This window comes from Oscillospiraceae bacterium (genome assembly GCA_015065085.1).
In the GTDB taxonomy this organism is placed as follows: Bacteria; Bacillota; Clostridia; order Oscillospirales; family SIG627; genus SIG627.
Genome location: SVQW01000017.1, coordinates 1 through 56,414, shown reverse-complemented (window position 1 = coordinate 56,414; position 56,414 = coordinate 1). Strand labels below are relative to the sequence as shown.

The 56,414-nt window shown below is 44.7% G+C and carries 45 protein-coding genes and 1 tRNA gene; 29 read left to right on the top strand and 17 right to left on the bottom strand.

The window, feature by feature from the left end; all coding sequences use genetic code 11:
* Together E7588_09740 and E7588_09735 are read left to right on the top strand one after the other, a co-directional pair.
* Positions 1-159, top strand: coding sequence for a hypothetical protein (locus E7588_09740; protein MBE6689533.1), 159 nt, complete (start codon positions 1-3; stop codon positions 157-159).
* A gap of 83 nt (positions 160-242) precedes the next feature.
* Positions 243-1,934: a DUF4368 domain-containing protein gene (locus E7588_09735; protein MBE6689532.1), complete on the top strand. Its 1,692-nt coding sequence runs from the start codon at positions 243-245 to the stop codon at positions 1,932-1,934.
* A gap of 108 nt (positions 1,935-2,042) precedes the next feature.
* Here E7588_09735 and E7588_09730 read toward each other — a convergent pair whose 3' ends face one another.
* The 3 genes from E7588_09730 to trmB are packed head-to-tail and all read right to left on the bottom strand — an operon-like array spanning position 2,043 to position 5,148.
* Entirely contained in the window at positions 2,043-3,356 is a 1,314-nt protein-coding gene (locus E7588_09730; protein MBE6689531.1) for an alpha-L-fucosidase, read from the bottom strand.
* A 12-nt stretch (positions 3,357-3,368) separates the two neighbouring features.
* Positions 3,369-4,517 carry a glycerate kinase gene (locus E7588_09725; protein MBE6689530.1) on the bottom strand — a complete coding sequence of 383 codons (1,149 nt, stop codon included), beginning with the start codon at positions 4,515-4,517 and terminating at the stop codon, positions 3,369-3,371.
* The gene (gene trmB, locus E7588_09720; protein ID MBE6689529.1) at positions 4,471-5,148 is read right to left on the bottom strand and encodes a tRNA (guanosine(46)-N7)-methyltransferase TrmB; all 678 of its coding nucleotides are present in this window, start codon (positions 5,146-5,148) and stop codon (positions 4,471-4,473) included. Before trmB ends, E7588_09725 begins: the two co-directional genes overlap by 47 nt.
* 237 nt (positions 5,149-5,385) lie before the next feature.
* Between trmB and E7588_09715 the strand changes: the two genes are divergently transcribed.
* The 6 genes from E7588_09715 to E7588_09690 all read left to right on the top strand — a co-directional run bounded on the left by E7588_09715 (position 5,386) and on the right by E7588_09690 (position 14,385).
* Positions 5,386-5,841, top strand: a complete 456-nt coding sequence (locus tag E7588_09715) for a CtsR family transcriptional regulator (GenBank protein MBE6689528.1) — start codon at positions 5,386-5,388, stop codon at positions 5,839-5,841.
* Positions 5,842-5,846: 5 nt separating this feature from the next.
* Positions 5,847-6,338 carry a hypothetical protein gene (locus tag E7588_09710; protein MBE6689527.1) on the top strand — a complete coding sequence of 164 codons (492 nt, stop codon included), beginning with the start codon at positions 5,847-5,849 and terminating at the stop codon, positions 6,336-6,338.
* 1 nt (position 6,339) lies between these two features.
* A complete protein-coding gene (locus tag E7588_09705) occupies positions 6,340-7,326 on the top strand; it encodes an ATP--guanido phosphotransferase (protein ID MBE6689526.1) in 987 nt (328 codons plus the stop codon).
* A complete protein-coding gene (locus E7588_09700; protein MBE6689525.1) occupies positions 7,327-9,783 on the top strand; it encodes an ATP-dependent Clp protease ATP-binding subunit in 2,457 nt (818 codons plus the stop codon). It begins immediately after the preceding gene.
* Positions 9,784-9,967: 184 nt separating this feature from the next.
* Complete coding sequence (gene raiA, locus E7588_09695; protein ID MBE6689524.1) at positions 9,968-10,492, top strand: ribosome-associated translation inhibitor RaiA; 525 nt, start codon at positions 9,968-9,970, stop codon at positions 10,490-10,492.
* A gap of 182 nt (positions 10,493-10,674) precedes the next feature.
* Positions 10,675-14,385 (top strand): hypothetical protein, encoded by a 3,711-nt coding sequence (locus E7588_09690; GenBank protein MBE6689523.1) that lies wholly within the window; start codon positions 10,675-10,677, stop codon positions 14,383-14,385.
* Positions 14,386-14,422: 37 nt separating this feature from the next.
* Here the strand turns inward: E7588_09690 and E7588_09685 are convergent, their stop codons facing one another.
* Positions 14,423-15,241 carry a helix-turn-helix domain-containing protein gene (locus E7588_09685; protein MBE6689522.1) on the bottom strand — a complete coding sequence of 273 codons (819 nt, stop codon included), beginning with the start codon at positions 15,239-15,241 and terminating at the stop codon, positions 14,423-14,425.
* Positions 15,242-15,343: 102 nt separating this feature from the next.
* Between E7588_09685 and E7588_09680 the strand changes: the two genes are divergently transcribed.
* From E7588_09680 to E7588_09670, 3 genes are read left to right on the top strand one after another with little or no spacing between them, the layout of a single operon-like run.
* Positions 15,344-17,008, top strand: a complete 1,665-nt coding sequence (locus E7588_09680; GenBank protein MBE6689521.1) for a phospho-sugar mutase — start codon at positions 15,344-15,346, stop codon at positions 17,006-17,008.
* Between the two features lie 15 nt (positions 17,009-17,023).
* Positions 17,024-18,055 carry a glycosidase gene (locus E7588_09675; GenBank protein MBE6689520.1) on the top strand — a complete coding sequence of 344 codons (1,032 nt, stop codon included), beginning with the start codon at positions 17,024-17,026 and terminating at the stop codon, positions 18,053-18,055.
* Between the two features lie 28 nt (positions 18,056-18,083).
* Positions 18,084-19,118, top strand: a complete 1,035-nt coding sequence (locus tag E7588_09670; protein MBE6689519.1) for a glycosidase — start codon at positions 18,084-18,086, stop codon at positions 19,116-19,118.
* A gap of 46 nt (positions 19,119-19,164) precedes the next feature.
* On the opposite strand, the gene E7588_09665 is transcribed toward E7588_09670, so the two are convergent.
* Positions 19,165-19,860, bottom strand: a complete 696-nt coding sequence (locus tag E7588_09665; protein MBE6689518.1) for a hypothetical protein — start codon at positions 19,858-19,860, stop codon at positions 19,165-19,167.
* Positions 19,861-20,050: 190 nt separating this feature from the next.
* On the opposite strand from E7588_09665, the gene E7588_09660 reads away from it, so the two are divergent.
* Together E7588_09660 and E7588_09655 are read left to right on the top strand one after the other, a co-directional pair.
* On the top strand, positions 20,051-20,803 hold the full coding sequence (locus E7588_09660; GenBank protein ID MBE6689517.1) for a hypothetical protein: 753 nt from the start codon (positions 20,051-20,053) through the stop codon (positions 20,801-20,803).
* Position 20,804: 1 nt separating this feature from the next.
* A complete protein-coding gene (locus E7588_09655) occupies positions 20,805-21,587 on the top strand; it encodes a TatD family deoxyribonuclease (protein MBE6689516.1) in 783 nt (260 codons plus the stop codon).
* A gap of 41 nt (positions 21,588-21,628) precedes the next feature.
* Here E7588_09655 and E7588_09650 read toward each other — a convergent pair whose 3' ends face one another.
* The 3 genes from E7588_09650 to spo0A form a co-directional block, all read right to left on the bottom strand.
* Positions 21,629-22,162: a M48 family metallopeptidase gene (locus E7588_09650; GenBank protein ID MBE6689515.1), complete on the bottom strand. Its 534-nt coding sequence runs from the start codon at positions 22,160-22,162 to the stop codon at positions 21,629-21,631.
* Entirely contained in the window at positions 22,162-22,725 is a 564-nt protein-coding gene (locus tag E7588_09645; GenBank protein ID MBE6689514.1) for a hypothetical protein, read from the bottom strand. The genes E7588_09650 and E7588_09645 overlap by 1 nt, the downstream gene beginning before the upstream one ends.
* A gap of 117 nt (positions 22,726-22,842) precedes the next feature.
* On the bottom strand, positions 22,843-23,514 hold the full coding sequence (gene spo0A, locus E7588_09640; GenBank protein MBE6689513.1) for a sporulation transcription factor Spo0A: 672 nt from the start codon (positions 23,512-23,514) through the stop codon (positions 22,843-22,845).
* A 485-nt stretch (positions 23,515-23,999) separates the two neighbouring features.
* Here spo0A and E7588_09635 point away from each other — a divergent pair, with 485 nt between their 5' ends.
* From E7588_09635 to E7588_09615, 5 genes are all read left to right on the top strand, one after another.
* A complete protein-coding gene (locus tag E7588_09635; protein ID MBE6689512.1) occupies positions 24,000-26,084 on the top strand; it encodes a hypothetical protein in 2,085 nt (694 codons plus the stop codon).
* A 92-nt stretch (positions 26,085-26,176) separates the two neighbouring features.
* Positions 26,177-26,848, top strand: coding sequence for a tRNA (N6-threonylcarbamoyladenosine(37)-N6)-methyltransferase TrmO (gene tsaA, locus E7588_09630; GenBank protein ID MBE6689511.1), 672 nt, complete (start codon positions 26,177-26,179; stop codon positions 26,846-26,848).
* A 17-nt stretch (positions 26,849-26,865) separates the two neighbouring features.
* Positions 26,866-27,516, top strand: coding sequence for a bifunctional 4-hydroxy-2-oxoglutarate aldolase/2-dehydro-3-deoxy-phosphogluconate aldolase (locus E7588_09625; GenBank protein MBE6689510.1), 651 nt, complete (start codon positions 26,866-26,868; stop codon positions 27,514-27,516).
* Positions 27,517-27,684: 168 nt separating this feature from the next.
* Positions 27,685-29,211 (top strand): DUF1538 domain-containing protein, encoded by a 1,527-nt coding sequence (locus E7588_09620; protein ID MBE6689509.1) that lies wholly within the window; start codon positions 27,685-27,687, stop codon positions 29,209-29,211.
* 6 nt (positions 29,212-29,217) lie between these two features.
* Positions 29,218-29,904, top strand: a complete 687-nt coding sequence (locus tag E7588_09615; GenBank protein MBE6689508.1) for a transposase — start codon at positions 29,218-29,220, stop codon at positions 29,902-29,904.
* A gap of 334 nt (positions 29,905-30,238) precedes the next feature.
* Here E7588_09615 and E7588_09610 read toward each other — a convergent pair whose 3' ends face one another.
* From E7588_09610 to E7588_09600, 3 genes are read right to left on the bottom strand one after another with little or no spacing between them, the layout of a single operon-like run.
* The gene (locus E7588_09610) at positions 30,239-32,320 is read right to left on the bottom strand and encodes a hypothetical protein (protein ID MBE6689507.1); all 2,082 of its coding nucleotides are present in this window, start codon (positions 32,318-32,320) and stop codon (positions 30,239-30,241) included.
* Positions 32,321-32,332: 12 nt separating this feature from the next.
* Positions 32,333-34,414: a hypothetical protein gene (locus tag E7588_09605; protein MBE6689506.1), complete on the bottom strand. Its 2,082-nt coding sequence runs from the start codon at positions 34,412-34,414 to the stop codon at positions 32,333-32,335.
* Positions 34,415-34,453: 39 nt separating this feature from the next.
* Entirely contained in the window at positions 34,454-35,815 is a 1,362-nt protein-coding gene (locus tag E7588_09600; GenBank protein MBE6689505.1) for a hypothetical protein, read from the bottom strand.
* A gap of 143 nt (positions 35,816-35,958) precedes the next feature.
* Between E7588_09600 and E7588_09595 the strand changes: the two genes are divergently transcribed.
* From E7588_09595 to E7588_09560, 8 genes are read left to right on the top strand one after another with little or no spacing between them, the layout of a single operon-like run.
* A complete protein-coding gene (locus E7588_09595; protein ID MBE6689504.1) occupies positions 35,959-36,993 on the top strand; it encodes a hypothetical protein in 1,035 nt (344 codons plus the stop codon).
* 3 nt (positions 36,994-36,996) lie between these two features.
* A complete protein-coding gene (gene obgE / locus E7588_09590) occupies positions 36,997-38,265 on the top strand; it encodes a GTPase ObgE (GenBank protein MBE6689503.1) in 1,269 nt (422 codons plus the stop codon).
* Positions 38,266-38,267: 2 nt separating this feature from the next.
* A complete protein-coding gene (locus E7588_09585) occupies positions 38,268-38,759 on the top strand; it encodes a hypothetical protein (GenBank protein ID MBE6689502.1) in 492 nt (163 codons plus the stop codon).
* Between the two features lie 3 nt (positions 38,760-38,762).
* A complete protein-coding gene (locus E7588_09580; GenBank protein MBE6689501.1) occupies positions 38,763-39,602 on the top strand; it encodes an undecaprenyl-diphosphate phosphatase in 840 nt (279 codons plus the stop codon).
* A 29-nt stretch (positions 39,603-39,631) separates the two neighbouring features.
* Positions 39,632-40,261, top strand: coding sequence for a hypothetical protein (locus tag E7588_09575; GenBank protein ID MBE6689500.1), 630 nt, complete (start codon positions 39,632-39,634; stop codon positions 40,259-40,261).
* Positions 40,262-40,267: 6 nt separating this feature from the next.
* Complete coding sequence (locus E7588_09570) at positions 40,268-41,989, top strand: bifunctional homocysteine S-methyltransferase/methylenetetrahydrofolate reductase (GenBank protein ID MBE6689499.1); 1,722 nt, start codon at positions 40,268-40,270, stop codon at positions 41,987-41,989.
* 16 nt (positions 41,990-42,005) lie between these two features.
* Positions 42,006-44,594 (top strand): cadherin-like beta sandwich domain-containing protein, encoded by a 2,589-nt coding sequence (locus E7588_09565; protein MBE6689498.1) that lies wholly within the window; start codon positions 42,006-42,008, stop codon positions 44,592-44,594.
* A 35-nt stretch (positions 44,595-44,629) separates the two neighbouring features.
* On the top strand, positions 44,630-44,893 hold the full coding sequence (locus E7588_09560; protein ID MBE6689497.1) for a hypothetical protein: 264 nt from the start codon (positions 44,630-44,632) through the stop codon (positions 44,891-44,893).
* Positions 44,894-44,950: 57 nt separating this feature from the next.
* On the opposite strand, the gene E7588_09555 is transcribed toward E7588_09560, so the two are convergent.
* The 5 genes from E7588_09555 to E7588_09535 form a co-directional block, all read right to left on the bottom strand.
* The gene (locus E7588_09555; protein MBE6689496.1) at positions 44,951-45,322 is read right to left on the bottom strand and encodes a hypothetical protein; all 372 of its coding nucleotides are present in this window, start codon (positions 45,320-45,322) and stop codon (positions 44,951-44,953) included.
* 18 nt (positions 45,323-45,340) lie between these two features.
* Positions 45,341-46,513: an aminopeptidase P family protein gene (locus tag E7588_09550; GenBank protein ID MBE6689495.1), complete on the bottom strand. Its 1,173-nt coding sequence runs from the start codon at positions 46,511-46,513 to the stop codon at positions 45,341-45,343.
* Positions 46,514-46,602: 89 nt separating this feature from the next.
* The gene (locus E7588_09545; GenBank protein ID MBE6689494.1) at positions 46,603-47,619 is read right to left on the bottom strand and encodes a LacI family transcriptional regulator; all 1,017 of its coding nucleotides are present in this window, start codon (positions 47,617-47,619) and stop codon (positions 46,603-46,605) included.
* A gap of 149 nt (positions 47,620-47,768) precedes the next feature.
* A complete protein-coding gene (locus E7588_09540) occupies positions 47,769-49,715 on the bottom strand; it encodes a DUF4838 domain-containing protein (protein ID MBE6689493.1) in 1,947 nt (648 codons plus the stop codon).
* Positions 49,702-50,556 carry a helix-turn-helix domain-containing protein gene (locus E7588_09535; GenBank protein MBE6689492.1) on the bottom strand — a complete coding sequence of 285 codons (855 nt, stop codon included), beginning with the start codon at positions 50,554-50,556 and terminating at the stop codon, positions 49,702-49,704. The genes E7588_09540 and E7588_09535 overlap by 14 nt, the downstream gene beginning before the upstream one ends.
* 126 nt (positions 50,557-50,682) lie before the next feature.
* On the opposite strand from E7588_09535, the gene E7588_09530 reads away from it, so the two are divergent.
* Positions 50,683-53,019: a hypothetical protein gene (locus E7588_09530; protein ID MBE6689491.1), complete on the top strand. Its 2,337-nt coding sequence runs from the start codon at positions 50,683-50,685 to the stop codon at positions 53,017-53,019.
* Positions 53,020-53,084: 65 nt separating this feature from the next.
* On the opposite strand, the gene E7588_09525 is transcribed toward E7588_09530, so the two are convergent.
* Positions 53,085-54,440, bottom strand: coding sequence for an NADP-specific glutamate dehydrogenase (locus E7588_09525; protein MBE6689490.1), 1,356 nt, complete (start codon positions 54,438-54,440; stop codon positions 53,085-53,087).
* A gap of 509 nt (positions 54,441-54,949) precedes the next feature.
* On the opposite strand from E7588_09525, the gene E7588_09520 reads away from it, so the two are divergent.
* Positions 54,950-55,023 (top strand) — tRNA-Arg (locus E7588_09520).
* A gap of 778 nt (positions 55,024-55,801) precedes the next feature.
* Positions 55,802-56,194: a hypothetical protein gene (locus E7588_09515; protein MBE6689489.1), complete on the top strand. Its 393-nt coding sequence runs from the start codon at positions 55,802-55,804 to the stop codon at positions 56,192-56,194.
* Positions 56,195-56,414 lie beyond the last annotated feature (220 nt).

Here is a 56,414-nt window from a genome sequence, read left to right as displayed (position 1 = left end):
ATTGAAGTCTTAACTCCAACCTTTGATAAAGACAACCTGAATTTTGAAATCAAAATCGGTGGCACAACATACGAGGTACATTCCCATTTTAATATCGAAGGCAAGCAAAGCGTATTGGAGCAATTTAAAAACATTATTTTATCAGAAAATTTAATTTAGTATATTCGACAATTTTTATCGGGCATAGTAAAATCATTTCGAGTCCTTTGCTATGCCCGGTTGTCGGGAAGGAGAAATGAATTATGACAACTCAAAATATTATAGGGCAAACAACAGAAGAAATAACAGCATTATACGGAAGATTATCACAAGATGACGGCTTAGAGGGAGAAAGCAATAGTATTTCCAATCAAAAAGAAATCCTGATGAAATATGCCAAAGACCACGGGCTGAAAAATCCGAGATTTTTTATTGATGACGGCATTTCGGGGACTACCTTTGAAAGAAGCGGTTTTAAGGAAATGCAGGCACTCGCAGAAGCAGGGATCGTAAAAACTATTGTAGTAAAAGATTTATCCCGTTTCGGAAGAAATTATCTTGAAGTCGGCAAATATCTTGAAATTACATATCCAACACTTGGAATAAGGTTTATAGCCATTCAGGAAAATGTTGATACAATGAGTAATACGGGAACAGAAATGATGCCGTTCAACAATATATTCAATGAATGGTATGCTGCACAGACAAGTAAAAAAATTCGTGCAGTATGGCAGATGAAAGCTGCAAGCGGAAAGCGGGTAAGCTCGACAGTTCCTTATGGCTATATGAAATCTCCCGAAGATAAAGAAAAATGGATAATTGATGAAGAAGCCGCAGAGGTTGTAAGAAAGATATTTTCTTTATCCCTTGCAGGTCGTGGAATTGCACAAATCGCTCGTCAGTTAGAGCAAGAAAAAATCCTTATTCCTACCGCATACAAGATAGAAAAAGGATTATCAACCACTCATAAATATCCTGAAAACCCATATTATTGGGATTCATCAACTGTTTCAGGGATTATCGACAACAGACAATACACAGGATGTACTGTGAACTTTAAGACAACAACTGTAAGCTACAAGGTACATAAGGTTATCCATAAATCCGAAGATGAACAACAAATTATCCCTAACACACAAGATGCAATAATAACTGAAGATTTATGGCTCAGAGTTCAGGAGCTTCGTCAGCATAAAAGAAGACCAACATCAACAGGCAGAACAAGCCTGTTTTCGGGATTGGTATATTGCCCTGATTGCGGAGCAAAATTACATTTCGCCGCTGCTAAAAGTATGACAAGACAGCAAGAGCATTTCAGGTGTTCAAATTACAAAAGCGGACGGGGCGAGTGTCAAATACATTTCATAAGAGATATTGTTCTTGAAAGAATTGTTTATGAGGCAATAAGCAACTTGGCTGATTTTGTAAGATGCTACGAGCCGGTGTTTCTATACCTTATGGCAACTAAAAACCAAACCGCAAGGAAAAGTGAACTTCAAAAACTTAAATCCAAAGTTGAAAGTGGTAAAAGAAGAATATCTGAACTTGATGTGATAATATCCCGAATTTATGAGGATAATACTTTGGGCAAGTTAAGTGATGACAGATATTCCCGTATGGCTTCTATGTATGAGAGTGAACAAAGGGAGCTTATCGAAACAATATCCAAAAGTGAACAGGAATTGGAAAAGGCAGAGCAACAGAATATTGATATGCGACTTCTGTTAAAAACTTTGAGAGAACTAACCGATTTCCGAGAGCTTACCCCAACAATAGTTAATTCTCTGATACAACGGATAGAGGTTCACAGCAACGACAAATATGACGGTCATTGTCATGTGAAGGTTGATATTTATTTTACTGCCGTTGGAATGATTGATATTCCTGATGAAAAAGAAATCTTGGATATAATAAATAAAATCCAAGAAAATCCGCAGATGTATAAGGTCGGATAACAAGGAAAATGGAGTAGTTCCTTGATTTTGGAACTACTCCATAAAAAACTTCCTTATGTGGCTGTCGCTAATGAGACAGCCTCTTGTTTTTTGCGTCTGTATTTTCCGTCAATCCAGAAATACCTCTATTACGGGGATAACGCAGTCGGGCTTTATACCCGGGATGATGAAGGATATTTCTCCGTTTGCTTCTTTTCTGTAACGTATTTCACTGCCGTCATGCAGGAACTGGGCATAGCCGATGTTGCACGGGAGGTCCTTCATGGTGAGCTGTGCAAAAGGATAATCTATCAGATGGATATACAGCCTTTTTTCGTCCGAGGACTGAGTGAGAAGTGTGCCGATGGGTGCTTTGAATCCCGGCTCTGCCATTGTACAGTTATATATAGAACGGCTATTGTACTTCATCCATTCGCCGTATGCTTCAAGCGCTTTGTTTGCACGGGCGTCAAAGTATCCGCGCGAGGTGGGGCCTACATTCATAATGAGGTTCCCGCCTTTTGACACACAGTTTATGAGCAGACGCAGGAGCGCATCGGGGGTTTTCCAGCTCATTTCGTCACGGAAATATCCCCACGAGCCGGAAAACGTCTGGCAGGATTCCCACACGGCTTTTTCGTTTGTACCTTTGTAAAGAGGCCAGTCGAGAGCTATGCTTTGCTCGGGGGTTCGTACATCCTGCGGGAAGCCAAGACGGTCATTTATGATGATACCGGGATTGATCTGTCTTATCATTTTTACAAGATTTTCACTGTCCCATGTTTCGGAATTTGTCCAGGGCATCCATTCTTTATAATCCCTGATTGCAAACTCATTGTATTCGTTCCGTATGCTTTCCATTGTGGGATATGTAAAGTCAAACCATAGAATATCGATTTTTCCGTAGTTGGTAAGAAGCTCTCTTACCTGGTTGAATACATACTCCCTGTATGCTTTCATGTTGCGGGTTTTGTTCTGCTCGCGGGCATCCGGCTCACAACGTCTGGGGTGGAATATGTCAATCTGATAATCCGGGTGGTGCCAGTCGATGAGAGAATAATAAATGCCCACCTTTAAGCCCTCCGCGCGGAAAGCATCGGTGAATTCCTTGACAAAGTCTCTTTTTGCGGGGCAGGCGGTGGATTTGTAGTCGGTGTATGCCGAGTCAAACATACAAAAGCCCTCATGGTGCTTTGCGGTCAGTACGGCGTATTTCATGCCGGCATTTTTTGCTTTTTTTGCCCATTCTGAGGCATCGAACATATCGGGATTGAAGTGCTCGAAATATTTGTCATATTTCTCCTCACTGATTTTCTCAACCGACTTTACCCATTCATGTCTTGCAGGCATGGAATATAAGCCGAAATGTATGAACATACCGAAGCGGTCTTGGGTAAACCAGGCCGTATCGCCGTCTGTCTTTTTAGTGATATAGCTTGACATATATAATTCCTTTCATCTTTCACTTACTTTTATCAGCTTTGCGATATTTGATGCCACGGCGGCAAGATTGCGCGCGGAGTGCGGGACAGCGTCCTCAAAGCACATAGGGGAGGTGTTGATGGAAAAAACGCCCGAAACACCAAGAGAATATATCTCGTCTGGGCAGGAAAAGGTGTCTCCGCATATGGCAATCAGAGGCACGCTTTGCGCCTTGCATCGCTTGGCAATACCGCATATTACTTTTCCGCCAAGCGTCTGGGAATCAAGTCTTCCTTCGCCTGTGATTACCATGTCACAGCCATTCAGCAATGCATCAAAACCGAAAATGTCAAGCACCGATTCTATTCCGCTTTTAAGCCTTGCGCCCAGAAAAGCATTAAGACCTCCGCCCATACCGCCTGCGGCACCTGCACCGGCAAGACGTGAAACATCTTTTCCGCTTTTTTTCGTGTACAGGTCGGAAAGGTGCTTTAAGCCCTCGTCCAGCTTTATTACCGCATTTTCGTCTGCACCCTTCTGGGGTGAAAATACATATGCCGCACCGTTTTTGCCGTAAAGGGGATTATCTATGTCACACATTACCTCAAATTCCACACCACGGGTGTTCTTTTCGAGGTCAACGGTGTCGTAATCCGCAATATCACACAGAGTTCCGCCGGTGGGGATAAATGCTTTTTTGTCCTTGTCGTAAAATTTCATACCCATGGCACACAAAAGACCGCACGCCATGTCGTTGGTGGCACTTCCGCCCAAAGCGAATACAACCTTTTTTGCCCCCTGCTTTATTGCTTCAAGCGCTGCCTGACCAACGCCGTAGGTGGTGGCTTTGAGGGGATTTTTTCTGTCTCCCGCAAGTGCCAGACCTGCGTATAACGCCATTTCGATTATGGCTGTTTCGCCCAGCATTATAAAATGACTCATAATGCGCTCAAAGAACGGGTCGTATACCTCACAGGGGATTTTTCTTGCACCGTTTCGGCTTTCAAAGCATGCCGCAGTACCGTCTCCGCCGTCGGCTATGGGAAGCTTTATTATCTCGATATCGGGAAATTCCTTTAAAAATTGTTCTTCTATTATATCGCATATCCTGACGGCACTGATTGTTCCTTTGAATTTATCCGGGGATATTATCAGTTTTTTCATCCGTATCCTCCTGTACATAAGCCTCCAGACGGTTTATGGGGAAGCCTTTGGCGGAAAAGTTTCGTTCGTATTCCGTCATTATATTATCTGCCGCAAATTCACTGTTGTGCAGGTCGAAGGTGACGTTTTCGAGTCTGAAGCCTCCCAGAGGGAACTGCTCCAGCGAAAAGTCAAACAGAGGCCGGTTGTCCGTTTTGAAGAAAATACTTCCGTGAGAGGGGAGAATATCCTTATAAGCCTGCAGGAATTTCTGACTTGTCAGTCTGCGCTTTGCATGGCGGGATTTTTTCCAGGGGTCGGAAAAATTCAGGTAAATGCGCTCCACCTCGCCTTTGTCAAAAAACTCCGTGAGATTTTCGGCATAGCTGTTGCAATATATTACGTTGGAAGTTTCCGCCGCCTTTGCTTTTTCCAGAGCCAGAACGATAACGTCCTTTTCCTTTTCTATGGCGATGTAGTTAATATCCGGATTACGGCGTGATAATTCAACGATAAAATCGCCCTTACCGCAGCCGATTTCAATGTGTATCGGATTTTCGTTGCCGAATACCTCTTTCCAATTTCCTTTGTTTTCCGCAGGGTTTTCACACACCAAATCGCGGCAAACGTCTATTCTTTCATCGGTATGTTTTCTTTTTCTTATTCTCATATTGTACTCCGTAATAATTAGTGGTATTATTTTAGCACAATTACGTTTTATTGTCAATCAAAACTTGAAAAAACACGAAAAAATAAGATTTTGCGAGAAAACGAAAGCTAAATCGATGTAACTTGCTATAATCGCCGATATTTGACTTTGACCGACTTTGACTTTTACGAAAAACATGGTATAATATAGTCAAACAAAGGTCAAAGTTAGTCAAAATCAAACTTCAAGGAGAACGTTATGTTGATATCCGATATAGTTGCACAAATGATAAGCGAGCTTTTGGAGCAGAACGACGGCACGCTGGAGATAGGCAGAAATGAGCTTGCCAGCCGTGCGGGCTGTGTGCCCAGCCAGATAAATTACGTTATAACCTCACGCTTTACGCCTGAAAGGGGATATATAGTGGAAAGCCGCAGAGGCGGCGGAGGCTATCTTAAAATAACCCGCGTAAAGATGGACCGAAATACTTATCTGATGCATTTTTACAATGCTATCGGCGCAAGCCTTGACAGCGACACGGCAAAGGCATTTATTGTCAATCTTTTTGACAAGGATATTATTACCAAAAGGGAAGCATCTCTCATGAATATTTTGTTTTCCGACACTTCTCTTGACGGTGTTCCGCGTGAAAAACGAAACAAAGTGCGCGCCGACCTTTTCAAAAACGCAATTCTTATTCTCATAAAGGAGTGATTTGAGTGTATAAATGTCAGAACTGCGGTAAACCCGCAACATATTTTGTAAAGACCAGTATAAACGGTAATGTTCAGACCACTGCTCTTTGCGCCGAATGTGCCGCAAAGCAGGAATTGAATATCAAGAACCAGCACTTTGATGAGCTTTCGGACATTTTCAGCCCGTTTTTCTTCGGGACGGGCACCGCAATTCCCGAAATAAAGCGCTGTCCCGCCTGCGGTGCAAGCTTCCGACAGATATGCGACAATTCAAAGTACGGATGTCCCGAGTGCTATAACACCTTCCGCACCGAATCCGAGCCCTCTCTCAAAAAGCTCCACGGTGAGCTTGTCCACAAGGGCAAAACTCCAAAATCCGTTCCCGTAAAAACAGTAAATGAGGTGGAGGAGCTTAAAAAACAGCTTGCCAAGGCTGTCTCGGAGGAAAACTATGAAAAAGCGGCAGAGCTTCGTGACAGAATAAAGCTGATTAACGATAAGAAGGAGGGTGAATAATATGAACGGCGATGTTATCATTTCTTCCCGCGTACGCCTTGCCCGAAACCTTGCGGAATATCCGTTTCCCAACCGTACAAGCCCTGCTCAGAAGAACGAGATATGCGATAAAATACGGGATATATTCCGTGAAAATAAAAGCTTCGGCATAGCGCACTATTCCAAAATGAGCGAAACCGAGCGCATATCACTGGTGGAAAAACACTTTATCAGCCGTGAGTTCGCGGCACGTTCCGAAGGCAGAGAGCTTATAACCGCCGACACCGTTACCGTTATGGTCAACGAGGAGGACACCCTGAGAATCCAGAGCATAGTTCCCGGATTTGATATTGACCGGGCATTTAAAAATGCAGACCTTACCGATACACTGATAGACGAAAATGTAAAATACGCATTTGACGAACAGCTTGGATATCTTACCGCCTGCCCCACAAATCTGGGCTGTGCAATGCGTGCATCGGTAATGCTTCATCTTCCTGCATTGGTACAAACGGGTCAGCTTAATTCGCTTGCAAATTCCATGAGCGGACTCGGCTTTACCATTCGCGGAATGTACGGCGAGGGAAGTAAGGCAAAAGGAAGCATATACCAGATTTCCAATATGCATTCAGAGGGAAGAAGCGAAACAGAGATAATAGAAAACCTTAAAAAAATAATAGTCCGTATTGTGGACAGCGAGCTTAAGGCGCGTAAGACGATATGTGAAAAGTCACCCATACAGGCAGAGGATAAAATACTTCGCTCTGCCGCGATTGCCAAAAGTGCAAAGCTCATGAGTGAGGAAGAGTATTTCAATATTCTGTCGGATATCGCCATCGGGCTTACATGCGGAATCATCAAAGATACCACCCCCTCGGCGCTGTACTCCACACTGAACACACTGCTTACCGCTACCATTATGGCGGAAAACCGCGATGTTACGGATGGTCTTACACGCCGTATGCACCGTGCTGAGCACATGAAAAAAATATTTGACGGAGTGATGTAAATGAATAATAACAAATTTACCGAAAGAGCAGAAAAAGCCCTTAATGCATCTCACAATCTCGCGGGTGAGCTGGGGCACAGCTATATCGGAAGCGAACATATATTACTGGGACTTTTGTCCGAAAAAGGGTGCGTTGCCCAAAGCATACTTGAAAATCAGGGTATCACCTTTGATGCGGCGCATCAGAAGGTGGTGCAGGTATGCGGAACGGGAGAGCGCAGTGACGTTTCGGCAAGCGAAATGACCGCGCGCACCAAGGCAATTATACAGAATGCCTACTACGAATCCCGCCGTTACCGTCAGAATCTTGCCGGTACGGAGCATATCCTGCTGTCGCTTATTAAAATGCAGGACTGCGTGGGAACACGCATTATAAATTCACTGGGCGGGGACATTCGCACAATTCATAAGACACTTATGGAATATCTGGAAAGCACAGGCGCTGATAATACAGAAGGTGTCGATGCTTCTGCTCATCATGCTTCGCGTGAGCATGGCACAGGTGACAAAAATACACCCAATCTCAGCCAGTTCGGCAGAGACCTTACCCAGGCGGCGAAAGAAGGCAAAATCGACCCCATTATCGGACGTGATACCGAAATGCAGAGGGTTATTCAGATACTTTCCCGAAGAACAAAAAACAATCCTTGTCTCATAGGTGAGGCGGGTGTGGGAAAAACTGCTGTGGCAGAAGGACTTGCACAGAAAATAGTGGCGGGAGATGTTCCCGAAACCCTTGCGGGGAAACGTGTTATAACACTTGATATTTCGGGCATGGTAGCAGGAACAAAGTACCGCGGCGAATTTGAGGAACGCATCAAGAACATACTTGCCGAGGTTGTGAGAGCTGGAAATGTTATCCTATTTATAGATGAGATACACACTCTGGTGGGTGCGGGCTCCGCAGAGGGCGCGGTAGATGCCGCAAATATATTGAAACCCTCTCTCGCACGCGGTGAGCTTCAGGTAATAGGTGCAACCACCATAAACGAATACCGCAAGTATATCGAGAAAGACCCTGCACTTGAAAGACGTTTTCAATCGGTGACGGTTGGTGAGCCGAGCGAGGAGGACGCTTTGGAAATCCTCATGGGAATACGCGAAAAATACGAAGCACACCACAAGGTGAAAATAACCGATGATGCCGTCAAAGCCGCGGTTAAGCTTTCAAAGCGTTATATAAATGACCGTTATCTTCCCGATAAGGCGATTGACCTCATTGACGAGGCGGCTTCAAAAAAACGAATAAACGGCTTTACCGCTCCCACGGGACTTAAAGAGCTTGAAGCGCAGATAAAAGAGGAAAACGCCAAGCGTGAGGAAGCTGCCAAAAATCAGGAGTTTGAAAAAGCCATCGAGTACCGTGAAAGCGTCAAAAAGCTGACCGAACAGCGTGACGAAATAAAGAAACAGTGGGAAAAGCAGCGCAGTGAAATAAATCTCGAAATTGGCGAGGAGGATATCGCCGACATTGTAACCCAGTGGACCAATATCCCCGTTAAAAAGCTCATGCAGGAGGAATCGGAAAAGCTTCTCAATCTTGAAAGCATTTTAAAGGAACGTGTAATCGGACAGGATAAGGCGGTGACCGCCGTGTCACGCGCTATCCGCCGAAGCAGAACGGGACTTAAAGACCCCCGCCGTCCGGTAGGCTCATTTATTTTCCTCGGTCCCACGGGTGTGGGTAAAACCGAGCTGTGCAAGGTGCTTGCGGATGTGATGTTCGGCGACGTTAATAAAATGATACGTGTGGATATGTCGGAGTTTATGGAGAAGCACAGTGTTTCAAAGCTCATCGGCTCTCCTCCCGGTTATGTAGGCTATGATGAGGGCGGTCAGCTTACAGAAAAGATACGCCGCAATCCCTATTCCGTCATCCTTTTTGACGAAATTGAAAAAGCTCATCCCGATGTTTTCAACATCCTTCTTCAGATTCTTGAGGATGGTGTTCTCACGGATGCCCAGGGCAGAAAGGTGGACTTCAAAAACACCGTCATAATTCTTACATCAAATGTAGGCGCGCGTGCCATTACCGAGCATAAGCCACTTGGCTTCGGCGAAACAAAGCCCACCGAAAAGGAACAGCAGGATGCGGAGGCGGAGGTTATGTCAAGCCTCAAACAGACCTTCAAGCCCGAGTTTTTAAACCGTATTGACGATATTATCGTTTTCCGCAAGCTTGACAAGGAAAATATTCAGAAAATTGCGCGTAATATGCTGGCTGAAATCGCAAACCGCGTCAACGCGTTGAATATAAACATCACCTTTGATGATGCTGTGGTGGAATTTCTTGCCGATGCGGGCTTCGACCCTGTTTACGGTGCACGTCCCCTGCGTCGTGAGATACAGCGCAAGGTGGAGGACACCTTCTCTAACGCACTGCTTGAAGCAAAATTCAAAGAAGGCGACAATGTGACTGCAACTCTTGAAAACGGCGAAATAGTATATAATAACTGAAAAACGGAGTGATGTCTTTGGGCATCACTCCGTTTTTGCTGTCAAATTTTGTTAAAAATTAAAAAAGTTAACATATAGTTTTTGAAAAATTCAACAAAATGTATTTACAATTAATATCATTTGTGATACAATATATACAACGAAACAACGGATTTGTTTCGATAACATACAAGGAGCTGATTACATGAAAGCTAATTTTGTTGCAAGAAAGTTCAATATCACCGAGGATGTTAAAGATGCTTTTCTCAAAAAGTTCAAACGCTTTGACAGATTTTTCCCCGAGGATACCGAAATCACCGCTACCGTCAAGGAGGAGGGCAACAAGGTCAAGGTAGAGCTCACAATAGTTGACAAGGGCTATTTTTACCGTGCAGAGGAATCGGCGGCAGACCCCGTCAGTGCAGTGGATCTTTGCATGGATATAATAGAGGGACAGATAAGGAAATATAAAACCAAGCTGGAAAAAAGGCTTCGCGCAGGTGCATTTGATGGTGTACAGGATGATTTTGATGATGAGGAGAGCGAAATTAACATAGCCCACGTGAAAAAATTTCTCTACAAGCCTATGAGTGCCGAGGAAGCAATATTACAGATGAATATGCTGGGGCATCAGTTTTATGTTTTCAAGGACGAGGACACCGACGCAGTATGCGTGGTATACAAGAGAAATAAAGAAGGCGAGTACGGTCTTATCGAACCGGTTGAATAGATATAAAGAAAACGGAGCGCATCGCGCTCCGTTTCTGTTTTTGCGATAAAAATAAAATATTGCAAAAATCAGTAAAATGTGATATAATTGTTCGTATTGTATTGTATTGTATTGTATTGTGTCAGACACAATAACATTCGGTACATATAGTTTCTTTTACTTTTCAATTAAGGAGACAGAACATGAATAATAACAATCTCATTCGTTTACTTGTTTTTGTTGCGGTGATGGCAATGCTTATTTCCGTTACTTCAACCGTTCTTGGCTACGAGCTTCTTCCCGTAAACATTACAGCAGAAAACGTATATGTCGGCAGCGCAGATATTGTTCTTTCGGTAGAAGCCCCGGAAGGAGCCACAATAAAGTGGTACAAGGAGGTATACGGAAGCGGAGAAGGTGCTAAAGTTATCAGTGGCGCCACCGAAGCCTCTTATGCTCTTACCGAAACCGATACCTCTGCAACAGGTCTTGTTATGTTCTATGCAGAAGTAAACGGCGCTAAGTCCGAACTTATCAAGATTACTGTTGTCAAGGCACCTTATGCATACACCAAGTCTCCTATAAATTTCCGCTTTGACAGTGAAACAGAGATGAACGACCATACCGGTAGCGTAGCGAATAGCGAAAAATCAATTGCGACATTGGATGACGGTAAAAAAGTTTTAATGGTTAGACATACCACCGGAAATAATGACGTTAACATTCGGTTCACTAACTTTGCTGTCCCTGTAGCTGATTATAAAATCGCTGTCTACAAAATCATGCCTATGATTGATGGTAACAGAAACGTAGTTTTGTATCCCACCTACGATGATAAATTAGGACCTTACAATACCGATAGCGGATATTTCCAAAAGAATATCGGTCGTACCGGCGCAAATGGTCAGTGGCAGTACATCGTAGATGAAGATATCACATATCTTGACGGCGGTGTCATGAGTGACGGTTTCCCCAATGGTCCCACTTTATTTAACGGCGGTCGTCTTGACTACTACAACGATTCTCCCGGAATCGGCTCTGTAATGTACATTGAGAGCGTTATGTTCTTTGCAACTCAGCAGGACTGCGATGAATATATTGCAAAGGACAAATCAAATAATGTAACGGAACAGCCCGACAACCTCGACATGGTAGCATGGGAATTCAAGAACGACCCTGCATTTGCGGCAACATTCCTTCCCGATACAGATGTTACCGACGGCGCAAATCTTAAGGCGGGTGTTAAGACAACCACTTCTCTGATGTCCCGAAACAAGTTTGATCTTGACAGATATTCTGTAGTGAAGGTACTTGGTGCCACTGAAGGAACCATAACCTTCTACGACGGAGAAACAGAGCTCGGAAAAATAAACCTTGCAGAGGGAAATGTTGCAAACTTCAGCAATAAAGCAGACTTCCCCAACTGGAAGGGTGAATTTACCAATCTCAAGATTGAAGCAAGCCAGGACATGACAGTAACAGCGATTGCGTTCTTTGTAAGCGAAGAAAATGCAAAGCTTTATACAGCAAAGGCGTATTTCTGTGACGAGTGCGGACAAGCACCTTGTGTTTGCCCCACAAAGCCTTTGAAGTATGAGGATGCTGTTTGGTGGAATTTTGGGACTTCGGCTGTTTTCAATACCACCGGATGCTTTAATGCCGCAGAAGAGTTTGTGAAAAAGAGCGACAGCGAAATTGCACACGCGCAATATACGGTAAAAAATAACATGGAATTTTCACTCAAGCGTTTTGCCGTAAACATGATTTCGGAGCATGTATTTGAAGCATGCAAATATCCTTTTATAAAAATAGGCTACAAGTACAGCAATGCAGAAGCGAAGAACGCTTACATCAAATTTACAACCGACCGTTCCGAGGATGTGATTGTAAACTTCGAATTAGCTGCAACAGACACAGACACGAATGGATACAGCGTTATAGCGCTTGACTTCTCGTCCCTTACTTCTCTCAAAGCTATAGACGCGAGTGTAAATGATGAATTCCGCGGAGAAATTGAAAGCTTTGAATTCGGAATAGAGGATGCCAAAGTAGGCGATGTACTTGATATGGCATACATACTGTTCTTCAAGGATGATGCGCAGGCAGGTGAATTTGACGGTGAATTGATAGAAAGAAGATGCGGCGACAATATCACCTGGCTTGTTGATGAGAACGGAATTCTGAAAATAGACGGTACCGGCGCCATGTATAATAGTTATAATTGGGTTGATTATAATGATATTTCATGGGAGACTTTTACTGACGAAATAGTTGGGGTTGAAATTTCCGAAGGGGTAACAACTATCGGCAATATGGCATTTGCAGGTTTTGAGAATTTGAAAAGTGTTGTTTTTGCCGATGAATCAAAACTTGAGAGTATAGGTGAAGGTGCGTTTAATGGATGTATATCGCTTGAGAGCATAGCAATTCCCGAAAATGTGACTTCCATTTGTGCAGAGGCGTTTAGAAAATGCCGGTCATTGAAAAGTGTTAATTTTGAGGGAGAATCAAAGCTTGATAGTATAGGAGACATGGCGTTTAGTGGTTGTATTGCACTGGAGAGCATAGAAATTCCCGAAAATGTGACTTCCATTTGTGCAGAGGCGTTTAGAAAATGCCGGTCATTGAAAAGTGTTAATTTTGAGGGAGAATCAAAGCTTGATAGTATAGGAGACATGGCGTTTAGTGGTTGTATTGCACTGGAGAGCATAGAAATTCCCAACGGTGTGACAACACTGGGTGAGGGCGCTTTCAATGAATGCTATGAATTGAAGAAAGTTACTTTTGGCAAGAATTCAAAGCTTAAGTATATATTCAAAATGGCATTTTACTATTGTAATTCGTTGGAATGTGTTATACTCCCCGAGAGTCTTACGGATATAGGTCAGCTTGCATTTGGTATGTGTGATGCACTTGAGGAAATATACATTCCCGAGAGCGTGAAAAACATTTATTCTGGTTTTTCAGACTCGTACTCTGTTATTATATATTGCTCCGAAGATTCTTATGCACACAAATATGCTGTTGCAAACGGATATAGATACCGCATAAATGATTGCGGAGAAAATGCCGCGTTCACTCCGCTGACCGTTGACGGTGTGATGTACATCAAAGGTACAGGTGATATGACAAACTGGGAATGTGACCTTGACGTGCCGTGGTATGATATGCGTGACAAAATATCAAAGGTAGTTATAGAGGAGGGTATTACAAGCGTGGGTGATTATGCCTTTGATTTCTGCAAAGCGCTTACAAGCGTTGAATTGCCCGATGGTATAACCTACATAGGTGACTATGCCTTTGATTTCTGTATTAACCTAAAGGAGATAACCCTGCCTTACGGTGTTAAAACCATAGGCGAGTCTGCCTTTGAGTATTGCAGAAGTCTTACCGAGCTTGTTGTTCCTCAGAGTGTTGATGCAGTAAAGGATTATGCCTTCAATGACTGTCGCAAGCTTAAAACGGTGTACTATGCAGGTGATGAGACTGCCTTTAACAGTGTAAATATAGGCAAAGAAAATGATGCGTTGACCGATGCCGATTTTGTATATTCGTCCAACGGACCCGTACCTGCCGTTTTGTCTGTTGATAAATCAGCAGTAATATTGTACGAGGGTGAAAAAGTGACATTGACGGCTACCCTCGACTCGGATATTTCAGATGATGTGATATGGTTTTCAGACAACGAAAAAATTGCAACGGTTGAAAACGGTGTTGTTACTGCAAAAAGGGCGGGTGAAGTAACTATAACAGCTGTTGCGGAAAATAACAGGAGCACAAAAGCAAACTGCCTCGTTAAGGTTGAACACCTCTATGGTGACACAACTCTCGATGGAAGCATAAATGTTTCGGATGCTATTCTGCTGCTCCAGCACCTTGCAAGTTCAAATATAATTCTCGGTCCCAAGGATTGACAAAAAAGCACTGTTGCCTGACGGCAACAGTGCTTTTTTATTTCTGCGGATTGTTGGTTCGGTAGGTGAGAGGGGTGCACCCGAAGTGCTTTTTGAAGGTGTAGAAAAAGTGCTCCTGGGAATTGTAGCCGCTTCGCAGTGCTATTTCACGTATGGGCAGCTCAGAGGAAGACAGCATGTTGCAGGCATGCTTCATGCGGATTCGGTTGACATAGTTGTTGTACGATGTGCCAAAGGTCTTTTTAAAGAGAAAACCCAGATGTCCCGGCGACACGTAAAATTTTTCCGCAACGGAACTTAGTGCTACGTCCGAATTGAAATTTTTGTGCAGATATGAGGTCACGGATTGCAGAATTCCCGGCAGATGGGATATGTCCCCCGCATTTCTGTCGGATTTGCGCAGTGTGATTATTATTATTTCGGATAAAAGCGCTTCGCTGTTCTGGCGGTAAAAGGGTGCGTGGTTTTCAAATTCCTCTTTCAGCTTTTGGCATCTGGCACACAGGTATTGGGTCTCATTTTCGTCAAAACGGCACAGAATATTGCTGAAGCGGGCTATGTAGTCGGAAAGCTCACCCGATACATAGTCGGGCGAAAAGCCGATATTGAGTATTTTTCCGTCATCGTGCGGCTCAAGTGAATGGTGGTCGAAGTAGGACATTATCCAGGCATCACCGCGATGTGCAACATATTTTTTGCCGTTGCACACATGGTCATAGCTTCCCTCCAGCACCAGCTCAAATTCAAAATAGTCGTGCCAGTGGGTGGGTATAAATGAACGGACTGAGTTTTTGTGTATTGAAATTTCGCAGTGGCTTTTAATTTGTTTTACGATATTATCAATGTTTTTCGACATTTTGAAAAACCTCAAATTCGTTGATTTTCTTAATTATACCATTATTTTTTGAATTTACAATAGACATTTTTGTATATATAATATTAATACGAGGTAAAACATATGGAAAATTATAATGATTTATTTCGTCTGTGGAAAACGGACAGCTATTTTGATACCGGCACGCAAGATGAGCTTGGTGCTGTGGAAAACGACGAAAAGGAAAAAGAGGACAGATTTTTCAGACATCTGGAATTCGGAACAGGCGGTCTGCGCGGAGTAATGGGCGCGGGTACTAACCGCATGAACCGCTATACCGTGGGACGTGCAACCCGGGGACTTGCAAATTATCTTAAGAAAAAGTATACTCCGGCGGAATGCCTTGAACGCGGTGTGGTTATCGCTTATGACACACGCCTTAACAGCAGGGAATTTGCCCATGCCGCCACAGATGTTCTTACATACAGCGGAATACTTGTGCATTTTCATTCTCAGCCCGTACCCACACCTCAGCTGAGCTTTGCAGTACGGCATATGAATGCACTGGCAGGTATAGTTATCACCGCAAGCCATAACCCCAAGGAATATAACGGATACAAGGTGTATGACCAAAACGGCTGTCAGATTGTGCCTCATATCGCTAATGAGATATATGCACAAATCGAAGCAATAACAGACTATCGTACTGTTTTGTTTGAACGCCGTGAGGAGCTTGTCAGAAATGCGGACACTTCCGATGCGTTTGTCTCGCAGGTGCTGAAGGTCAGCCGAATTGAAGGCAAGAAGAACATAAAAGTTGTATACACACCTCTGCACGGAACGGGAAGTGTACCCGTCAAAGCGGCATTGGCAAGGGATGGCTTTGAAAATGTGACGCCGGTTGCGTCGCAGGACACTCCCGATGGAAATTTCCCAACCGTTATTTCGCCAAATCCCGAGGACAAAAGAGCGCTGTCAGAGGGCATAAAGCTTGCTGAAAGCATTGGCGCTGATATTGTTCTGGGTACTGACCCCGACAGCGACCGTGTGGGAATAGCTGTCAGAACGGACAGCGGATACAAGCTTATAAGCGGTAACCAGATAGGAGCACTGATACTTGACCACATTATCCGTCACACGGATATCAAATCATTAAATAAGCCCGCTGTTGTCAAGACTATTGTTACCTCCGAGGTGGGTGCAAAGATAGCTCAGGCAAACGGGATAGAGGTTTTCAATACTCTTACGGGCTTCAAATACATAGGCGAAATGATGACACGCTTTGAAGAAAGCGGACACACCTTTGTTTTCGGCTATGAGGAATCCTACGGATTCTTATCGGGAACTCATGCACGCGACAAGGATGCTGTATGTGCGGCAGTGCTTATCTGTGAAGCGGCGCAGGTCATGAAAAATCAGGGCAAAACCCTGTGGCATCGCTTGCAGGAGCTTTATGAACAGTACGGCTACTGCCTTGATAAGCTTGAAAGCTTTACACTCAAAGGCATAGAGGGCATTGAAAGAATCGCAGGTATGATGAAAAAGCTACGCGAAAACGACCTTTTTGAGCAGTGCGAAAAAATCGATTATCTTAACGACACCCCTGCCGAAGAGGGCTTCGGACTTCTGCCCAAGGCAGATGTTATAAAGTATATTTTCCCCGACGGCACATGGATTGCGGTACGTCCCTCGGGAACAGAGCCGAAAATCAAAATATATTACAGCGTAAACGGAAAAGATGAGCATGAAGCTGATGAGAACTACAAAAACATCAGCAGTAAAATAAAAAAATATCTTGAACTTGAATGAAAGGAACAAAGGACTATGAAGATTCTTACCCCCGAGCTCAGAACCTCTCCCGTTGTTACCAAGCTTGAAAAACCCCTTCTTACACGTCATGACATTCCTTACGAGTCATCTCTGGTCTTCAACGCAGGCGTTGTTAAGTACCATGGTCAGTACGTAATGGTATTCCGCAATGACTACGGTCCTGTAAATCAGCAGGAATATGAGGAAAAGCGCACTAAGCCCGTTCCCATGTTTGATACTCATCTGGGTATTGCGTTCAGCGATGACGGCATCAACTGGAAGGTCAACGAAAAGCCCTTCATGCATCAGGATGATGTAAAAACCGATGAAATCAGACGTTTTTACGACCCCAGACTTACAATAATCGATGACGAGCTTTATATGTGCTTTGCGGTAGATACCAAACACGGTATTCTGGGCGGTATCGGAAGAATACATAACCTTGAAAGACTTGAGATACTCAGCCTTTCCACTCCCGATAACAGAAACATGGTACTGTTCCCCGAAAAAATAAACGGCATGTACGTCCGTCTTGAAAGACCCTTCCCCGTATACGGCAGAGGCGGAAAAGACCGCTTTGATATGTGGATTTCCCAGTCACCCGACCTTAAGTTCTGGGGCAATTCCCAGCTTCTCATGGGTGTTGAGGATGTTCCCTATGCCAACGATAAGATTGGTCCTGCCGCACCTCCCGTAAGAACCGACAAGGGCTGGCTTACCACCTTCCACGCAGTTGACATTGACCCCGAGCGCGGCAAAAACGGCTGGGCTACTGCATGGAAAAAGCGTTACTGCGCAGGTATAATGCTTCTCGACCTTGAAAACCCCTACAAGATAATCGGATATTCCAAACAGCCCCTTATCGCTCCCGATACCGAGTATGAAACCAGCGACGAGGGCTTCCGAGGACAAGTTATTTTCCCCGGTGGTATGATACTGGAGGATAACGGCGAGGTTAAGATTTACTACGGCGCCGCCGATACCGTTGAATGTCTTGCCACCGCAAACGTCAATGACCTTATTGCACTTTGCACCGAAACAAAATAAACTTTTATAAAGGAAAACGAAAAGAATTATGGCTACACTTTTGCCCGAACTCAAAACATCCCCCGTTATAACAAAAATCGAAAAGCCTGTGCTTACCCGTGAAGATATTCCTTATGAGGCATCTCTTGTTTTCAATGCGGGAATCGTAAAGTATCAAGGACAGTACGTTATGATATTCCGTGATGATTACGGCCCCACCAATCAGCAGGAGTTTGACGAAAGACGCGCTAAGAAGCTTCCCATGTTCGAGGGTACTCATCTTGGCATTGCGTTCAGTGATGACGGTATCAACTGGAAGGTCAAGGATAAGCCCTTTATGTCTCAGCAGGAAATGAAAACCGATGAGATAAGACGCTTTTATGACCCCCGACTTACCGTAATTGATGATGAACTGTATATGTGCTTTGCAGTGGATACCAAGCACGGAATACTGGGCGGTATCGGCAAAATACATAACCTCGAAAGACTTGAAGTGCTCAGCCTTTCCGCACCCGATAACAGAAATATGGTGCTGTTCCCCGAAAAGATAAACGGCAAATACATTCGTCTGGAACGTCCCTTCCCCGTATACGGCAGAGGAGGAGTAGACCGCTTTGATATGTGGATTTCCGATTCTCCCGACCTTAAGTACTGGGGCAATACTCAGCTTCTTCTGGGTGTCGAGGATGTTCCCTTTGCAAACGATAAGATTGGTCCTGCCGCACCTCCCGTAAGAACCGACAAAGGCTGGCTTACCACCTTCCACGCTGTCGATTTGGACCCCACCCGCGGTAAAAACGGCTGGGAGCCTTACTGGAGAAAGCGTTACAGTGCGGGAATAATGCTTCTTGACCTTGAAAACCCCTATAAGATTATCGGCTATTCCAAGCAGCCTCTTATTGCCCCCGAAAATGAGCATGAAACCAACGTGAACGGTTGCCGTGCACATGTTATTTTTCCCGGCGGTATGATACTTGAGGATAACGGCGAGGTCAAAATATACTACGGTGCATCCGACACCGTTGAGTGCCTTGCCACTGCAAATGTAAATGACCTTATTGCACTTTGCACCGAAACGAGATAACTGTAATAAAGAAAATCAGTGCTGAGTCAACGACTCAGCACTGATTTTATCTTTTCTCAAAATATATCCATTCGTTGTCTATCTTCACTATTAGCTTTTGGTCGTACATAGTGTAAGGAGCACCGAGAATGTCAATGTTTGCTTCACCGTCACGGGAAGGCATACGGTTTTCGGGAACGACAGAGGTCACATTTCCCAGCATTTCCGGCTGCTCGTTGCTGTCCATGGTGTACACCTGACCGGTGTAATAATAAAACTCGTCAATTACCATCAGCGCATACGGACATACATTCTCCGGCGTATGCGCTCCGTAGATTTCATCAATAAGATTTGCAATGTAAACGGCCGCATCGGTGTTTTCAATGGTGCAGCCAAGGCTTTCGTAATCTCCCTTATAATTATGCTCGTACACGGGATAGGTCAGAATATAGTTTTCTTTGTCAAAACAGAGGGTGATTTTCATTGCTTGGGCACCCGGCTCGTATTTGTTGGCATCACGTTCAAATTCCGTTTTTGAAATTGCCTCGATTACGGGCAGACAGTTTTCATTTCCATGCAGTATATCTTCATTGCCGTCAGCGTTTATTATTATATAATCAATTTTCTTTTCGGTCAGACTTTTAACGAAGGTGTATGCATTCTGTCGTACTGCGTCAAGGTCCTTTTCGGTACGCTGACCGGGAGATTTACAGCTCCCCAAAAACAAAACTGCGACAGTTAAGAGAATTAAAAGCTTTTTCATGACTAACCATCTCCTTTTGCGATTGGACGTTTTTTTCACCAAAATGTTCCTTGAAATGCAATTGTAAATGTGTTCGGAATATCATGGTACAACAACGAAAATATTAATTTTCAAAATCGGTATTGATTTTTGATACGTTTTGTTGTATATTATATTGATGATAGCAATAAATGCTTTTTATGGAGTATGTATGAAAAAGTTTTTGATTTTTTGCGCTGTTCTTGTGCTGCTGTGCATTTCGGCTTTTGCGGTTGAAACAGTACAGCCCGAAAACGGAAAATACTCAGTCAGATATAATGCGGGCACTGAAAATATCGGACAGCAGTATATTCTTTTTGCGGTAAAGGGACATGACGCGGACAGTGTAAACTTTGATGATATAGTATATATCGGCTATGCCGAGTGTAATTCGGACGGATATGCCGTATTTGACCCTTTTATTCCGATGAACGTGTGTAACGCGACATTGCTTGTAACGGGCGGACACCTTGACAAACCGCATGTTTACGGTATAATTTCGCCTGCCGTCGGCAGTGTGAAGTGCTACGGTGCAAAAAATGCCCAAATACGTCTTTACAGCGGAAACACTCTTATTGAGACTGCCGTTACGGATGAAAACGGCAATTATATGCTGGCGAGGGCACTCAGGGGACAGCAGTACAGAATAGCTGTTATAAAGGACGGTTATCTGGGCTATACCGCACTGCGCACCGCTTCGGATGAAGGAATTATTTCCGAAATCGACATAACCCGCTTTGCGGGTGACCTTGACGGGTCGGGTAAGATACTTATAAATGACCTTAACTCACTGTTCGCTCAGCTGGGCAACAGCGGCGACGGCATTACGCTTGCCGCGGCGGACTTCAATTCCGACGGAACAGTGGATGTAAACGATATAAACATTCTTGTTTCAAACTACAACAGAACCGATACAGAGGAGTAATATGGCTAAACTTTTTGATACCCACGCACATTATGATGACAAACGCTTTGAAGGAATACGAGATGAAATATTGCAGAGTATGACCTCTCCCACGGAATATTGCCCGTCGGGAGTGGAGTATATAATGAATGTCGGCTGTAAGCTTGAATCGTCCCGCGTGTCAATAGAGCTGGCGGAAAAATATGATTTTGTGTACGCCGCCGCGGGTTTTCATCCTCACGAGACCGCCAATATGCCGGAAAACTGGAAAGAGGAGCTTTTAAAGCTTCTTCAGCATCCCAAGGTACGTGCCATAGGTGAAATAGGACTGGATTTTCATTACGATTTTTCACCCAGAGATATACAAAAGGAAATATTTGAGCAACAGCTTATTCTGGCTGAGGAGACGGGTTACCCCGTACTGGTACATGACCGGGAAGCGCATGGACCTACCATGGATATAATCTCCCGCCATAAGGCATGGGGCGTACTGCACAGCTTTTCCGGAAGCAGTGAAATGGTAAAGGAACTGGTAAAACGCGGCTGGTATATATCGTACAGCGGTTCGGTTACCTTCAAAAGCGCCGTTAATCTTACTGAAACCGTGCTTCATGTTCCGGACGACAGACTGCTTATCGAAACCGACGCACCCTATCTCACACCCGTACCATACCGCAGTAAAACAAACACCTCCCATTACACCTATCTTACGGCACAAAAAATTGCAGACTTACGACATGTGGATGTGGAGCACATCATAGAAGTTACAAACCAAAACGCCAAGCGCGTTTTCGGAATAGAATAAGCCGATAAAAAAGAGAGAACATTGTGAAATGCTCTCTCTTTTTACTGTTTAAGAAGCTTTTTACGTTCTTTGTAATCGGGCATTATGCTCTTTATATGTGCGTAAAATTCTTTTTGGTGGTTTGGGTGCACAAAATGTGTGTATTCGTGAAGAATTACGTATTCCACCGCTTCAATTGGCTTTAAATAAAGCCGTTTGTTTAGCGAAATATAGTTATCCCGCGTGTGGCATATTCCCCATGCTGCACGCAGGCTTTTGAGCTTGATTTCCGGCGGTTTACCGCCTGTGTAACGGCTGAAGAGGGGATAGAATTTCATGCTTATCTCTTCAAACAGCATACGGCACTTTTCCTCGTCTATGTCCTTTTCGGGGGTAACACAAGACAACCGCGCAAGCTGCGCGGTTACCTTTTTTGCATTCTGCAGAATGAAATCTTCTATGCGCCCGAGGCTTATGCGCCTGTTTGCACTTACACGTACCTCACCGTCGCGGCTGATGCGTATATACATATTTTTTATATTTTTGCGGTACAGTATATAAGTTATGCCTCCGCAGGTGCGCAATTCGCCTTTCATCAGTGGGTGACTCTGTCGCTTACCACGGTGGCTTTTGAATTGTAGAACTTCATAATGCCCAGAGTTTTTACGGTAGCCTCGAATATAAGAATGGTCTTGCCGTTTTTTTCGTCATTGTAAATGCAGAAATATGTATCGGGGGAGTTGATGTCGCTTGCGGCAAAAATACGCTTGTTTATGTCGGAAGCATTTATCTGATTCATGTACTCTTCACCGTAGGGGGCGATGATTGTCATATCCTTGATTTTTGCGGATGCAATACGGTGTCTCCGACGCTGACCGTAGATAATATCCATATCCATTTCACCCATGGCAATGCAGTATTCAAATTCGATGCTTACAAACTGCCATAAGAACCAACCCAGTATGCCGACCAGCACGAGATAAATCACCATTACCGGAAGAAATGGAGAATTCAGTATGAACAGCGCTCCGACAACAGACAGTACTGCAATCAGCGCAAGTATGCCTGCTTTTTTAAGAAGAAGTGAGCTGTTATTTTTCATTGGCACGATGTATTCAACGTAGTTATTGCTGTATTGTGCGCTTTCTCTGTTATCCATTAAAATCACCTCGAGCCATATTCTACATTATTTTTCTCAAAAAGTCAACATGATTATGTAAACAAAGAAGGCAGATGGTTTCATCTGCCTTCTTTGTTTGGAGGACTTTATGCGGATTTACGAAATTTTACCGCCTGCTCTGAACTGCATTTTCAACCGCAGATTATCCGCAATCATGGCGATAAATTCGGAATTGGTAGGCTTACCTTTGTTTTTGTGAATGGTGTAACCGAAAAATGAATCCAGCACCTCCACATCGCCCCTGTCCCATGCTACCTCTATGGCATGCCGTATGGCACGCTCCACGCGTGAGGAGGTGGTATCGTATTCACGTGCTATGGTAGGGTAGAGTGTCTTTGTGACCTCATTTATAATTTGATTGTTGTTAGCAACCATCACAATGGCGGTACGAAGATACTGATAGCCCTTAATATGTGCGGGAACGCCTATCTGATGTATGATTTTTGTCACGTGCGATTCCAGATTGAAATCCTCGCCCTTTTCGATATAAACCGTCCGGTTGATGCGTTCGCACAGAGTGTCCACGGTATAGGGCCGCAGGAGACAGGTTGATACACCCATTTCGTAAGCACGGTCTATAAGACGCCTGTTGTCAACACCCGTAATGAGAATAGTTTTGGGCATGCGGTGGTCAAGACGCTTGGCAAGGTCGGTAATGATACTGAGCTCGTCTCCCGCGGGAAACCATATGTTCATAATCAGTAAATCGGGCGGATTGTGGCATATACGTGAAACGGTTTCGGCGGGATCGCCGGAGTCTCCCGTCACCTCATAACCGCGTCGCTACAGGTCAAGAGCGGTGCCCAGACGGAATTCGTTTGAAGTGTCGTAAATGAAAAGTCTTATTTTGTTTTTTTGATTCATATTTTTGCCCTCTCTTTATATCGTTTTCCTTTTGCAGTTATATAATACCACATTTTACCAATAATTGTCAATAGGTTTTTCGATAAAATTACCAATAATTACCAATTTTGTGAGTTTAACCAAAAAATGGTAATGATTTTGCCGTAGTTTGAACAACAATAAACCTAAATTATGCCGAAAAAGGTCGAAAGCTGTATAAAACGTACATGTGGTGTAATAAATGTGAATTTTACTTTATGTTTTGCGGTATTACGACGCTGAAAATATATATTTGGCGAAAATAATTATATAAATTCTTACTCTTTTGTTCTTGTTTTTTTGTACATCCTATGCTATAATTAGTTAGTCTTCTTTGTTTTTACATTATTTATCCATTATGAGGTGCTATTATGCTGAAAAAAGAAAATAAGTATCAATTCCGCGAGAGACTTGAAAAGGTTCATCCTCTGCGTTTTTACGATTTCCCTGCGGTTCCTCAGAACACTTTCTCCTTTAAAGACGGAGATGTTATTGCACTTAATGCCGATGCGGGAGATGTAATTATAACTGCCGCACGCGATTTTTGTGATTACCTTTTTGACACTATGAATATTTCCGCACGTATCACACGCTCGGGCAAGGGCAGTGTCAATATTACCATAGACCCTTCATACGGTTCATATAAAGCCTTTAAGGTTACTGCTTCCGAAAAGGGTATAGATATAACCGCCCACGACGAGCGCGGCGCGGCACAGGCGCTTTTCTTCCTGGAGGATGAAATGTCCGCGGAATTTGCGCCCTTTATCAAATTCGGCACGACCGAGCGGGCACCTCTTTTTGCTCCCCGTATGACCCATTCGGGCTATATGCTGGACGAATTTCCCGACTGGCACCTGGCACAGATCGCCCATGCGGGAATGGATGCTGTGCTTGTTATGACTACCGGCAAAAATTCTTCCCTGCGCGGTTATACCGATTTTAATGACCTTATCCGCCGTGCGGCTAAGTGGGGTATAGATGTTTATGCATACAGCTACTACCGCAGTCTTTGCCATCCCGATGACCCTGCCGCAGACGGACATTACGAAAGCACCTACGGAGCACTGTTCCGTCAGTGCCCGGGGCTTAAGGGCGTTGTTCTGGTGGGCGAGAGCGTTGGCTTCCCCACAAGAGACCCCAACGCTTCACCGCTTCCTTATGACGCAAACCACGTGGACGGCATACCTGCCGACAAGCCCTCTGCGGATTTCTGGCCCTGTACCGATTATGCCCCCTGGCTTTCCAAAATCAAATCCATCATCAACCGCTACACCCCCGATGCGGACATTGTATTCTGGAGCTATAACTGGGGCTATGCGGATACCGCGGCACGTCAGGCGCTTATACGCAGTCTGCCCCGCGACGTAAGCCTTCTTGTTACCTTTGAGACCTTTGAGCCTATCCATCTGGGCGGTGATGTATATGAGCAGGTTTATGACTATACATTGTCCTTTGCCGGCCCGGGACGTTACTTTATAAGCGAGGCGGAGGTGGCACACGAGTGCGGAATACGCCTTTATGCAATGACAAATACCGGCGGTAACACATGGGATATGGGCGGTGTACCTTATCAGCCCATGCCTCAGCAGTGGCGTAACCGTGCGGCGGCAGTTATTGATTGTAAGAAAAAATATAACATTTCAGGTATTATGGAAAGCCACCAGTATGGCTTTATGCCGTCCATTATCAGCGAAATGATAAAATTCATGTATGATACCGGCTGTACCGATACCGACGGTGAGCTTGTACGCATTATGCGCCGTCATTTCGGTGCAGGTCATGAAAATGAAATCATTTCGGCACTTTCGCTGTGGAGTGAAGCCATAAGACTGCTTTCTCCCTCCGGCGAGGAGCAGTGCGGAGCATTCCGTGTAGGCCCGTCCTTCCCGTTCAGCATTGCAGGAAAGTACAAATACCCTGCCGACGGCTGTTCAAAGGGTTATTTTATGGATTCCGCTTACAGACCTCATAACGGTACACATCAGACCTCCTTTGCTCCCTCGGGACTTCGTATGCCGTATCAGAGAGCACGGCTTGTAAAAATGCTGGGTCTTCTCGAAGAAGGAAGAAAACAGCTTGAAGCTGTGGGACAGATAAATGATGAGTACGCTTATCTTATAAATCTCGGACATTATATGGAATGTGTTGTAACCTCGGGAATCAACGCCAAGGACTGGTACACAGCCACACATGCTCTTCCCGTGGCAAACGACAGAAACGAAATCGAAAAACTTATTTGCGAGTGTGAGAGAATCCTTGACAGCGAGCGTGAAAATGTAAAACGCGCACTGCCCCTTGCGGAATGTGACTCACGTCTGGGTTGGGATCCCAGAATGGAATATGTGTGCGACCCGGCGCGTCTGGAATGGAAGCTTCGTCTGCTTGACCATGTGCAGACTACCGAGCTTGATAAGTTCCGTAAGCCCAACCGCTGGACCATTGACGGCATTAAATAATATTTTTTCGGAGCGTTCATACATGAAAATAATAAAACCAAATCAGACAGAAACGGGCTTTTGATATGAGCGGCGGTGAAAATAACATAACAATAACCCCGATAGCGTACATCCGAACGGATTTTACCGAAAAATTCGGTATTCCGCGCCAGAGCGGACGTGCTTCGTCACTGACGGGAAGAGTGGTTTTTGAGCCGCAATACAGAAATCCCGATGCACTTCGGGGAATAGAGGATTTTTCGCATCTCTGGCTGATTTTTGATTTTTCACTTGCACACAGGGATGGGTGGTCTCCCACCGTCCGCCCTCCAAGGCTTGGCGGTAACACCCGTGTGGGTGTGTTTGCCAGCCGTTCACCCTTTCGCCCGAACCCCATAGGGCTTTCCTGCGTCAAGCTGGAGCGTGTGGAAAAAGACGAAAAGGACGGTGATGTTCTTATCGTTTCGGGAGTTGATTTACTGGATATGACCCCCATTTACGACATAAAGCCGTATATTCCGCTGGCGGATTGCCGTACCGAGGCAAAAGGCGGTTATTCCGAAGCAAAAAGGGATTTTTATGTGCAGGTGGTTTTTCCGCCTGAGCTTCTTGAATTAATTCCCCGCGAAAAAAGGGAAGCACTTATCCAGTGTCTTGCGGAGGACCCCAGGCCTGCTTACCATGATGAACCCGACAGGGTGTACAGCATGAAATTTGCGGGCTTTGATGTGCATTTTGAGGTTAAAAGCGGTGTTCTCACGGTAGTGGGAACGGATAAATTATAAAGAAAGAGGAATGTCCGATGAGAGAAGAGGTAATTAGAAAAATAGAGCAATACAAGGTGATTGCCATAATGCGCGGTGTGGCAACCGACAAAGCAGTGCTTGCGGCGAAAGCTCTTTATGAGGGCGGTGTAAGGCTGGTTGAGGTTACATTTAACCAGAAGGCTCCCGAAACCTTTAAGGATACTATGAGCGCCATAAGCGCAATAAAGGCGGAAATGGGAGATAAAATGACAGTAGGAGCAGGCACGGTCATAACGGTCGAGCAGGCTGAGATGGCAAAATCGGCAGGAGCGGAATATATCGTTTCTCCCGACACCGACGAGGAGGTCATAAAGCGTACCATAGAGCTTGATATGGTTTCTCTTCCCGGTGCATACACAGCCACCGAATGTAAAAAGGCACACAACGCAGGCGCGGATTTCGTAAAGCTTTTCCCCTGCACGGACGGCGCGGACAAGTATCTTAAGGCACTGCGCGCCCCGTTGAGCCACATAAAATTCCTTGCGGTAGGCGGTGTAACCCCCGAAAACGCCCCCGATTTCATGAAGGCAGGCGCATACGGCATAGGCGTTGGAAGCGCCATAGTCAACGGCAAATGGGTTGATGACGGCGAATTTGGCAGAATAACCGAGCAGGCAAGGCTTTTTGCCGACGCGGTGAAGCAGTAAAGCAGTAAAAAAGGCTGTAAAAAATCGCAGTTGATTTTTTACAGCCTTTGTTACAAAACGGTGTAAACTTTTTGTTATTTTATCATTTGTTCGGTTGACCTGCGGGCATTTATAAGTTATAATATGTAGGTATTTAGTTACGCAAAACATACGAAAGAGGACAGTTCAATGAATTCAAAGCTCAAAACGAATATCCTTGAATCTCTCTCGGAGGTATTGCCTATAACGGGTATTGTGCTGGTGCTGAGTATTTTCATGATTCCGCTTGGCGTGGGAAACATGATGATGTTCTTTGTTGGCGCGGTAATGCTCATTATAGGTATGGGTACATTCCAGCTGGGTGCAGAAACTGCCATGAGCCCATTGGGCGAGGGTATAGGCGCAGGACTTGCCAAGTCCAATAAGCGCTGGTTTATACTTACCGTCAGTCTCCTGATGGGTATTCTCATTACGGTTGCCGAGCCTGACCTTCAGGTGCTTTCAAATCAGGTGCCGTCCGTGCCCAATGCAACACTTATCTGGACGGTTGCAATAGGCGTAGGTATATTTTTTGCTACGGCTGTACTGAGAATAATATTCAAAATCGATCTTTCCACACTTCTAATGATGCTTTACGCGGGACTTCTTGTGTTGTCGTTTTTTGTGCCGTCTGATTTTCTGTCGGTAGCCTTTGACTCGGGCGGAGTTACCACAGGTCCCATAACTGTTCCGTTTATTATGGCAATGGGTGTTGGTCTTACCGTAATGCGCGGTGACAAGGACGCCTCCAGCGACAGCTTCGGTCTTGTTGCTCTTTCCAGTGTAGGCCCTATACTTGCTGTTATGATACTGGGAATGTTTTTCCGCAGCGAGGGTGTTACCGATACAACCCCTGTCATAGTGGAAGTGGAAACAATGCAGGATGTTTTCCGTGCTTTTGCACGCGAAATCCCTCATTATGCAAAAGAAGTTTTTATCTCGCTTGCCCCTATTTTTGCGGTGTTTGTAATTTTTCAGCTTTTCAGCCACAGATATCAGCGCATACAGAAGCTTCGTATTGTAGTGGGCTTTATTTATACATACGTAGGTCTTGTAATGTTTTTGTGCGGTGTTAATGTAGGCTTTGCACCGGTAGGCTCTCTTTTGGGAAGCGAGCTTGCAAAGGGCGGACAAAAGTGGATACTTGTTCCCATCGGCATGCTTATAGGATATTTTATTGTTAAAGCCGAGCCTGCAATACAGATACTCAACCGCCAGGTGCAGTCGGTTACAAGCGGTACGGTTTCCGCAAAGGCAATGAACCGTTGTCTCTCGGTAGGTGTTGCGGTCAGTATCGGGCTTGCAATGCTCAGAATACTTACCGGCATTCCCATACTTATCATAATTGTCCCGGGATATATAATAGCTCTTGTAATGTCTAGATACGTACCGAAAATATTTGTGGGTATAGCCTTTGACTCGGGCGGAGTTGCCAGCGGTCCCATGACCTCAACCTTTCTTCTGCCCCTTTGTATAGGCGCCTGCAAGGCGCTGGGCGGAAATATAATGACAGACGCCTTCGGTGCGGTTGCCATGGTTGCGCTCACTCCGCTTATTGCCGTGCAGATAATGGGCTTAACCTATAAAGTCAGACTTAATAAACAGCTTGCCGCCGTACAGCCCGAAAATGCACTTCCCGATGACGGCGACGATATTATTGAATTTGAGGAGGAATAAGGCGATATGAATAATTCTATTGATCTTCACGCGCTAATTGTTATAACGACTCATAAGCTGGCGGAAAAAGCCAATGAAATGTTCCGTGCCGCCGATGTTCCCATCCAGTATGACTGGAACGCGGTGGGCACCGCCTCCAGTGAAATGATTGACGTACTGGGACTTGGTTCTCCCGAAAGATGCGTGCTGATAACTTTTTTGCCCGGTGTTTTTGCGGGTAAAATGCTCAGAAAATTAAAACGTGAGCTTAAGCTGAGCACCGTTAACAGCGGAATTGCATTTACGCTTCCGCTTTCGGGCGCAAGTAATATATTGGTACGTATGACAGGACAACTTGAAAATAACCGTCAAAGAGAGGTTGAAACAAAAATGAATGATATAAAGCATTATCTTATAATTGCGGCGGTAAACCAGGGATACAGCGAAAAGGTTATGGAAGCGGCACGCGGCGCAGGTGCAAGAGGCGGTACGGTAGTGCCCAGCCGTTGCATAGGAAACGAGCAGGCAACCGTGTGGGGCGTGTCTTTGCAGGAAGAAAAGGATATGGTGCTTATTGTTGCGAATAAAGATAACAAATTGAGCATTATGAAAGAAATAAGCGAAAAATGCGGTGCTCACAGCGAGGCAAAGGGAATGGTTATATCTCTTCCCATTGACACCGCGCTGGGTCTGAGCGACCAGGATGACGAATAAGAAACAAAAAATAAATGTCAGCAAATGTATTGTGTTCTAAAGGATAGTTAAATAAGAAAAAACCTCTGAAAACGGCATGAAAAACCGAATTCAGAGGTTTTATTTATCCGGTGATATGTTGTCTTGCGACAACGCGATATATTTGCTTACGCAAATGCGATATATTCGGTTTAAAAAACCGAATGCGGTATAATATAAATTCTCGTCACGAAGTGACATATCGCGCCGCTTACGGCATATCGAGTGCGAAGCACATATATCAAATTCCGCAGGAATTTATATCGCTGCGCAGTGTCCCCCGGACACTGCGCTAATGCTGACATTTATTTTTTTATCATTTGTTGAATATTTCAAGAAGAAGCCCGCCTACATAGGATGCAAAGCCATGGTTAAGGCTGCCGGCTGTCATGTCTTTATGCTCCCACAGAGTACCTGTGTGCTGTGCCATGTGCTGGAAGAAGTCTTTTATTTCTTTTACCAGTATTTCGTTTTTGCCCCACTCTCTGAGAAGCTCCATGCGTATGTACATACCCATAAAGGCATTTACCTTGGGTATGTCGGGCCACATGGTAGTGTTGGGGTAAAAGTCGGTGAGAAGGATGTCATAAAGCTTGGGGAAATTCTCCTTGTCCGCAACACGGAAACGGAATGCGTAGTATTGGCAAACCTCGGTAATGCGGTCGGGATAAGTGATAAGCTCATTGCTTTCGTTTCTGTATGCCTGGTCGCAGAAGAAGGTGCCGTTATAGGAAAGATGCACGATAGCATCACGTATTTTTGCCGCTTTCTCGATTAGCTTGCCGTCGTTGAACAGACGTCCGATGATGCACAGTGTTTCGCTGTACAGCATATTTGTCGGGAAGTTTACGCCCTTTGTCCAGTTGTTTGCCTGTGACCATTCAACAAAGTTCCAGCCGGGCAGGTTTTCCAAAAGACGGTATTCGTTTTCAAACGGTGCAAAATATTTGAGAAGATTGTAGGCAACAGGTTCAAAGCGTTTCAGGTCAAAATCGGGCTTGCGCTGTACATATTGCTCTATTTCCAGCACAAACCACATTGCCCATTGGGGGATGAAGGTTTTGTTTAGGTGGTTTGCGGGGTAACACTTGGGGAGCATTCCCTCAGGAATATCGGGACAGCGCTGCAGCAGATAGTTTTCAACAAAATCGTCTTCAACATCGGTTTTGCCTGTAAAGGCGTATTCTGCTTGCGCGGAGTAGTAGCTGTCGCACAGCCAGCCGGCGCGTTCACGGGTAGGACAATCCATGTATATATCTACGGAATTCTGCCTGAGAGTTTCTGCTGCCGCGGTGTATATGCCCTGAACAAGAGGATCGTCACATTTGAGTGCCGGAGTATTTTTTATGGGGTTTTTATACTGAATTACAGAGAAACTGTCTAACTCAATTTCGCCCTCCAGCACGAACACCGCCGCATATCTGAAGCCGTATATCTCGAAGAAGGAAAAGTCCTGTTTACCCGTGGCAGAGAGCTGGACTATATTGACGGTAGCCCAAATAGCATGGTTTATTTTACTGTCGACCAGTTTTTCATCAAAGGCAACTATGATTTTTGAGTTGGTTTTTGCGTTGAATTTGAGGCGTATCATGCCTGTTATGTTCTTTTTCAGGTCGAAAAATGCGTACTTTCCTTTTGAAATCACCGAGCCGAGAGACTTTTTATCCTCTGCAAAGGTATAGTCCAGCTGGTCGAAGATGTACATTGGTTTTTGGTCGATTTCGTCCAAGGTAAATGCTGTATCGGGAATGATTTTTCCGTCTTTTGCAATGTTTATTTCGTTTATGAAGTGTTGCTTTCTGTGGGGATATTCTTCTTCAAGGTAACTGAAATTGCCTATTTGAGTAATGGCATCGGCCGTTACTTCGGTAAGGTCCGGCAGGGGAGCATGGCGCTCAAGATACTCTATGTGTATGTCGGGGAAGCATATTTCGTGTTGCTCGTCCGCGATTGAGGTATCCCACACCTCGGTAAAGCAACGCTGACCGGAATATCTCATGACCTTCTGAGCTCTTGCGCTTACGCGGAAAGCTTTGAAATCATAACCTGTTGCCGCTATGACCTCATTTCCGCTAACTATTTCTGCTTGCAGGAAGCCTGTCTGGCAGACAAAAGAATATGACATACAGTGGTAGTTTACTGCTTCTATTCTTATAATATTTTTGTCTCTTATAATGCTGTCGCATACGGGTACAACGTCAACTCTGGCATATCCGCCCGCTGTACGTGCGGGACCGTAGTGAACAAGAGCGTCGTTTATATAAACTCGGTATGCGGTGGCACCTGTTATCTTAAGTGCGAGGCTTTCATGTTTTGAAAATTCGGCGGTGAAAAGCGCCTGAATGTTCATTTCGTTTTCCAGATTTTTGAGCCATATCGGCTTAGCTTTTATAAACATGATTTACTCCTGTTATTTATTGAATATTTCAAGAAGAAGTCCGCCTACATAGGATGCAAAGCCGTGGTTAAGGCTTCCGGCTGTCATGTCTTTATGCTCCCACAGAGTACCTGTGTGCTGTGCCATGTGCTGGAAGAAGTCTTTTATTTCTTTTACCAGCATTTCATTTTTGCCCCACTCGCGTAAAAGCTCCATACGCACATACATACCGATAAATGCGTTGACCTTGGGTATGTCGGGCCACATGGTAGTGTTGGGGTAAAAGTCGGTGAGAAGGATGTCGTAAAGCTTGGGAAAATTCTCTTTATCCGCAACACGGAAACGGAATGCATAGTACTGGCAAACCTCGGTAATACGGTCGGGATAAGTGATAAGCTCATTGCTTTCGTTTCTGTATGCCTGGTCGCAGAAGAAGGTGCCGTTGTAGGACAGAAGAACGATGGCATCACGTATTTTTGCCGCTTTCTTAATAAGCAGGTCGTCGTTGAAAAGACGTCCTATGATACACAGCATTTCGCTGTACAGCATATTTGTCGGGAAGTTTACGCCCTTTGTCCAGCTGTTTGCCTGTGACCATTCAACAAAGTTCCAGCCGGGCAGGTTTTCCAAAAGACGGTATTCGTTTTCAAATTGTGCAAGATAGCTGAGAAGATTGTAAGCAATAGGCTCAAAGCGCTTTAAATCAAATTCCGGCTTGCGCTGTTTGTACTGCTCTATTTCCAACACGAACCACATTGCCCACTGAGGAATATGCTGACCGCCGTAATGGTCGGAGGGGTAGCACATGGGAAGCATACCATAAGGAATATATTTGCAGGTCTGAATCAGGTAGTTTTCAATAAAATCGTCTTCAACATCGGTTTTGCCTGTAAAGGCGTATTCAGCCTGTGCGGAGTAGTAACTGTCGCACAGCCAGCCGGCACGCTCACGTGTGGGACAGTCTGTGTAAAGGTCGACGGAATTTTGTCTGAGGGTTTCAACTGCCGCAGTGTAAATGCCCTGAACAAGAGGGTCGTCACACTTGAGTGCGGGTGGATTCTTGATGGGATTTTTATATTCAATGACAGAAAATCCGTCAAGCTCTATTTCGCCCTCCATTACGAATACAGCCGCATATCTGAAGCCGTAAACCTCAAAGGTTGAAAAATCCTGCATACCCTGAGCAGTAAGCTGAACTATATTTACAGTGGACCATATTGCGTGGTTTATTTTACCGTCAGCCAGTCTTTCGTCAAAGACAATATAAATTTTTGAATTTGTTTTTGCGTTGAATTTGAGGTGTATCATGCCTGTGATGTTCTTTTTCAGGTCGAAAAATGCATATTTGCCCTTCGAAATTGCCGAGCCGAGAGATTTTTTGTCCTCGGCAAAGGTGTAGTCCAGCTGGTCGAATACATACATGGGCTTTTCTTCTATTTGGTCAAGAGTATAGCCCATAATTGTGTCGGTTTTGCCGTCTACCGTGAGGTTTATTGAATCAATAAATCTCTGTTTTCTGTGGGGGTATTCCTCTTTGAGAAAACCGAATTCACCTATCTGTGTAATTTCGTCAAGCATAATTTCGTTAAGGTCGGGCAGGGGGGCGTGGCGGTCAAGATATTTAACGTTTATATCGGGACAGCATATTTCGTGCTCGCTGTCGGGGATTGCAGTGTCCCAAACCTCGGTAAAACAACGCTGATAGGAGTATCTCATGACCTTTTGCAGTCTTGAATTTACACGGTAAGCCTTGAAATCATAGCCCGTCGCCGCAATAACCTCGTCACCGCTTACAATTTCTGCCTGCAGAAAGCCTGTCTGGCGGACAAAGGCAAAGGAGTTGCAGTAATAGTTGACTGCTTCTATTCTTATAATATTTTTGTCTTTGAGTATACAGTCGCATACCGGAACAACGTCGATTCTGGCATAACCGCCTGCGGTACGAGCGGGGCCGTAGTGAACAAGGGTGTCGTTGATGTAAACCCTGTATGCGGTGGCACCTGTTATCTTAAGTGCGAGGCTTTCATATTTTGAAAATTCGGCGGTGAAAAGCGCCTGAATGTTAAATTCATTTTCCAGACCTTTAAGCCATATTGCCTTTGCTTTTGTAAACATGATTATGCTCCTTTTGATTTGTGAAATATTTATGTAAAATTATTGTTCAAGAAAAATTTTTTCCGCCTTGCCATTTCCGCAGGCGAGTCCGTCACCGTATACATCATCAAATACTACTTCTTTTACAAGCCCGTCAGTTGATGTTATCTTTTGTCCGTTGACAGTAATATCTTTAAGATGAATGTTTTTTACATGACAGCTTGCGTAGGGGTCGAACACCTCAACATTTCCCGCACGGTAGGATTTGGGACCCACTGTCATGAAATATCCCAGAGGAAATTTGTCCTTGTAAAGCTTTACGCGGATGTTTTCAAGGAAGAGCCCGTCGATGTTGGCACCAATTTCAAATGCACCGAAAAAACCGGTTTTGGGGTCGGATTCCGTGTAGTTGGGGGTGCCGTCGCCGGGGCGGAAAAGATCAAGCTCAATGTCCTCGAAATATATATTTCCTCCGCTTCCCACCTTGCCCTTTTCGGGAAGAGTGTCAACGGAATAACTTGGTGTTTGGTAGTACATTTTGAATACATTTACACCGCTGAAGTTTTTCAACACAATGTTTCGTGCACTGCAATCCACACTTGAGCCGTCATCATAGTAGTACACGCCCGGCAGTATGCGCTGTGAACTGTACAGTGTTGTGGATTTTAATGACACATTTTCGCACCATACATTTTCAAGAGGACCGAAATTCACCGAGGAGTCCTGCCAGTCGTACATATTAAGCGCGATAAGGTCGTCACCCACCTCACCGTCCAGATTCTTCACCCACAGGTTTTTTGTGTTGCCGTTGCAGTGTATGCCGTCGGCAAAGCACTCGATGAAGTTGATGTTTTCAAAAACAGCATTTTGTACATTGCCGATCTGTACGGCAAAGCCTGCTGTGTGGCAGAAGGTGACATTTGTGAGAGTCAGATTTTTTATGTTGTTGAAAAACATAAGGCAGGAAACGCCGTAAAAACTGCGGTTTTCGTCATATTTTCCCGTTTTACCGTAGCCCGCACGGGTTGTGCGGCTTTCCTCCCAGCGTCCGCCGTTTATTGAGATGTTTACGTTTTCTTCACCGCTTTTTATGGGAAAATGTGTGCCGTCGCGAGTGTTTTCGTTTCTCAGCATGAGGACATCTGTGTCGGGACAGAGCTTTATTACTGCGCCGTTTTCCGCTTCAATATGTCGGTTGGATGGAATGGTCACCGAGCCGTCTATGTAATAGGGAGTATCACTTTTGGGAATGATAATATATTCATGCTCGTTGAGAGCCGTCTGAAATGCTTTTGTCCATATTCCGTCATTTACGAGGCAGGAATACTCTGTTATGTTTGCTTTATCTGTGAGAGTTGCGGAAAGAGCGAGATTTTCAGATTTCATTTTCTCAAGAGAAGTATAAATTTCGTTTTTTGTCATAATGGTGCTCCTTATTAAAAATCGGTAGTGTTATTTTAACACATAAATACGTTTTTTTCAATATTTATATGGCAAAAACATTGAAAAAAAGTTATTTTTATGGTATACTGTTCAGGAAAATATAATTACCGGGGGATTGAGTTATGAAATATACCGATAACATAGACGTTTCCGGCTTCGGCCACAGCCATGTGCAGGGTATTGCGGTGGATGCAAAGAGGGAATACATGTATCTTTCTTTTACCACCGAGTTTGTAAAAACCGATATGAAGGGCAATATTATAGGCACGGTAAAGGGACTTCTTGGCCATCTGGGATGTATAGCCTACAATTATGATGACGGCAAAGTATACGGAACACTTGAATATAAGGATGATGCCATCGGAAAGGGCATTGCAAATTCTACGGGAAGAGCAATCGACCGTAACGCATTTTATATTGCCTCGTTTGATGTTGAAAAGATCGACCGCATAGGCATGAGTGCCGAACATGATGATGTTATGACCACCGTGTTTATGCATGAGGTGTATAATGATTTTTCTGCCGAGGGACACACCTACGGCTGTGCGGGTATGGACGGTACTACCTTTGCACCCCTGCCGGGCGAAAAAGACGGTAAAAAGTATCTGTACGTTGCCTACGGAATATACAGCGACCTTGAACGCAGTGACAACGACTACCAGATAGTGGTAAGATATGATACTTCGGACTGGGATAAGTATGCTCAGCCGCTTAACCAGAACAATGTTCACACCTCCGGACCCCAAAAGCCGGACAGTAAGTATTTTGTGTACACCGGTAATACCAATTACGGTGTTCAGAATCTGGAATACGACCCCGTGACGGGATATATGTTTGCGGCAGTTTACAGAGGCAAAAAGCCTGAATTCCCCAACTACTCAATGTTTGCCTTTGACCGTACACAAAAGCCCGTAAAAGAAATGCTTAAGGGAATAAATGAAGAGCATGAGACCATGGCTCTTGCGAAGGTTTTTGAGTGTGATGAAAAAACAGGCATATACGGTTCACGTTTTCCGCACGGAAGCACGGGTATGATATCGCTGGGCGACGGATATTTCTATATGTCAGAGCCATACAGAAATGAGGATATTTTCGGTACGGTCATAAGACTTTACAAATACGACGAAAAAGAAGGCTTTGTAAAGGCAGAGGAATAAAATATGTTTATAGACAAGGTTAAAATTTATATCAAAGCAGGGGACGGCGGAAACGGCTGTGTGGCATTCCACCGCGAAAAATACATTTCCCACGGCGGCCCTGACGGCGGCGACGGCGGAAAGGGCGGTAACATTATATTTGAGGTGGATACGGGAGAAAACACTCTTCTTCCTTTCAGATACCGCAGAAAATTTGTGGCATCCAACGGAGAGGACGGAAAGCCCAACAAATTCCACGGCAAAACCGCAGATGATCTTATTATAAAGCTTCCCCCGGGAACACTTGTAAAAGACCCTGAAAGCGGAAAAATCATATTTGATATGGCTCAGGACGGCAGATTTGTAGCCGCAAAGGGCGGAAACGGCGGTTGGGGAAACCGTCACTTTGCAACCCCTACACGACAGATTCCGCGTTTTGCAAAAAGCGGTCTCAAGGGCGAGGAGCGTGAGGTGCTTCTGGAGCTGAAAATGCTGGCGGACGTAGGTCTGGTGGGCTTCCCCAATGTGGGCAAGAGCACAATACTGTCGCTGGTAAGCTCCGCAAGACCCAAAATCGCAAATTACCACTTCACCACGCTTTCCCCCATGCTGGGTGTTGTTTCCACGGGTGAGGAGGGCAAAGGCTTTGTAATGGCAGATATCCCGGGACTTATCGAGGGCGCGGCAGAGGGCGCAGGACTGGGACATGAGTTTCTCAGACATATTGACAGATGCCGTCTTTTGGTGCACGTTCTGGATATGTCCGGCTCGGAGGGCAGAGACCCTATTGATGACCTGGACAAAATCAATTCCGAGCTTATCAATTACAGCGAGGCGCTTATAGACCGCCCGCAGATAATCGCCGCAAATAAGTGCGATATCGGTGTGGATGAAGATCTGAAAAAAGAGCTTGTTGAATACTGCGAAAAGATGGACTACCCGGTTGTATTCATTTCAGCCGCGACAGGCGAGGGTATAAACGAGCTTATCCACCTTGTTGCCGAAAAACTGAGCGAGCTTCCGCCCATAAAGGTTTACGAGCCTGAGTACGAGCCTGAAATCAAGAGTGTGGATGATAAGATTGAGATACGCTTTGAGAACGGTGTGTACTATGTGGAAAGCGAAAGACTTTTCAATGTTGTCAACTCCATCAACTATGACGACCGTGAGTCACTGTCCTACTTCCAGAAGGTACTGCGCAACGCAGGTGTCATAAAAATGCTGGAGGAAGCGGGCGCGGGAGATGGCGATACCGTAAATATCTACGACTTTGAATTTGAGTTTGTGAAATAACCATGATAATAAAAAAAGCATACGAATATCTTGAAAAGGAAACGCCTCTCAGATACGATTGCGGAACGCTTTGCAATAAAGCATGCTGCAAGGGTGAGGGCGAGATATGGCTTCTTCCGGATGAGGAAATGCTGTTTCGCGGTCGTGAGGATTTTGAAATAAAATATACCGACGGCGAATATAATCTGAAGTGTGACGCCGACTGTGCCGGCGAACGCGGTGTAAGACCTTTCGGATGCCGTATTTTTCCGTATTTCCCCATTGTGGAAAAAACGGACGGCAGGCTTAAAGTAAGGCTTATGCTTGACCCTCGGGGTACACCGTTCTGCCCGCTTGCCAACTGCCGTGAAAAGTGTGAAAAAAGCTTTGAGCGTGCCGTGCGTAAGGCGGTAAGGCTGCTGTGTACCGAGGAACGTTACTATATGTTTTTCAAAAATCAGGGAGAGCTTTTGCAGGAAATAGCCACATTAAGGCAAAAGCTCGGATTGGAGTAGCTTATGCAAATATTCCTGGACTATATAAACTCATTTATCCTGGGTATAATACAGGGTATAACCGAATGGCTTCCCGTCAGCAGTACGGGGCATCTTATAATCTGGCAGGAATTCACGGGAACTCTTGTAAGTGAAAGCTTTGCCGAAATGTTTGAGGTTGTGGTTCAGTTCGGCTCTATACTGGCTGTTGTTGTGTTGTTCTGGAGCAAGCTTTTTCCGTTTTCGCCCTCCAAAACCGCGTCCGAAAGAAAAGAGGTTTATAACCTCTGGCTCAAGGTTATAATCGCTGTTATTCCTGCGGGTGTTATAGGCGTACTGTTTGACGACAAAATCAACGAGGTGTTTTTTAACCCTTACACCGTTGCGGCAACCCTTATAATTTACGGTGTACTGTTCATTGTTATCGAAAACCGCAATAAGCTGCGTAAGCCCGCTACGGATGCGCTGACTGCACTTACATACAAAACCGCATTTCTTATCGGTATGTTCCAGATATTGGCACTTATACCGGGTACGTCCCGTTCGGGCACTACCATACTGGGCGCTGTGATACTCGGCTGTTCAAGATATGTTGCGGCGGAATTTTCGTTTTTTATGGCTGTTCCCGTTATGCTGGGTGCAAGCGCACTCAAGCTTTTGAAGCACGGCCTCGGCTTTACCGCGCATGAATTTATGATACTTGCCGTAGGCATGATTACTGCCTTTGTTGTGTCAATACTGGCACTGAAATTCCTTGTGGGCTATGTAAGGAAGCATGATTTCAAGGCATTTGGCGTGTACCGCATTGCACTGGGTGTGGTAATCATATTGTATTTCGTTTTAAAATCCTGCCTGTATGCATAAAACCAAACCATAAAAGGATGTGAAAAACATTGAATGAAAATGTGTTTTTCCAGAAGCTTTCCATGAGCGTTACATTTGGCGTATTTGTGTATTCGCTGATTTCGCCCATGTATATCTTTGTTACCGTTAACACTCTTCCCGCCATAGTTTACGGAAGAATACCCGGAATGGGTATAAGAATGGGGTCGCTCGACTATATTGCGCTGTCGGTTTTCTTTTCACTGCTGGTATTTTTCTTTGCCAGTCATGTAATGTATGAAAAGGGAATTGTAAAAAGAATAGTTTGTGCCGCTTCTGCGGTGTATTGCGCATTGTACCTTGCGGTTATTGTGCTGGTCGGAATATACGGTCTTGTTATTTTCAATTTTCCCATCATTTCAATACCGTTGGGAATAGTACTTCTGGCAAAGCTTTTTATTTTGTTTCCCGCAACATATTTTTTTATGGTGTCCTTGGATAAAAAGGCTTCTGTGTATATAAGATTTTCCGCATTCGTGCACGCCGTTTCTCTTGTTACGGTTGGTATAATAAAGGTCTTTGAAATGCTGTTTTCGGCGACTATAAGGCTTCTTGTTTTTGACATATCCACTGCGGTGTATCTTATTTCGCTGTCAATGGTTACATTTTTTATGTACAGAAAATATTACGAACAGGAGTAAAGCTGTATGGCAAATATCAGACCCATAGTGTTTGACGGCGCGTTCGGAACGTATTTTGCCGCCTTTAACCACGGAATACGTATTCCCGAATTTGCCAATCTGTATGATGCCGAAACCGTTCTCGAAATACACAGGGAATACATAGAAAGCGGTGCCGAGGCTATAAAAACAAACACCTTCGGTGCAAATATCAACCTTATCCCCGATCGTGAACAAATTGAGAAAATAATCAGAAGAGGTTTTGAAATTGCCTGTGAGGCGGCGAAAGATACACCTGTGCAGGTTTACTGCGATATCGGCCCCGTATACGGCAAAAACAGACGCGACGAATACGTAAATATTGCGGACACCTTCATACGTTGCGGCGGAACACATTTTCTGTTTGAAACCCAGCACGAGGCACAGCCCCTTAAAGAGGTAATTGAGTATATAAAGGAGCAGGTATCTCAGCCTGTTATAATAGTTTCCTTTGCGGTCACTCAGGACGGATTTACAAAGTCGGGCGGATATTATAAGAACCTTATCGAATGTGCCTGCGAATTGGGCGCGGACTTTGTGGGGCTTAACTGCATTTGCGGTCCTGCACACATGCTGTCTCTTATAAAACAGCTTGATACTTCTAAATATTCACTTATTGCAATGCCGAATGCGGGTTATCCCGTTAAAACCATAGGCACTTCCTACGGCAAGGAGCGCTCGGAGTACTTTGCCGCGAAGCTGTGCGAGCTTGCCGCCGCAGGCGTTAAGGCGGTGGGAGGCTGTTGCGGTACAACCCCAATTGATATAAAGGCATTTGCAAAGAGGATTTCCGCAATTGATGTGTACGGTATGTCTGCCCAAGCCGTGCCTGACGAAAAGGTTGCGGCACGTAATGTTCTGGGAAGCGACGGCACACTTATTGCTGTTGAACTGAGTCCGCCTATGAACACTGATGCATCTTTTATAATAGAAGCGGCGCGTAAGGCTAAGGAGGCAGGCGCGGACGTTATTACTGTTCCCGATTCTCCTATGGGCAGTGCACGTGCCGACAGTCTGCATATTGCCGCGATGATAGAGCGTCTTGCGGATATACCTACCGTTCCCCACATATGCTGTCGCGATAAAAACCGTATCGCCATAAAAGGCGGGCTTATTGCCGCAAATATTGAGGGAGTTCGTCATGTGCTTGCAATTACGGGCGACAAAATGACTGAAACCGAGCGTGCCGATTCCAAAAATGTATTCAATTTCAGCTCATATAAACTGATAAATTATATCAGTACTCTTAACAGTGAGGTGTTTTCGCAATCGCCTTATGGGATATACGGTGCGCTGAATATTAATGTAAATAATTTTGATAATGAATTGACCCGTGCAAAACGCAAGCTGCGCGAGGGTGCACAGGGCTTTTTCACACAGCCTGTTTTTTCCGACAAAAATATTGAGAACTATTTCAGAGCCAAAAAAGAGCTTGGTTGCAAGGTTTTCGCAGGCATTATGCCACCTGCGGGATATAAAAACGCACTGTTTCTGAATAACGAGGTACCCGGCATAGAAATCCCCGCCGAGCTTGTGGAAAGCTTAAAGGATAAGCCGTCCGATGAGGTCAGAAGGATTTGCGTATCCTATGCCTGCTCCATTATTGACCGCATTAAAAATGACTGTGACGGCTACTACATAATGACCCCTATGAAAAAAATTGATTATTCGCTGGATATTGTCAGATATATCCGTGATAATACGAAATAAATGAAAGGATGTCCGTATGAAATACCCGTTAAGTGAAAAAGAAGTATTCCATTACCGCTCAAAACCCTTTTATTTTATAACTACCTCTGACAAAAAAGACTTGACCTATGAGCAAATGTACAAATCCTTTTTTGACATGAAGCAAAAAGGCTTCGGAGGCATCGTGCTGTTCAATAAGCCCATAAACGGCTTTGATGAGGAAAACTATCTTTCCGAGGACTGGTTTGAGATGGTGGGCAATGCCGCAAAAGCCTGCAAAGATATAGGCTTTGAAATGTGGATAAACAGCGGCTTTGACTATCCGCCCGGAGATGTTGCGGGCCGCGTTCAGAAGCTTGCGCCACATCTTAAAGCCAAGCGCATAGTCATGGAAAACGGCAAGCCTTGTGTAAAGGATGTTGACTGGGGCTTCCCCGCTTTTGAAGAAGCACTTTCGGCAGAGCTTTTTATCAAGCTCGTTTATGAGGAATATAAAAAGCACGTGGGTCAGTACTTTGGCGACCCCATTAAAGGCTTTTTCTCCGACACAGATAACCGCCGTGTTCAGCCTCAGGTTCTGTTCAACCCGGACAGCATTCAGCGCAACCTTTTCCCCTGGTGTACCGATTTTGAACAAACCTTCAGGGAAAAATACGGTTATGACATTATGCCGTACATTCCTCAGATAATTGAGCGTAAGGACATAAAACAGGCAGTGGATTACTGGGAGCATGCGGGTATTACCGTGCAGAGATGGTTCAAGACCCAGCATGAATGGCTTAACGAAAACGGTCTTTTGTTTACCGGTCATACCAGCGACTCTTCTCCTTTTCTCTACAAGGACACTCCCCGTACTTCTCCTCTGACCGAAGGACGTTTCTCCGACCTCCAGCAGCATTTCGACTATCCGGGAACCGACCAGGAGCTTTATGCCATTGATGGCGGTAAGCATATGAAGACTGAGTTCTACTATACTCCCGATGTGGTGTGGGGACAGGCTCAGACTACCGAAAAAATGACCAATTTTGCACAGATAAGATACGACCTGCGCGCAAAGCAGGCGGAAGCCGCCGCGTTTATGCACGGCAAAAAGGGTGTTATGTGTGAAATGTTTGCTGCCTCCAATTTTGGTGCCGAGCCTCATACATTGTCTCACATTGCGGCATATCAGCTTATGCAGGGTGTGGATTTTATAGTTCTGCATCAGTACCAGCACCGCTTCCGTACATATACAAAGTTTTTTGCACCACCCAACTTTTCCCCTGCAACCATGCACGATTATTCCATAAAGCAGCTTAACGACAATATGGCATCTCTTGCCTGCCTGCTTGCTAAGGGCGAAAAGGTGTTCCCCATAGTGCTTATTGACCCCACCGAGGCAGTATGGCGCAATATTCTCCGTACTGAGGAGTATTTTGATGCCTTTGAACAGCTTAACCGTCTGCCTTACGGTTTTACAATCTGTGATACAAAAAATATTATTGAGAGCGATTACGGCTTCAAAGTGGCTGTTGTTGCAGGCTATGAGCTGAGCGAAGCAGAGCTTGAAGGTCTTAAAGCCAAAGGAATTACCGTATTAAGCGAAAAAGAGCTTTGTAAGCTTGAAAAGCTTATTGAATGTGATGTATGCTACAAAGGCGAGGGCACCCCTCACTTTACCCGCCGTATAATCGACGGCGAGGAGTTTACATTTATCGCCAATATCGAGCAAACCGAGCCTATAAACGGCGTTATAACGGCATACGGCAGAGAAAAGAAAATAAGACTTTACCCCGGAGATGTTCGTTATATCTCCGCAACCTATGACGATATCCCCGAAATATATGAGCCTGTCCGGACAATTAAGCTTGAGAGCGAGGCACAGGTCGAATTTGACCGAGCCAACTCGATAACTCTCGACAGCTTTACATGTGACGGAAAGCCTGCGGTCAAGACCGAGAACGATCCGCAGCTTGATTTCACCTTTACCGCAAAGGACGAGCTTGATGGTCTGACACTTGTAATTCCCACTGTCGTGAAAAAGCTGATAACCTGCGTAACACTGGATGGCATAACACTTTATCCCGTAATGGGCAGACGCTTCGACGAGAACTACCTGCTTTATGCGCTTCCTACTGTCACAAAGGGAGAACACACGCTGACTATCTTCAAGACCGCGCCCTTCACCTCCCATGACTATATGGCGCTTGAGGGCGATTTTGACGCTGATATTCAGAGTGAAGGAAAATCAAAGCGTGCGTGGAGTACATATAATCTCAAGCTTTTTGTGCCTGAAAAACAGACTGTTGCGATTTGTGCACGCCGTAAAACTCTCAGCATTGAAAAGGGCTGGGAAGTACAGGGACAGCCATTCTATTCCGGTGCCGTCACCTATAAGCTTACGGCAGATGTAAAGGAAAGCGGAAAGTATATGCTTTCATTCGGCGATGTACGCGACGTTGTGGATATAAAGGTAAACGGCAAGGCTTACGGACGCATAATACAGCCACCTTATATTTCTGAAATCAACCTTGAAAAGGGCGAAAATGAAATAGCACTGACTGTTTACAATTCCGATGCCAACAAGATGGAGGCCTACCTCGAACCCAGCGGTATAATGGGCGGATGCTTTATTGAAAAGCTTTAATTATACCGATAAATAAATGTAAAAGGAGAGTAAGAATGAAAAGAATTTTATTGCTTGTTATTGCGGCTGTTATGCTGTGTAGTGCCGCATTGCTTGCTTCCTGCACTCCCGCTTCGGATAACGAGGTGCAGAATGACCAAGCAGAACAGAATCAGAACATCGGGCAGGATGTACAGATCGAAAACGATGCTCAGCCTCAGCAGGATGAACAGCCCGCTCAGCCCGAGCAGGACGCACCTGCCGAAATACCCGAAGGCGAGGACAACGAAGTCTCCGCATCCGTTCTTTTCGGAAGTTAACAAAATAAAAATGCTGAACGCCAAAGCGTTCAGCATTTTTTGGTTTGCTTTTATATGTCAGATTGCGCAGTAGCCTGTCGAGTAGTAGCCGAGATTGTGACGTCTGTCAAGTCTTCCGTAGCATGCACAGACAGCAATATCGCTTTCCAGTTCAACGGAATACTGACCGTTGGGTATCTGATAGTTTTCTTCGCAGATGGGATTATCCATTCTTATGCAAATAACTCTTTCTGCGGGGACGGTCAGATGCAGACCCTTTACGGGAGCTTTGTCTTCAAAGTAAATGTTAACGATTATGTGAGCATCAACAGTGTTTTTGTTTGTTATCATCATAGCCTCATGACCGGGGAGAGTCATATCGTCTCCGTTGCCGGGCAGATCGCCGTCGATGAACATGTAGTGCTGATATCCTAAAACCTTTTCTGCCATTGTATTTTTCTCCTTTAATTAAAGATCCTTCATGAAGTAGTCGCACATTTTGGGCGAGAGAGGACGGCATCCGTTTTCGGTGATTACAAAGCCGGTTTCAATACGTCCGCCGTGCAGGTCGGGATGTCCGAAGAAGCTTACGTCAACCATTACGGTCATACCGGGAACGAGAACGAAGTCACCGTTGGGACCGAAGAAGGGAGATTCAGCCTCCATAAGACCGATGGAGTGTGCAAAGGGGCAAACGATATAGTCCTTGAGACCGTGCTTTTCATAGTACAGTCTGCCGGGAACGTCGATTTCGCGTCCTGTCATACCGGGCTTGAGCATATCTCTGGTGAGACGGAAGGTTTCACGCATGTGGTTGAGAAGATCCTTCTGCTTCTGGGTGTATACACCGTTTACGGGGATGGTGTCGCCGAATGTGCCTGCATAGCCGTTGAAACGGGGAGCGATACCTATCATAACCAGCTCGCCGTCTTCCATCTTCTTGTTGGTTGCAGTGGGAACAACTGCCTTTGCACGTTCGCCGGAACCAACTATGGTAGAGTAAGCAAAGCTTGTTGCACCGCCTACACGGCAAACATATTCGCCTGCGGCAGCAACTTCAAATTCGTATGCGCCGGGCTTGATGGCAGCCATCATTTTATCGTATGCAATGTCGCAAAGTGCGGTAGCCTGCTGAATCTGCTCAACTTCCCATTCGGACTTGTAAGCGCGCATTGTTTCGTATTCGTCGGTAATGTCTACCATTTCTATACCGTCAAAGCCTTCCGCAAAGTCGCAGTAAACCTGATGGGGGATGGTTGCGGTACCTACAAAGCCGATGCGCTTAAGCACGGTTCCTTCGCTCTTGAGCTCTTCGTTAAGCTGCTTGAAGTTGATAATGGTAGCGTTGGGATATTCCTCATCAGGTACCATGAATACGGGGAAGCAGCGAACCTTTGTAACAGCGGAGTTCATTTTTGCAAACGGCTCGGACTCGGGACCGCCAAGCAGTATGGGCTCGCCCTCAACGGGAACAAGTACGGAGCCTTTTTCAAACTGACCGCACCAGCCGGTGAGATACCAGCCATTAGCAACGTTCAGTTCATCAAAGTAGACGAGTGCCGCATCAAGATTCTTAGCCTTGAGAATCTCTCTGACAGCGGCAATTCTTTTTTCGGTTTCCTTAAGGTTGTAGTATGCCATAATGTGTCTCCTTTATATTGATTTTTATGGTTGCCGTGTTATGCAAACGTTTGCATAACTGTTTATAATATAAACGGTACTAAACCGCTTTATATTTTTTTTACTGTGTCGCCTTTTTCGATATAAGGCTGTAAAAATACTTTGTTTTGGTGGACACTTGTGCCTTCAATGCGTTTGAGAAGTAGCTCTCCGACCTGTTTGCCGATTTCGTTTTCGGGCTGGCGCACCGTGGTTATCATCCGGCGTCGGTCGTCGGTGAGGTTATGTATATCAAAGCCTACTACTGAAATATCCTCGGGCACATTAAGTCCTTTGTCACGTATGGCGCGGAGTGCACCGTAGGTCATTTTTTCCGATGTTACGTACACTGCGGAAAAAGGGGATTCTTGGCGGTGTTCTATAAGCTTAGCCATGGCTTGATAGCCGGATTCAAATTTGTAATCGCCGTATTCCACAAGGCTTGGGTCGTATTCAAGTCCGCCGTCTGTCAGCGCTTCGCGGTAACCTTCCAAACGCTGTATACCGGTGGTTTCCTGCTGTGAACCGATTATTGTTGCAATGCGTCTGTGACCGCTTTTTATGAGGTATTCCGTTGCTATACGTCCTGCGGCGCGGTTGTCAATGGTAATTGCGTCAGTACCGTCCGGTGACGGAATGTTGTCTATAAATACAACGGGAGTGCCGTTTGAAATAAACTGCTTTACCGTATCTCCGCTTATATCTACCGTTGCCAGAACAAGCGCATCAATACGTCGCTGGAACAGCATATCAAGATACTTTTTTTCGTTCTGGGCGTTTTCGTGAGTGTCGGCAAGTATTATCATATAGCCCGATTGCTCCACAACCGCTTCTATTTCCTTGACAATAGTGCCGAAAAATGTTTCGGATATATCGGGAAGAACCACGGCGATTGTGTGAGTGGAGGAATTCTGAAGCGAGCGTGCCACCTCGTTGGGGGAGTAAGCGTATTTTTCAGCTGCTTTAAGCACCTTTTTTCGGGTCTCATCGCTTATAACGCTTTTGCCGTTGAGTGCACGCGATACTGTGGAAACGGATATTCCCAATTCCTGTGCTATGTGCTTAAGTGTACTGCTGGCCTGCTTCATTTTTTCACCGCCTTTATGCAAACGTTTGCATTCACAAAGTCATTATAACAGAAAAAAACCGTTTTGTCAATAGGTGATATTTAATTAAAACAATAAAAATGCAGGGCAGATGCTTACATCAACCCTGCAAATACTTATTTACTGCTGTATTAGTTATGGAATGCGCTCATGTGACCGAATATTCTGCACATGGACATGGTGGCGAGAGCGTGGTCAAAATAACGCTCAATTTCGTATTCGTGCTTTCCGAATTCTTTCATAAAATCAAAGTATACCTTGTTTGCCTCGGCATCATTTCCTTCGCATTTGAGAATAAACGCCTCGGCGAGAGCCCTTATGTAATCCACGTATCTGATAAGCAGACGAACTGCGGCGGTTTGTGCACGTACAGGGGAGGTGAAGTGGTCTTTTATGAAGCTGTCAAATTCCTTTGCCGCATCAAATACCGTCTGAAGCTTTTCCTTCTGAGTCGGGTCGTAGAATACGCCGTTTGTGCTTGCCTCAAAGGCACCGCCCTCAAGATATTTGGGGTCAAGACCTTCGGATACTTTTTCAAATATTGCATATATTTCACGCCAATCTTCACCGTAGGCATGGCTGAAATAGTCCTCCTTCAGCTTTTCAAAGTCGCAGGAGTTGTCAAACAGTGTAGAGGCATAAACAAAGTAGCTGAAACCGTTGGGGAAATAGCTTCTCTGGGAGCCGTCCTCGATAATGCCGTCAAAGCCGTTCTTTTTGTAGCCTATAACGTCATTGTGAATAAGCTTTGCAAGCTTGATTCCCGACGGATCGTAATACTGATGGCGCCAGTAATGGTATTCATACACAAGCACCTTGAGACCGCCGCATTTTTCCTGCCACTGTCTGGCATAGGTGTTGTACTGCTCAACGGTGGTGGGCAGAAGATTGTCGTTAAGCTTAAATGGCCAGGTGGGAGTATCAACGGGTTCGTGCGGAACGTGAGCGGTGTAATCGCGGGAAATTGCGCCCAGAAGCAGAGTGAAACGGTCGGGATTTTTTATGGTCACGGTTTCACAGGGCCAGGTGGTGTCAAGATAACAGCAGAATACAATACGTGTGCTCAGGCCCTCTGCAGTAAGTGCGTCGTCTATTTCATTCATGAGCATAACGTACCAGTCGGAGGGAATCTTTTTGCGGCATTCTTCACATTCGCAGTGGTTGTTGTAGCCGTCGGCAAGCCATACATGCAGATAGTCAACATTGCGGTTGAGAGAAGCGTAAGCCACAACCTGCTTTACAACCTTTTCGCGCGCGGCGGCATTGGACATGCAGAAGTTTGTGTTAAGAGCAACGCCCTTGTATAGCTCTCTTTTGCCGTCTATCATGGCGAGAAAATCCTCGGATTCCTTGGGAACGGGGTTTTCGGTGTCCTTTACCCAACCGTCGGTGGAACGTATACCGAAGGATTCTGCAGTCCAGCCGTGACCCATATCGTGGAATTGAAGACCTCTTTTGGAAATTTCAGCCTCGCACTGACGCTTCCACTGCAGAACTGTTTCGTCCGAAAGGTGCTCGGCGGGACGGTTTTGTTCGTTGTAGGAATGGTCGTAGTACCAGTTGTAGTATACCTTGGGGTTATCAAACTCCAGCATGTATACGTTAAGACCTATTTTGGGCGAGAAATCAATGGTTTCCAGCATGCACTGCTGACTTTCCGCACCCTCGTTGCACTGACCGCGGTAACGGCAGTCAGCCATCTTGTGATATTTTACAGGCACAATATTCTGCATAGGGATGTATTCACCGTCGACACCCGGGAAAAGCCAACGGCATCCGTTTTCGTTAAGAAAGCGGTATACTGCCAATAATACACTTCGTGGGTTACTTCCTGCTATAATTCCGCCCTCGGCAGTGGTGTCAATGTGAATGATGTCGTCCAGCGTAAGGTCGTCAGCTTCGGATATATCCAGCCCGAAGTCCTCCAGAAGCCCCAGACGGAAGCCGTCGGTTGCGTCCGGAGAAAAGTATATTTCTATCTCTCCGCAGCGGGGCATCATCATGCGCAGGTATTTTTTAAGCTCCTCTGCGGCAAAGTCGATTACGTGATCGGATGCGATTTTGTTAATGGTGTACATAGGGTCCTCCGTTTTGTTTTGTATTTTTGCAGGAGCGCTTGAATTGCTCCGGGGTTAATCCTTTTTGTTTTTTAAAGGTGTGCAGAAAGCCCGACATGGAACCGAAGCCGGATGAAAAGCATGCCTGAGTAACACTCATCCCGCTTTCCATCAGCATGCAGGCACACTCGGTCTTTCGGGTGTTTATATAGTCCACATACGTTACTCCCGTCACCTTTTTGAAAAGATTTCCAAAATAAACCGTGGAAAGGCAGGCACGCTGAGCGCTTTGAGCGAGTGTGGGATTCTCACGGAAATGAGTATCAATATACATTATGGCTTCACGTATGGGAGAGTAAGGGGGATTTTCACTGCCGGAATTGTCCGAAATCAGCGAAAGTATGTATTCAATGAGATTGTATGCGTGACTTCCCGATACACTCTCTTTTTCCAGAAGCGATGCGGCGAGGTCTATTTTTTCAAAAACCTCATCTGAAATGTTGTGGCATATTCCGCTGCTTTTGAAAAAGTATTCCGGCGGCTTTTCGGGAAAAAGCATTTCATCCATGGATATATTCCATAATGTAATCGATTCACCGAGCGGTACCTCCACGCTGTGAAAATCCGCAGGGGTAAGAAGTGTGACACAGCCCCGTTCCAGCGTGTATTCCTTGCCGTTTATGTTTTGTACGGCATTCCCGCTTGTGATTATTTCGATTTCAAAATAATCGTGAGTGTGTAACGGAAAAGATTTCGTACTGCGGTGTTTTACAACAACATGACTGCTTTTTTCCACGTGATCGTCACGTGTGAGCCTTAGCTTTGTGTCCGTAAGCATCACCTCTTTTATACATTTTACCATCAAATAAAAATATTGTCAATACAGATTCTTTAAATATTGCGTACAAAAAGTGTAATTTAAAGTGCAATTTTTAGCAAGTAGATGTAAAATATAAACAAATAACAATACTTGAAAGGAGTTTTTAAAATGATTAAGTCTTTGATAACCAACTGGAAAATGGGTTTTATGCGTCATGACGATGTGGTAAAAACCAAATTTGATGCCAAAACGACTAAGGAAATACTTGATGGCTGTAAAGTCATAAATGCGCAGGTGCCGGGCAACTTTGAACTTGATTTTTCAAGAGAAGGACTTCTCCCCGAGGATCTGTATTTCGGCGAAAACATTCTTAAGGTGCAGGAGCTTGAAGATATGCACCTGTGGTATTTTTCGGAGTTCGAATATGAGGATAACGGCAAGGACGGCTTTTTGCTGTTTGAGGGCATTGATACCGCCGCGAATATTTATATCGACGGTGAATTTGTTGCATTCACCGAAAATATGCTCATTCCTTATGAATTCCCCCTCGAAAATCTTTCATACGGAAGGCACGAGGTGGTAGTGCATATAATTCCCACTAATGTTTACGTAAGAGGTATTCCCTGTGATTCCTTCACCAACAGCTCCATATGGCATGATAACGATTCCAATCTGGTAAGAAAGGCGCCCTACATGTTCGGATGGGATATTATGGCGCGTACCGTTACCGCAGGTTTGTGGAAGGAGGTAAGCGTTGTATATAAAAACAAGTCCCGTATTGAGGAGTATTACTACTCGCTTAACCATACCCGCGAGGGAGATTATATGGATATCCGTTTCAAAACACGTTTGCATACCGATGTGGGAAATATACGCAGATTCACATTGAAGTATGAGGGTGTATGCGGAGATTCTTCCTTTGAATACATAAAGCCGGCTAATGTAATCAATCAGACCTACGACCTGAGAGTTCTAAATCCCAAGCTGTGGTGGCCCGTAAATTACGGCGAGCCCAATCTGTATAAGTGCAAAATAACGCTGTATCTTGACGGTGAGGAATGTGACAGTGTTGAATTTATGGCAGGTCTGAGAAGTGTTGAACTGGTGCGTACCTCCTGCGCCGGTAAGGACGGTAAATTTGAGTTCATCATTAACGGTAAACGCATCTTCGTTATGGGCACAAACTGGGTTCCCACCGACTCCTTCCCGTCCCGCCATGCACAGTATAACCTCAGAGGTCTTGAGCTTGCCAAGGATATCGGCTGCAATATGATACGTTGCTGGGGCGGTAATGTGTACCCCGACCATGCGTTTTACGATTATTGCGATAAAAATGGTATTCTCATATGGCAGGACTTTTCCATGGCATGCGGAAGATATCCGCAGGATGAGCGCTTCTGCCGTCTGATGCGTCAGGAAGCGGAATATTTGGTAAAGGCACTGCATAACCACCCTTGCCTTGCACTTTGGTCGGGTGATAACGAATGTGATTCGATAGGCAATGCGCCCTACTTCAACGGCAAGCCCTTTAATATACCCAACCCCAACGATAATATAATCACACGCAATGTTATTTCCGAGGTAGTCAGACGTCTGGACGGATGCCGTCCGTATCTTCCCAGCTCACCTTATATAGATGAGGAAGCATTTAAAAACGGAAACCCATCCGAAAACCATCTGTGGGGTCCCAGAGACTATTTTAAGGGAGACTACTACTATAAAAAGTCGGTGTGCCATTTCGCTTCCGAAACGGGATATCACGGCTGTCCTTCTCCCGAATCACTGCGTAAATTTATCAGTGAGGAAAGTATAAATGACCGTGGCGACGGCAAAATATGCACCAACAGAGAATGGTTGACGCATGCTACATGTGTTGTGCCTGAGCCTACATACAGCTTTTCTTATCGCATACCCCTGATGACACGTCAGGTGGAAAGACTTTTTGGAGCTGCTCCCGAGGATATAGAAAAATATGCTCTTGAAAGCCAGATATCACAGGCGGAAGCCATGAAGTTCTTCATTGAACATTTCCGTATTGAAAAATGGTACCGTACAGGAATTATCTGGTGGAATATCATTGACGGCTGGGCACAGGTTTCCGATGCGATAGTGGACTGGTACGGTACGAAAAAGCTGGCGTATGGCTATATCAAGCGCTCTCAGAACCCCTTCTGCATGATGTGCGACGAGCCGGATGAAAACGGAAATATCAAGCTTTGCGCATCCAACGACACACGCGGGACGGTCAATGTTTCCTACAAGGTGACCAATGCACTTACCGATGAAGTGATTACAGAAGGCACTGCGCAGATTCCTTCCGATAAAACTGTGGCAGTAAACAGCTTCAGAGAAGAAAAGGTTTACTACCGAATTGAGTGGACGGGTGATATGCAGGGTATAAATCACTTTACGGGAAAAATCGGTGACGGTGTAACCTATGAAGAATACACTGATTTTATGAAGAAAATGGGCTATTATGAGGAGCTTGAGGGCTTCAAAAAATAAATAAGCATAAAAATATGCCCCTTGCCGTCGGCAAGGGGCATATTCTTTGTGATTTGGTGTGCTGATTAATATGCAATGCCCTGTGCGTACATTGCGTCTGCAACCTTGAGGAAGCCCGCAATATTTGCACCTGCAATAAGGTCGCCTTCCATGCCGTATTCCTTAGCAGCGGAAACGGATGCGGCGAAGATGTTCTTCATGATGCCTTTAAGCTTTTCGTCAACTTCTTCAGCGGTCCAGCTGTAACGCATGGAGCCCTGAGACATTTCAAGACCGGAAACTGCAACACCGCCGGCATTAACTGCCTTGGAGGGAGCAACAACAACGTTGTTAGCCTTGAGGTATGCAACAGCCTCGTTGGTGGTGGGCATGTTTGCAACTTCAACGTAGTATTTTACGCCGTTTGCAACGATTTCTTTAGCTTCTTCGATGCCAACCTCGTTCTGGGTAGCGCAGGGCATGATGATGTCAACCTTTTCGCCCCAGGGCTTTTTGCCTGCAAAGAAAGGAACACCGAACTTGTCTGCGTAGTCCTGAACTCTGTTACGGCAGGATGCGCGCATTTCAAGCATAAAGTTGATTTTTTCGTCGCCGCATACGCCGTCCTTGTCGTATATGTAGCCGTCGGGACCGGAAATAGTAACAACCTTACCGCCCAGCTCGTTGATTTTCTTAACGGTACCCCATGCAACGTTACCGAAGCCGGAAACTGCAAAGGTCTTACCCTTAATGTCATCGCCAAGATACTTGAGCATTTCAACGGTGTAGTAAACAGCGCCGAATCCGGTAGCCTCGGGACGGATAAGAGATCCGCCGTAGGACATACCCTTACCGGTAAGAACGCCGGTGAACTCATTGCGCAGACGCTTGTACTGACCGAAGAGATAACCGATTTCACGCGCACCGACACCTATGTCGCCTGCGGGAACGTCAGTATCTGCACCGATGTGCTTGCTGAGCTCTGTCATGAAGCTCTGGCAGAATGCCATAACCTCACGGTCGCTTTTTCCCTTGGGGTCAAAGTCAGAACCGCCCTTACCGCCGCCCATGGGCAGAGAGGTGAGGGAGTTCTTGAAGGTCTGCTCAAAACCGAGGAATTTTATGATGGATTCGTTAACACTGGGATGGAATCTCAGACCGCCCTTGTAAGGACCGATTGCAGAGTTGAACTGAACTCTGTAACCGCGGTTAACCTGAACCTTGCCGCTGTCATCAATCCAGGATACTCTGAAAGATATCGCTCTTTCAGGCTCAACCATTCTTTCCAGAATGCCGGCTTCCTGGTACTCAGGATGCTTGTCGATAACGGGCTGAATAGTTTCAAAAACCTCTTTTACGGTTTGCAGAAACTCGGGCTGATGAGAATTTCTTTTTTCGCAGTTGGCGTAAACCTCTGCTACATAGGAATTTGTGAAAGACATATAGACCTCCGAATAAATTAAAAAATAACGTTTTGTATTATATACTATTTTTTAAAGAATTGCAATAGCTTTGTATGAAAATTTCAAATTATTTTTGATTTTTATGCAAAAATGACACGATTTGCAAGAAATTATGCGATTTTGCAAGTTTTTGCGTGTAAAAAAACCATGAATATCACAAAAAGGAAATTTCTGCCATAATGCAGTTCTTTAAATCACAAAGATTTAAACAAAATAAGGAGCCGAAAAATCGGCTCCCGTTAAATAGTTTGATTTAGAATATACCTACGAGAAGGATCACTGCAAGAATGATGAGAATCCAAACCCAGATATTATTGTTGCCGCAGCAGGTATTTGTGCAATCCATATATCTTTCCTCCTTCCTGGTATTATAATATGTCGGGGCGAAAAAAATGTTACTGTACCCCTTTACAAAAATATAAAATTATGGTATACTATGTGTCACACTGCAATATACTTGTTATGGTGCCGTGCACCAAAATACATTTCCGTCCTTAGCTCAGCTGGATAGAGTATCAGATTCCGATTCTGAGGGTCGCAGGTTCGACTCCTGTAGGACGGGTAGAAAAAATGACGACTTGCCAAAGCAAGTCGTCATTTTTTGATATAAATATGTTTTTAATCATTGTTGATGCTTCTTATATATTCCGGCGGTGTCATTTCTGTTTTTTCGAATATTGTTAATAAGAACATGACAGGAGTTTTTTACTGATACAGTACGAACTTGCTTGATTTCGTACCAAAAGAATTTTTTGTATCTTTAATACTTGATTTATCTTTTGGTATGTGCTAAAATTAATTCATTGAAGATGAATTCAGCGATATAAATTCCTGACGGAATTTGCGATATACCTTGCATTGCGATATATTACTTCGTAATGCGATATGTCCCTTCGGGACGAGAACAAAGCGAGTATATTGCCAACTTTCATCCATAACTTGACAAAATCATATAAAGACTGTCGAAATTTGGCGAAAGGAAGTTTTAAAATGATTACTTTATCTCTTTTAGGCATTATTGTTATTGCCATTGTTGCTATTTTGACTATCATTGATAACAGAAAGAAAAACAGAATAGAAAGAGTGTCGCAACATAGACGGTAATTATGTTGGTGAATTTGATTGTAGCGGTTCACATTTTTCGATTGGTTTATATACAGCACCAAAAACAACACACATTTTCTTTATGGATGATGAAAGTCTATTTAATCAGGTAATTGAAACTATAAAAGAATATGGATACGAGTTTATTGATATCGAAAAAATACAATGATTTTTCGTTCCTAGCTCGACACGAACTATATGGATATGTCGAAAGATGTCGAAAGGAGAAACTGCATATGGAAGAAGCAATAATTGAATTATTATTGAACGAATGCAAATCAATTATAGATGAACATAACGACATTGAAGATTTTCCACAGAGTCATATTGCAAAGTATTGTTCCTCTAAGAAATTTGATTTAGCAAAATGTATTGGAAAAGATAGTTTGAAAACTTGGAAGTATGAAAAGTATGCTTTTAGTGAAGTTGAAAATTTTAAAATCGCAAATACATCAACAGATAACACTTTTTTTGAAAATGGACAGATGTTCTTTGGTATGGACTTGAGTGATATGACTGCATATTTGTTTTATGGATTTGGCAAACGGTGGGGTTCGGCATTAAGATATAAAATTTCAGTTGGTGAGCGTATAGAATTATCTAACAGAGAGTTAATGGGAATGTTTTGATAAGTTGCATCTAAACCTTATATGTCGCAATTATAATAAAACATTGGCATCTAAATTACACAGTATTAAAAAATACTTAGAGGAATTTAATGTAAAGACTAACTATTAAAAGTCAATAGGTAAAATTAAAAAAGTTGAAAAAAATTTATCTATTAAAAATAGGCATGACAAAACAGACATCCAAAGGATGCCTTGAAAAAGATTTTATGTTATTTATACG

Coding starts and splice junctions, on each gene's coding strand:
- E7588_09600 (MBE6689505.1), bottom strand. CDS start 35,815: ATGACAAAAAACGAAATTTATACTTCTCTTGAGAAAATGAAATCTGAA.
- E7588_09650 (MBE6689515.1), bottom strand. CDS start 22,162: ATGAAAGGCGAATTGCGCACCTGCGGAGGCATAACTTATATACTGTAC.
- E7588_09615 (MBE6689508.1), top strand. CDS start 29,218: ATGAATAATTCTATTGATCTTCACGCGCTAATTGTTATAACGACTCAT.
- E7588_09550 (MBE6689495.1), bottom strand. CDS start 46,513: ATGGCATACTACAACCTTAAGGAAACCGAAAAAAGAATTGCCGCTGTC.
- E7588_09525 (MBE6689490.1), bottom strand. CDS start 54,440: ATGTCTTTCACAAATTCCTATGTAGCAGAGGTTTACGCCAACTGCGAA.
- E7588_09560 (MBE6689497.1), top strand. CDS start 44,630: ATGAAAAGAATTTTATTGCTTGTTATTGCGGCTGTTATGCTGTGTAGT.
- E7588_09680 (MBE6689521.1), top strand. CDS start 15,344: ATGGAAAATTATAATGATTTATTTCGTCTGTGGAAAACGGACAGCTAT.
- E7588_09675 (MBE6689520.1), top strand. CDS start 17,024: ATGAAGATTCTTACCCCCGAGCTCAGAACCTCTCCCGTTGTTACCAAG.
- E7588_09700 (MBE6689525.1), top strand. CDS start 7,327: ATGAATAATAACAAATTTACCGAAAGAGCAGAAAAAGCCCTTAATGCA.
- E7588_09645 (MBE6689514.1), bottom strand. CDS start 22,725: ATGGATAACAGAGAAAGCGCACAATACAGCAATAACTACGTTGAATAC.
- E7588_09635 (MBE6689512.1), top strand. CDS start 24,000: ATGCTGAAAAAAGAAAATAAGTATCAATTCCGCGAGAGACTTGAAAAG.
- E7588_09540 (MBE6689493.1), bottom strand. CDS start 49,715: ATGTACACCATTAACAAAATCGCATCCGATCACGTAATCGACTTTGCC.
- E7588_09715 (MBE6689528.1), top strand. CDS start 5,386: ATGTTGATATCCGATATAGTTGCACAAATGATAAGCGAGCTTTTGGAG.
- E7588_09625 (MBE6689510.1), top strand. CDS start 26,866: ATGAGAGAAGAGGTAATTAGAAAAATAGAGCAATACAAGGTGATTGCC.
- E7588_09685 (MBE6689522.1), bottom strand. CDS start 15,241: ATGTCGAAAAACATTGATAATATCGTAAAACAAATTAAAAGCCACTGC.
- E7588_09515 (MBE6689489.1), top strand. CDS start 55,802: ATGGAAGAAGCAATAATTGAATTATTATTGAACGAATGCAAATCAATT.
- E7588_09730 (MBE6689531.1), bottom strand. CDS start 3,356: ATGTCAAGCTATATCACTAAAAAGACAGACGGCGATACGGCCTGGTTT.
- E7588_09655 (MBE6689516.1), top strand. CDS start 20,805: ATGGCTAAACTTTTTGATACCCACGCACATTATGATGACAAACGCTTT.
- E7588_09595 (MBE6689504.1), top strand. CDS start 35,959: ATGAAATATACCGATAACATAGACGTTTCCGGCTTCGGCCACAGCCAT.
- E7588_09665 (MBE6689518.1), bottom strand. CDS start 19,860: ATGAAAAAGCTTTTAATTCTCTTAACTGTCGCAGTTTTGTTTTTGGGG.
- E7588_09610 (MBE6689507.1), bottom strand. CDS start 32,320: ATGTTTATAAAAGCTAAGCCGATATGGCTCAAAAATCTGGAAAACGAA.
- E7588_09565 (MBE6689498.1), top strand. CDS start 42,006: ATGAAATACCCGTTAAGTGAAAAAGAAGTATTCCATTACCGCTCAAAA.
- E7588_09570 (MBE6689499.1), top strand. CDS start 40,268: ATGGCAAATATCAGACCCATAGTGTTTGACGGCGCGTTCGGAACGTAT.
- E7588_09660 (MBE6689517.1), top strand. CDS start 20,051: ATGAAAAAGTTTTTGATTTTTTGCGCTGTTCTTGTGCTGCTGTGCATT.
- E7588_09690 (MBE6689523.1), top strand. CDS start 10,675: ATGAATAATAACAATCTCATTCGTTTACTTGTTTTTGTTGCGGTGATG.
- E7588_09545 (MBE6689494.1), bottom strand. CDS start 47,619: ATGAAGCAGGCCAGCAGTACACTTAAGCACATAGCACAGGAATTGGGA.
- E7588_09555 (MBE6689496.1), bottom strand. CDS start 45,322: ATGGCAGAAAAGGTTTTAGGATATCAGCACTACATGTTCATCGACGGC.
- E7588_09735 (MBE6689532.1), top strand. CDS start 243: ATGACAACTCAAAATATTATAGGGCAAACAACAGAAGAAATAACAGCA.
- obgE (MBE6689503.1), top strand. CDS start 36,997: ATGTTTATAGACAAGGTTAAAATTTATATCAAAGCAGGGGACGGCGGA.
- E7588_09670 (MBE6689519.1), top strand. CDS start 18,084: ATGGCTACACTTTTGCCCGAACTCAAAACATCCCCCGTTATAACAAAA.
- E7588_09725 (MBE6689530.1), bottom strand. CDS start 4,517: ATGTACAGGAGGATACGGATGAAAAAACTGATAATATCCCCGGATAAA.
- E7588_09580 (MBE6689501.1), top strand. CDS start 38,763: ATGCAAATATTCCTGGACTATATAAACTCATTTATCCTGGGTATAATA.
- E7588_09605 (MBE6689506.1), bottom strand. CDS start 34,414: ATGTTTACAAAAGCAAAGGCAATATGGCTTAAAGGTCTGGAAAATGAA.
- E7588_09620 (MBE6689509.1), top strand. CDS start 27,685: ATGAATTCAAAGCTCAAAACGAATATCCTTGAATCTCTCTCGGAGGTA.
- E7588_09585 (MBE6689502.1), top strand. CDS start 38,268: ATGATAATAAAAAAAGCATACGAATATCTTGAAAAGGAAACGCCTCTC.
- E7588_09530 (MBE6689491.1), top strand. CDS start 50,683: ATGATTAAGTCTTTGATAACCAACTGGAAAATGGGTTTTATGCGTCAT.
- E7588_09535 (MBE6689492.1), bottom strand. CDS start 50,556: ATGGTAAAATGTATAAAAGAGGTGATGCTTACGGACACAAAGCTAAGG.
- E7588_09705 (MBE6689526.1), top strand. CDS start 6,340: ATGAACGGCGATGTTATCATTTCTTCCCGCGTACGCCTTGCCCGAAAC.
- trmB (MBE6689529.1), bottom strand. CDS start 5,148: ATGAGAATAAGAAAAAGAAAACATACCGATGAAAGAATAGACGTTTGC.
- raiA (MBE6689524.1), top strand. CDS start 9,968: ATGAAAGCTAATTTTGTTGCAAGAAAGTTCAATATCACCGAGGATGTT.